This window comes from Staphylococcus nepalensis (assembly GCF_014635045.1).
In the GTDB taxonomy this organism is placed as follows: Bacteria; Bacillota; Bacilli; order Staphylococcales; family Staphylococcaceae; genus Staphylococcus; species Staphylococcus nepalensis.
Map to the genome: position 1 here is coordinate 604,567 of NZ_BMCF01000001.1, position 48,853 is coordinate 653,419.

31 protein-coding genes are annotated in these 48,853 nt (G+C 33.2%); 12 read left to right on the forward strand and 19 right to left on the reverse strand.

Features of this window, described 5'->3' with window-relative positions; all coding sequences use genetic code 11:
* Nucleotides 1-4,882: Ig-like domain-containing protein (locus IEU88_RS02800; RefSeq protein WP_194445641.1), on the reverse strand; the 4,882-nt coding region annotated here is incomplete at its 3' end.
* 501 nt (nt 4,883-5,383) lie between these two features.
* On the opposite strand from IEU88_RS02800, the gene IEU88_RS02805 reads away from it, so the two are divergent.
* Entirely contained in the window at nt 5,384-5,809 is a 426-nt protein-coding gene (locus IEU88_RS02805) for a DUF2871 domain-containing protein (RefSeq protein ID WP_103373736.1), read from the forward strand.
* Between the two features lie 79 nt (nt 5,810-5,888).
* On the opposite strand, the gene IEU88_RS02810 is transcribed toward IEU88_RS02805, so the two are convergent.
* The gene (locus tag IEU88_RS02810) at nt 5,889-6,635 is read right to left on the reverse strand and encodes a sulfite exporter TauE/SafE family protein (protein WP_096808203.1); all 747 of its coding nucleotides are present in this window, start codon (nt 6,633-6,635) and stop codon (nt 5,889-5,891) included.
* 357 nt (nt 6,636-6,992) lie between these two features.
* Between IEU88_RS02810 and IEU88_RS02815 the strand changes: the two genes are divergently transcribed.
* From IEU88_RS02815 to IEU88_RS02835, 5 genes are all read left to right on the forward strand, one after another.
* Entirely contained in the window at nt 6,993-8,042 is a 1,050-nt protein-coding gene (locus IEU88_RS02815; RefSeq protein ID WP_103373726.1) for an ABC transporter permease, read from the forward strand.
* 18 nt (nt 8,043-8,060) lie between these two features.
* Nucleotides 8,061-8,723: an ABC transporter ATP-binding protein gene (locus tag IEU88_RS02820; protein WP_103373727.1), complete on the forward strand. Its 663-nt coding sequence runs from the start codon at nt 8,061-8,063 to the stop codon at nt 8,721-8,723.
* Between the two features lie 274 nt (nt 8,724-8,997).
* Nucleotides 8,998-9,924, forward strand: a complete 927-nt coding sequence (locus IEU88_RS02825; RefSeq protein ID WP_103373244.1) for a VOC family protein — start codon at nt 8,998-9,000, stop codon at nt 9,922-9,924.
* 11 nt (nt 9,925-9,935) lie between these two features.
* Entirely contained in the window at nt 9,936-10,994 is a 1,059-nt protein-coding gene (locus IEU88_RS02830; RefSeq protein ID WP_103373245.1) for an LLM class flavin-dependent oxidoreductase, read from the forward strand.
* Between the two features lie 13 nt (nt 10,995-11,007).
* A complete protein-coding gene (locus IEU88_RS02835) occupies nt 11,008-11,574 on the forward strand; it encodes an NADPH-dependent FMN reductase (protein ID WP_103373246.1) in 567 nt (188 codons plus the stop codon).
* 101 nt (nt 11,575-11,675) lie between these two features.
* Here the strand turns inward: IEU88_RS02835 and IEU88_RS02840 are convergent, their stop codons facing one another.
* From IEU88_RS02840 to IEU88_RS02865, 6 genes are all read right to left on the reverse strand, one after another.
* The gene (locus IEU88_RS02840) at nt 11,676-24,272 is read right to left on the reverse strand and encodes a GA-like domain-containing protein (protein WP_115359554.1); all 12,597 of its coding nucleotides are present in this window, start codon (nt 24,270-24,272) and stop codon (nt 11,676-11,678) included.
* A gap of 295 nt (nt 24,273-24,567) precedes the next feature.
* Nucleotides 24,568-25,551: a choloylglycine hydrolase family protein gene (locus tag IEU88_RS02845; protein ID WP_096808196.1), complete on the reverse strand. Its 984-nt coding sequence runs from the start codon at nt 25,549-25,551 to the stop codon at nt 24,568-24,570.
* Nucleotides 25,552-25,696: 145 nt separating this feature from the next.
* Complete coding sequence (gene nrdG, locus IEU88_RS02850) at nt 25,697-26,227, reverse strand: anaerobic ribonucleoside-triphosphate reductase activating protein (RefSeq protein WP_096808195.1); 531 nt, start codon at nt 26,225-26,227, stop codon at nt 25,697-25,699.
* On the reverse strand, nt 26,224-28,074 hold the full coding sequence (gene nrdD, locus IEU88_RS02855; RefSeq protein ID WP_103373609.1) for an anaerobic ribonucleoside-triphosphate reductase: 1,851 nt from the start codon (nt 28,072-28,074) through the stop codon (nt 26,224-26,226). Before nrdD ends, nrdG begins: the two co-directional genes overlap by 4 nt.
* A gap of 256 nt (nt 28,075-28,330) precedes the next feature.
* Entirely contained in the window at nt 28,331-29,254 is a 924-nt protein-coding gene (locus IEU88_RS02860) for an AEC family transporter (protein ID WP_115359553.1), read from the reverse strand.
* A 288-nt stretch (nt 29,255-29,542) separates the two neighbouring features.
* Nucleotides 29,543-29,710: a hypothetical protein gene (locus tag IEU88_RS02865; RefSeq protein ID WP_157772535.1), complete on the reverse strand. Its 168-nt coding sequence runs from the start codon at nt 29,708-29,710 to the stop codon at nt 29,543-29,545.
* A 731-nt stretch (nt 29,711-30,441) separates the two neighbouring features.
* Between IEU88_RS02865 and IEU88_RS02870 the strand changes: the two genes are divergently transcribed.
* The gene (locus IEU88_RS02870) at nt 30,442-31,263 is read left to right on the forward strand and encodes a helix-turn-helix domain-containing protein (protein ID WP_096808192.1); all 822 of its coding nucleotides are present in this window, start codon (nt 30,442-30,444) and stop codon (nt 31,261-31,263) included.
* A 59-nt stretch (nt 31,264-31,322) separates the two neighbouring features.
* On the opposite strand, the gene IEU88_RS02875 is transcribed toward IEU88_RS02870, so the two are convergent.
* From IEU88_RS02875 to IEU88_RS02885, 3 genes are all read right to left on the reverse strand, one after another.
* Entirely contained in the window at nt 31,323-31,889 is a 567-nt protein-coding gene (locus IEU88_RS02875; RefSeq protein ID WP_174221762.1) for a DUF4064 domain-containing protein, read from the reverse strand.
* 125 nt (nt 31,890-32,014) lie between these two features.
* Nucleotides 32,015-32,467: a MarR family winged helix-turn-helix transcriptional regulator gene (locus IEU88_RS02880; RefSeq protein ID WP_103373075.1), complete on the reverse strand. Its 453-nt coding sequence runs from the start codon at nt 32,465-32,467 to the stop codon at nt 32,015-32,017.
* A 22-nt stretch (nt 32,468-32,489) separates the two neighbouring features.
* Entirely contained in the window at nt 32,490-33,923 is a 1,434-nt protein-coding gene (locus IEU88_RS02885) for a YhgE/Pip domain-containing protein (RefSeq protein WP_103373076.1), read from the reverse strand.
* Between the two features lie 310 nt (nt 33,924-34,233).
* On the opposite strand from IEU88_RS02885, the gene IEU88_RS02890 reads away from it, so the two are divergent.
* Together IEU88_RS02890 and IEU88_RS02895 are read left to right on the forward strand one after the other, a co-directional pair.
* Nucleotides 34,234-35,409 carry a hypothetical protein gene (locus IEU88_RS02890; protein ID WP_096808188.1) on the forward strand — a complete coding sequence of 392 codons (1,176 nt, stop codon included), beginning with the start codon at nt 34,234-34,236 and terminating at the stop codon, nt 35,407-35,409.
* 17 nt (nt 35,410-35,426) lie between these two features.
* Nucleotides 35,427-36,656: a metal-dependent hydrolase family protein gene (locus tag IEU88_RS02895; protein ID WP_096808187.1), complete on the forward strand. Its 1,230-nt coding sequence runs from the start codon at nt 35,427-35,429 to the stop codon at nt 36,654-36,656.
* 132 nt (nt 36,657-36,788) lie between these two features.
* Here the strand turns inward: IEU88_RS02895 and IEU88_RS02900 are convergent, their stop codons facing one another.
* From IEU88_RS02900 to IEU88_RS02925, 6 genes are all read right to left on the reverse strand, one after another.
* A complete protein-coding gene (locus IEU88_RS02900) occupies nt 36,789-38,189 on the reverse strand; it encodes a sugar porter family MFS transporter (protein WP_103373077.1) in 1,401 nt (466 codons plus the stop codon).
* Nucleotides 38,190-38,253: 64 nt separating this feature from the next.
* Nucleotides 38,254-39,675, reverse strand: coding sequence for an L-arabinose isomerase (gene araA / locus IEU88_RS02905; RefSeq protein WP_096808185.1), 1,422 nt, complete (start codon nt 39,673-39,675; stop codon nt 38,254-38,256).
* Nucleotides 39,676-39,687: 12 nt separating this feature from the next.
* Nucleotides 39,688-40,383 (reverse strand): L-ribulose-5-phosphate 4-epimerase, encoded by a 696-nt coding sequence (locus IEU88_RS02910; RefSeq protein ID WP_096808184.1) that lies wholly within the window; start codon nt 40,381-40,383, stop codon nt 39,688-39,690.
* A complete protein-coding gene (locus tag IEU88_RS02915) occupies nt 40,361-41,968 on the reverse strand; it encodes a xylulokinase (RefSeq protein WP_103373079.1) in 1,608 nt (535 codons plus the stop codon). The genes IEU88_RS02910 and IEU88_RS02915 overlap by 23 nt, the downstream gene beginning before the upstream one ends.
* 147 nt (nt 41,969-42,115) lie before the next feature.
* Nucleotides 42,116-43,195, reverse strand: coding sequence for a GntR family transcriptional regulator (locus IEU88_RS02920; RefSeq protein WP_103373078.1), 1,080 nt, complete (start codon nt 43,193-43,195; stop codon nt 42,116-42,118).
* Between the two features lie 250 nt (nt 43,196-43,445).
* Nucleotides 43,446-43,916: a peptide-methionine (S)-S-oxide reductase gene (locus tag IEU88_RS02925; protein WP_096808182.1), complete on the reverse strand. Its 471-nt coding sequence runs from the start codon at nt 43,914-43,916 to the stop codon at nt 43,446-43,448.
* Nucleotides 43,917-44,063: 147 nt separating this feature from the next.
* Between IEU88_RS02925 and IEU88_RS02930 the strand changes: the two genes are divergently transcribed.
* The 3 genes from IEU88_RS02930 (at nt 44,064) to IEU88_RS02940 (ending at nt 46,827) form a co-directional block, all read left to right on the forward strand.
* The gene (locus tag IEU88_RS02930) at nt 44,064-44,282 is read left to right on the forward strand and encodes a hypothetical protein (protein WP_096808181.1); all 219 of its coding nucleotides are present in this window, start codon (nt 44,064-44,066) and stop codon (nt 44,280-44,282) included.
* A gap of 312 nt (nt 44,283-44,594) precedes the next feature.
* Nucleotides 44,595-45,542 (forward strand): oxygen-dependent tRNA uridine(34) hydroxylase TrhO, encoded by a 948-nt coding sequence (trhO, locus tag IEU88_RS02935; protein ID WP_096808180.1) that lies wholly within the window; start codon nt 44,595-44,597, stop codon nt 45,540-45,542.
* Between the two features lie 367 nt (nt 45,543-45,909).
* Nucleotides 45,910-46,827, forward strand: coding sequence for an AEC family transporter (locus IEU88_RS02940; protein WP_115359552.1), 918 nt, complete (start codon nt 45,910-45,912; stop codon nt 46,825-46,827).
* Between the two features lie 216 nt (nt 46,828-47,043).
* On the opposite strand, the gene IEU88_RS02945 is transcribed toward IEU88_RS02940, so the two are convergent.
* Together IEU88_RS02945 and IEU88_RS02950 are read right to left on the reverse strand one after the other, a co-directional pair.
* Entirely contained in the window at nt 47,044-47,883 is an 840-nt protein-coding gene (locus IEU88_RS02945) for a YitT family protein (RefSeq protein ID WP_103373385.1), read from the reverse strand.
* A gap of 639 nt (nt 47,884-48,522) precedes the next feature.
* A partial coding sequence (locus tag IEU88_RS02950) for a transglycosylase family protein (RefSeq protein WP_188350414.1) occupies nt 48,523-48,853 on the reverse strand: 331 nt, incomplete at its 5' end.

Here is a 48,853-nt window from a genome sequence, read left to right on the forward strand (position 1 = left end):
CTTGCTCATTAGCTTTTCCATCTGCAGTCTTACCATCTGGGAAGGTTACAGTTACTGTTGATCCTGCTTCTGCTGTTCCTCTGATAGTTTTGTCTTCACTTGTTACTTCGTCCAACGTTGGTGCCTCTGGTGCTGTCGTATCAGTAACTGTTGTTGTGACAGAATCTGAGATATTTCCATTACTATCCATAGCAGCTACTAATAATTCTTCTCCACCTGTTAATTCCACATTTTCCGGTATAGCAATTGAATACTCACTTTGCGCATTAGCTTTTCCATCTGCAGTCTTACCGTCTGGGAATGTTATAGTTACCGTTGAACCTGGTTCTGCTGTTCCTCTGATTGTCTTGTCTTCACTTGTTACTTCGTTCACCATTGGTGCCTCTGGTGCTGTCGCATCCACAACCGTTGTTGATGCTTGAGTTGATTTATTATCGGATTTATCTTGGGCACTGGCTTGAATTTCTTCTCCACCTGTCAAGTCCATATTTTCTGGTATATCAACTATAAAGTTACCTTGTTCGTCAGTTTCTACATCGACTGTAGCACCTCCAGGGAATGTTACGGTCACTGTTGAATTTGGTTCTGAAGTTCCAGCAATTTGAGTATCTTCACTAGAGGCTTCATTTATCTTTGGCGCATCTGGCGCTGTTGTGTCCTCTACTGTTGTCATTGTCGGTGCTGAAATATTATCGTTTTTATCTGTTGCAACGACTTGTAACGCTTCACCACCATCTAATTTAATATCTGATGGAATTTCAATTGAATAATTACCACCTTGGTCTGCTGTACCTGTCGCAGTGCTATTATCTGGAAATGTTACAGTCACTGTTGATCCTGGTTCCGCCATTCCACTGATTGTCTTGTCTTCACTTGTTACGTTATTTACCTTAGGCGCGTATGGCGCTGTTTTATCTTTAACAATGGTTTTCACTGGATCAGTTTCATTACCAGCGTCATCAGTGGATGTTACTTCTAACTCTTCTCCACCTTTTAAGTCTATTTCATTAGGTATTGTAACAACATATTTCCCATCTGCGTCAGTTTCACCGTTAGATGTTTCACCGCTAGGGAATTTAATTGTCACGGTTGTATTAGGTTCTGCATCACCAGTGATTTGTGTGTCTTCACTTGTTACGCCATTCACTATTGGCGGTGCAGGTGCTGTTTCGTCTGTTACTGTAGTTGAACTTGGTTGTGAAACATTACCTGTTGCGTCTGTTGCTGTAGCACTAATTGTTTCTTTGCCTTGTAGATTTTCGCTTTCTGGGATAACTACTGTGAAGTTACCATCTTCGTCTGCTATTGTTTCAGCAATTGCACCACTTGGGAATGTTATTTTGACCGTTGCATTTGCTTCGGATTTACCTGTTACTTCAGTACTTACACTTGTTACGTGACTTATTTGTGGTGTATCTGGTGCTGTTTTATCTATCACATCCGTACTACCAGATTCTGAAACATTACCTGCCACATCTGTTGCTGTAGCTTCAATCGTTTCTCCACCTTTCAATCCTTCGTTTTCTGGAATAGCTACTGTGTAAAATCCATTTTGATCTGCTGTTGTTTCAACAATTGCGCCACTCGGGAACGTTACTTTAACTGTTGCGTTTGCTTCTGCTTGCCCTGTCACTTGATTACTATTACTTGTTACATTTTCTAATGTAGGTGCATCAGGTGCTGTTTTATCTGCAACTGTTGTTGTTGCTACAATTGATTCATTACCTGCTTCATCTATTGAAACTGCTTTGAACACTTCTCCGCCCTTAAGAATGACACCACTTGGTATATCAGCTGTATAATCACCTTGATTATCAGCTTTCACTGAAATTTTACCCCCACCTGGGAAACCAATTGTCACTGTTGAGTTAGGTTCTGCTGTACCTGTTACTTGCGTATCGTTACTTGCTACTAGATTTATTACTGGTGCATCTGGCGCGGTTTCGTCTGTTACTATAATTTGGCCAGACTTTTCACTTATTTTGTTGTCTTTACTAGCTATTGCTGTTAAAACTGTGCCAGCTGGCAGTGGTTGGTTTAAAGTGATAGTTGCTGATGAACCATCGTCAGGAATTTGAACTGAGCCAATTTCATTATTATTATTGTCTCGAACAGTAACGGTAGCACCTGCTGTCCCGTTGACGTGAATTTCTGTATCATTATCATCAACTGGGTTGATTGACGGTACAGGAACTTTAGAAAGATCTATAATATTGAACGTGTTAACTTCATCGTTTTCATAGTTAGGCGAATCAATGGCAATAGTATAAGTACCTTCTGGTGATTGTGGAATTGATACATTAAACTTACCATCGGCGTTAACCGTAGCACTACCAATTACTTTCCCGTTTTCGTTAATCACTTTAGCTGTTTGTGTTGCAGCGCCTTCTTTTAGTGGAACTGAACCTGTTACGACCGTGTCTTCATTTGTAATATCAGCAGCTTGAGGTTTCCCTACTAATGGAGATGTTTTATAATTAATAACTTCATCACCATCATTTTTACCATCACCGTCTGTGTCTTCGTTTTCAGGGTTTGATAAAGCAACTTGACGTTCATATCTGTCTAACAGACCATCTTTATCATAATCTTGTAATGCTAATGTTGACGTTCCCAATGTATGATTAATAAGTTGTCCATCGCTATCAGTTAAATAACCTGCAAATGTAAAATCATCTTTTTGTTTTGTAGTTTCTCTTATTAAGTTACCTTGATCATCATATTGTGCATCCTTAGTTAATATATTATTTACACTTTGATTTAATTTAATAACAATACGCACACCTACTGTCTCCGGTAATCCATTGTTAAACTCAATTAATTTATTTAAATTATCACTTGTTATCATTCCATTACCGTTACTATCAAGTTGTATATTTGCTACTTTATCTTCTGAATGATAAGACTTATCAAAACCAGATAAACCTTTATAGTCGTAAGTATGCAATTCTGCACTTTCGATGTAAGGTAATAAGTCTTTATCAATCTGATAATTATATGACCATTGCTTACTTTTCGTTTTACCGTACGTAAAGGTACCATTTTTCATAATTTGTTGGTCGATTATAAATCCACCATGTTCTCCAGGTGCGTTATCATATGTTGCTGAACCGCTACTTGCCTTAAAAACATTTTTGTCTTCATCTGAGACATTACTTTCTAATTGAACTAAATCATCATCAGCTGTAGTTAATAAATAACCGCTACTCTCGGAAGTTCTTACAATTTTATTATTGATTGAATCGCGAACAAAAATTTGGTAATTTAGTTTATTATTATCTAAATTTCCGGCTTCATTTAAAATATTTCCAACTGTATCATCTAATTCAATTTTTCCATTTGTAGCAGTATATTGAGATAAAATCTCTGCTCCTCCAAATAAACCACCATTTGCTCTAATAAAATTGACTTCCCAAGTATTAGTTAACTTGCCATTTTCGTCATGTAATCTTATAAACTCAACAGGGTTTTTTCTACCACTTGGATTAGCAGTAATTTTTGTAACATGCTTAGAAATGATTGGATCCAATTTCAAGTCTATTTTATAACGATTGCCAGAATTCGCTCCTGACATATAACTATGAATATCGAACGGGATAACATTGCTATCTAACATATCTTGAGAATCTAAACGCTTTGGATCAAAAATTAATGAGGCAAACGTATAGTTGTCCATATACCCTAAAGATTTTTCAACTTCTTCATTTTGTTCTACTGCAGCGCTTAATGCAGTCGGTGTAGCCATCGAACGTAACATCGTACGTTTTGAGGTAGCTAATGTTTTTACATTGTCTTGCTGATTTGCAAGTTGAATAACAGATGCTTTTAAAATTTCAGTATTGATTTCTTCATCTGTTGCATTTTTATAGTCTATATCTGTATCGTTTAAAATAGCTTGTGTTTCTTCATTAGGCAGTTGACTATTTAAATAATTTTTAATCGTTGCTTCTTTATTATCATTTTTTGATAATTCTTCTGTTAGCTTTGATTGTGCATTATCTTTTTTATCCGTTATTTTCTCTTCGTTTGCTTCTGTGGCATTTGCCTTTTCAATACTTTGCTTTATATTTTCTTGTGAAGCAGTTTGTTTGGAATTATTAGAGGGGTCTTTCGTTTTTTCGGTAGTATGCGCTTTTGAATCTAGTTTGGCTGATGCTTCTTTATCTTCAGATGATGCTGTAGACGATGTCTTGTTTGTAATTTCTTTTTTCGGACTTTCAGATGGTGATTTTTTATTAACGTTATTATTAAATGATGTTTCGCTTTCAGATGTTTCTTTTTGAGATGCGTTGTTATTTATATCATTTTCATTCGTTGTTTCTTGTGTTGTTTCTTTCGATGTCTCATCTATATCTCTTTCTACTTGTGCTGATTGCTTTTCTTCATTATCGATTACTTTTTCTTGATTCGAATTTTTTTCATTTTTGGTTTCAGTAGCATGTGTTGTCTCTTTCGATACCTCATCTATGTCATTTTCTACTTGTGCTGGTTGTTTTTCTTCATTATCAATTACTTCTTGATTCGATTTTTCTTCATTTTTTGTTTCAATAGTTGATATTTCATTGCTAGTTGTATCTTGTTTACGTTCTAACTCTGTATTTTCAAACTTTTCTTCTGTATCTGTAGTTCGGCTTTCAGTACTATTTGTTGCTTCATTGTTATTTTCCACGCCTTTAATATCTTCGACATCCAGCGCTTCCCATTTATCAGAATTATCAGTTTTTTCATCTGTTTTAATCGTAGCTAATTCATCTGCTTGTGCTTCGTTACTAACGCCGAATACCAATGTTGCCCCGATTAATAATGATGCAGTTCCAACTGTAAATTTTCTAATAGCGTACTTATTTAACCTATTAGGTAAAAATCCTTGATCATTTTTCATTTTTTCCCACCTCATATTAAGTTTTCACAACTTTATTGTACTTAACTAATAAATAAATGCAAGTTATTTTTAAATGTTAAGTTAATTTTAATAAAATAACATGCACTTTACAATATTTCGTTGCTTAGTTTCACGACACATTAATTTAAAGATAGTTATCTACAAAACCCATTGTACTGTCACAATACACAAGAATAATAAACATAAATACATGTAATTCACAGTATAAATGAACACTATTAACCTCAAAACAAAAGTGTTGTTTTATACCGAAGATATTATATAAACTACGGTGCACAATGTAAATACAAAAAAATTAAGTTTAAATATTAAAAATTTTAAGAAAATTCACTTCACTTTTTAATACATATCTTTTTTTCTTTTAATATTTTGTTTACTTAGTAAATTTATGATTTTGATAATTAAATTTCATAATTTGTTCACACTCAGTTCATAAATTTTCTTTAAATTATAGTCATTAACAATCTGGAGGTTATAAAAATGAAAAAATTAATGTATAGTTCAATTTTATATACTATATTAGGTATGCTAAGTGGCTTGTTTTATCGAGAAATGTCTAAAGCAGAGAACTTTAGTGGTTATTCACAATTAAATGTAACTCATACACATTTACTAGTATTAGGTACAATCATGTTTTTAATTTTCCTAGTTATTGAAAACCAATTAAAATTAACTAAGCACCATACGCTTTTTAGTTATTTTTTCTATGTGTATCATGTAGGCGTCTTAGTAACAGTTGCTATGCAATTTGTTAATGGTATTGCAGTTATGAAAGGATTCAGTGTTAGCCCTGCTATTGCTGGTATTTCAGGGCTAGGACATATCACAATCTCAATTGCTTTTATTTTATTCTTTGTATTATTAAATAAAAGTATAAATGCTAATGCTCATCAAAATAAATCATAAATAAAAGGTCGGATTCATAGTGATATGACAAAATGATTCCGACCTTTAAAAAATATTATTAAACATTGCACAATAGTAGTTATGAAACGACAAATAACATTAGTATACCAAGTAATACTAAAAATACATAAATCCATTTTTCAAAATTATGCGGCGTTGTAACATAAGATAAATACTTTCCAATCATCACTGAAATAATTAAACAAGGTATTGATAATAAAAATAGTGACAATGTTTGTGATGTCCATATACCGCCTGTGATTTGACCGATGACAACAAAAATTGCTGTTATTAAAAAGTGTGCTTGCACTGTACTTTTAAATGCTTTAATACCCCACCGCGTCATCGTTCCATAAATCACAACTGGTACGCCATGAGAATTATATAAGCTCCCTAACATACCTGAAACTATCCCAGTAATAAATGCCCAAATTTTAGATTTCAATATAATATGAGCATAGTTTTTAAAATAAAGTGTTCGTGCCAATGCATAAATACCATATAAAATTAAAAATATACCAAGCATAAATTGGACGTTACCCGCTTCAAAATGTCTTAAACACCATATGCCTATAGGGATACCAAGTAAACTTCCTATCAACATCTTACATAAAACTTTATATTTTATCGTCTTAAAATCATAAAATATATTTAAACTAGCTACGAATAAACCTGCTAATCCAATGGTTGAAATAGCTGTATGTGTGTCTAAACCTATAATCGCAAGTAATGGCATACTAATCAGTGCTTCACCAAATCCAAAATAACTTCGAACTAAGCCTCCTAAAAATATTGCTATCAAAACGAATACTATAAAAAAATCCATTTATATACTCCTTTACATTGACTTTCAACTATAATGGATATAATCCTAACGATAATTATTCATGTTATGCTTATCATCTAAGAAGTCATCTTTGTTTGCAATATGTAGAACCTATGACTTTCTTATTATATGTGAAGTGACTGTTTCACTACATTAATTGATGTTATTCTCATTGAATTGATTGTTTTTTGAAATAATTTTCTGAGTATCATGAGCGTTTATTTTAAGTAAGATATGAATTAAATATGAAATCGTCTATACAGTTCACATCTGTATTTGTATAGGTATTTGAGTTTTTATGATATTTTAGAATAATGGTTATTTGTGTTTAAAATATTTAATGGAATGAGGTTATTTATGTTTTTAGCTTGGAACGAAATCAAACGAAACAAATTAAAATTCAGTCTAATTATTGGTGTATTAATAATGATTAGTTATTTGCTTTTTTTACTTTCAGGTTTAGCAAGTGGCTTAATGAATATGAATAGAGAGGGTATTGATAAGTGGCAAGCAGATGCAATTGTACTGAACAAAGATGCAAACCAGACCGTTGAACAGTCTCTCTTTAATACAGATGACATAGAAAATACATACAAAAATCAAACAACTCTAAAACAATCTGGTGTCATTGTTTCTAACGGGAACAATGAAGAAAATGCACTATTATTTGGTGTTACAGATCACTCTTTTTTAGTACCGGATATGATTGAAGGGAAAAAATTCAACTCAGATTATGAAGTTATTGCAGATGAAACATTGAAAGATAAAGGGTTTAAAATTGGAGATAAACTATCTCTATCTCAATCAGATGAAAACTTAAAAATAGTAGGCTTTAGTGAAAGTGCAAAATACAATGCTTCTCCAGTATTATTTTCAAATAATAATACAATCCAAAAAATCAATCCTTCCCTGGATAAATCTACGACAAATGCAGTAGTTGTTAAAGATAAAAATTGGAATAATCAATCGTTAAATAACAACTTGGAAGCAATTGGAATTGAAAGCTTTGTAGAAAATTTACCTGGTTATACAGCACAAAACTTAACCTTAAACTTTATGATTTCATTTTTATTTATTATTTCAGCAACCGTTATTGGCATATTTTTATATGTAATTACATTACAAAAAACAAATTTATTTGGTGTATTAAAAGCACAAGGGTTCACAAATGGCTACTTAGCAAAAGTAGTATTATCACAAACATTCATCATTGCTATGATTGGTACGCTTATCGGGCTTATATTAACCTTAATTACAGGCGCCTTCTTACCAAGTGCTGTACCAATTAAATTTAGCGCCGTGACGCTAATAATATATGGCGTTGTACTTATCGTTGTTTCATTAATAGGTAGTCTGTTCTCTATACTAACAATAAGAAAAGTCGATCCACTGAAAGCAATCGGATAAAGTAGGAGTGTATATGAAATGTTAGAATTCAAAAATGTTACAAAGTATTTTCAAGATGGAAATCAAAAAATAGAAGCTGTTAAACCTACAACTTTAAAATTTAACAAAAACGAACTTATTGCTATTATTGGACCTTCTGGCTCTGGAAAAAGCACATTCTTAACAATGGCCGGTGCGCTTCAAACCCCGTCTTCTGGTGACATTATTATTAATAATAGAGAAGTTTCTCAAATGTCTCAAAAAGCGTTAGCAAATACAAGAATGCAAGAAATTGGTTTTATACTTCAAGCAACTAATCTTGTACCATTTCTAACCGTAAAACAACAATTCAAGTTATTAGAGAAACAGAAAAAAGATGTGTTAAGCCAAACTGATTATAATCAACTTATGTCACAATTAAACCTTGAAGCAATTGAAAATAAACTTCCAAGTGAAATCTCAGGGGGGCAAAAACAACGTGTAGCTATTGCCAAAGCCTTGTATACGAAACCCTCTATTATTTTAGCTGATGAACCAACAGCTTCCCTAGATACGGAAAATGCTATGGAAGTCATGAAAATTTTAAAAGAACAAACACTAGATAAAAATAAAACATGCATCGTGGTTACCCATGACGAACGCCTCACAACATATTGCGACAAAGTATATCATATGGAAGATGGTGCATTAAATCTCACTTAATATGAGTGGACTCGAGACATAAATACCTGTTTTCAAAATCAAAACCATCCGTATAACGGGTGGTTTATTTTTAGATATAAACCTTTATTAATGTCCTTTTTAAATTTTTATACTAAATTCATTCATACAAATTTTTTATAAACTATCCGTAAGTATTTTTCATTTCTATATTCTACTCATAATTATTAGTATACTTTTTATACCTTTCAGTTTATTATTTGTTTAAAGGGAAATAAATATTATGATAGGTAATTATAAAAATGGAGGTGCAATTATGCATATCATTGGTCATCATCATATTTCAATGTATACAAAAAATGCAAAGAAAAACAAAGACTTTTATACTCAAGTATTAGGTTTAAGACTAGTTGAAAAGTCAGTTAATCAAGATAATCCTAAAATGTATCACTTATTTTTTGGAGATGAAATTGGCTCTCCTGGTACCTTGCTTAGTTTTTTTGAAATACCACTTTTAGGTAAAAACCGTCCAGGCACGGACTCAATACATCGTTTATCGTTACTTATCCCTGATGAAAATGCTTTAACATTCTTTAAAAAGAGACTCGAGTCTTTTGGTATAACTTGGGAACCGTTGATCTATTTAAATCAATCAGCGATTTCTTTTAAAGATATTGATGGGTTAGAAGTGATTTTATTAGTAAACAATAATTACAAAACGCCAAATGCTTGGAGAAAAAACCCATATACTCAAATTCCAGAACGGTATCAAATTCTCGGTATGGGGCCAGTTGAACTAAGAGTTAAAAACGCTCAAGAAACACTTAATTTTTTAAAAGAAACCCTAGCGTATACGCAAAGACAAGATATGGCCGAAACAGTTATGACTTTAGATGAAAAGGGGTTATACACTGATTTCGTAGTTGTAGAGCAGCAGGGAGAACGCGCACGTCCAGGGCAAGGTTATATACATCATATTGCGGTTAATACACCCAAAAGCAATGATCTAAATGCTGTTTATCAAACAATAAATCAGCAACCTGGAAATAACTCTGGCATTATAGATCGTTACTTTTTCGAATCATTGTATTACAGACAAAACCACATCTTATATGAATTTGCAACAGCAGATCCAGGTTTTACATTGGATACAAGTATTAAAAACTTAGGAAAGCATCTTAATTTACCCGATTTTATGGAAGATAGAAGAACAGAGATTGAAAATAATCTACACGAATTATAAAGGATGATATTATGGCACATTTAAAAATGAATGAAAATACGCCCCTAGAATTTGGTCTTTACTCATTAGGAGACCATTTATTAAATCCGCATAACGGAGAAAAAGTGAGTTATGAACAAAGAATTAATGAACTCATAGAAGCAAGTCGATTAGCTGAGCAAGCTGGTATTGATGTGTTTGGTGTTGGTGAAAGTCACCAAGAACACTTTACGACTCAAGCACATACAGTTGTCTTAGGAGCAATTGCCCAAGCAACGAACAAAATCAAAGTTTCTAGTTCTTCTACCATTATAAGTGCTACTGATCCTGTAAGAGTATTTGAAGACTTTGCTACTTTAGATTTAATTTCTCACGGACGCGCAGAAATCGTAGCAGGTCGCGCATCCCGAACTGGTATTTTTGACTTATTCGGATTAGATCTTAATAACTATGATGAACTTTATGAAGAAAAACTCAATTTACTAATGGAATTAAATAATACAGATAAAATTACTTGGTCAGGAAAATTCAGACCTGATTTGAATAACATGAAAATCTTTCCTCGTCCAATAGATGATACATTACCAATTTGGCGCGCTGTTGGTGGACCGCCGGCAAGTGCTATCAAAGCTGGTAGACAAGGCATACCGATGATGATTACAACTTTAGGAGGCCCATCAATGACCTTTAAAGATTCTATAGAACAATATCGATTGACTGCCAAAGAAAACGGTTTTGATAATTCTTCTGAATCTTTACCAGTCTCTACAGCTAGTCTCTTTTATACTGCAGACACAACGCAAGAAGCTTTGAGAGAATTCTACCCTCATTTAAACGTGGGTATGTCATTTATAAGAGGTACAGGTTACCCAAAACAACAATTTGCTAATGCACCAGATTACAGAGATGCTTTAATGGTTGGTAGCCCTCAACAAATTGTCGAAAAGATTTTATACCAACACGAATTATATAATCATCAACGATTTATGGCACAAATAGATTTTGGCGGCGTGCCTTTTGACAAAATCATGAAAAATATAGAACTCATAGGAAATGAAATCATCCCCGCTGTAAAAAAACATTTAAACTAATAGGAGGTATACTATGAACGTCGTGTTACTATCTGGTTCTACAGTTGGTTCTAAAACAAGTACTGCCATGAAATATCTGGACGAAGCCGTAACAAATCAAGATGATGCACTTAATATCCAATTATTCGATTTGAAAAATTTAGATTTATCTTTTAGCGATGGACGAAATTACTTGGACTATTCTGGAGACACATTAGAATTAACTACCGCTTTAATGCAGGCTGATATTATTTTTATAGGTTTTCCAATCTTCCAAGCATCTATACCAGGAACATTAAAGAACGTATTTGATTTACTTCCAGTCAATGCATTTAAAGATAAAATTGTAGGTATTATAGCTACTGCGGGTTCTCCAAAACATTACTTAATTGCTGAAACACAATTAAAACCAATATTAAGTTATATGAAAGCACACGTTATGCAAACTTATGTATTTATCGAAGAACGTGATTTTTCTAATGGTACTATTGTTAATGACGACATTATATTTAGGATCAATGATTTGGCAACATCAACCTTGCGTGTTTCTAAATTATATAATCAGATTTTAGAAGAAGAAAATGATCAATACGATTTTTAATTCATAATCTACTATTTTATTTACCTATAAATTCAAAGACCCGAGACATACTTTTATGCCTCGGATCTTTTTTGTCCTATATAAATAGTCATTATTAAATTTTAGCTATTTTTTTCTGTACCTTTCTTTTTTGCTTGTCGCTTTCTTAAGATCATCATTGAACCTATAGCGCCTAGTAAAGTTCCAAAAATCCAACTATCTTTATTTTTTCCACCTGTATTAGGTAAATGAGTTAGTGAATTCATACTATGTTCTGAACTTTCATTAGTCTCATTTTTCATTATTTGCAAATGATCTGTGACTATATTTAATTGTTGCAGTCCTGTATGAAGTCTTTCATTTAATAGTGTATTATCTTTATCATTTAAATTTTGTACTTTCACATTTTTATTTATAAGGTTATGTGAGTTTGAATTTTTGATAGTATTGTCCAAATGTTTATTTACTTTAGCATGATTTTGACCCTTTATGTTTGATGATTGTATATCTAATATACCATTGCCATCTTTATCATTTATTGATGATGAAGTCACTAAATTAATTTGATCTAAACGTTTTTGTAAATCACCTTTACCTGCTGTACCATCTGGTACATTATTAAGTTTTTCTGACGCATTTGCCTTAGCTGTTTTCAATGCTTCAATTAGTTGATCTAATTCGGCTTTTTCATCCGGGTTTACTAAACCATCAGCTGTGATTTCCACTAGCTTATTATCTGCTGCTATTTTTGCTTGTTCCACTGCCTCAATTGCTTGTTCTGCCTCAGATAATTGTTCAGTATCTAAGACTCCGTTACCGTCTTGGTCATTTATTTCTGGTGAAGTCACTGTACCAATTTGATCTAGACGTGTTTGTAACCCATCTTTGCCTGTTGTACCAGTTGGTACATTGTTCAATTTTGTCGAAGCTTCTGCTTTCGCTGTTTCTAATGCTTCAATTAGTTGATCTAACTCAGCTTTCTCGCTCGGATTTACTAAGTTATCAGACGTGATTTCCGCTAACTTATTATCTGCTGCTTTTTTAGATTCTTCTACTACCACAATTGCTTGCTCCGCCTCAGATAATTGTTCTGTATCTAGCACTCCATTACTATCTCGGTCATTTATTTCCGGTGCTGCCACTGAATCAATTTGGTTTAAGCGTGTTTGTAGTGCGACTTTACCTGCTGTACCATTTGGTACACTGTTTAATTTCGTTGAAGCTTCTGCCTTCGCTGTTTCTAATGCTTTGATAAGTTTATCTAACTCAGCTTTCTCATTTGGATTTACTAAGCCATCAGCTGTGATTTCCACTAGCTTATTATCGACGACTTTCTTAGCTTCTTCCACTGCTTCAATTGCTTGCTCCGCCTCAGATAATTGTTCTGTATCTAGCACTCCATTACTATCTCTATCATTTACTTCTGGCGCTGTCACTGAGTCAATTTGATCTAAACGTGTTTGTAACTCAGCTTTTCCTGCTGTACCAGTTGGTATGTTGGTTAATTTTGTTGAAGCTTCTGCTTTTGCCGTTTCTAATGCTTCGATAAGTTGATTTAACTCAGCTTTTTCACTTGGGTTAACCAAATTATCGGATGTGACTTCTGCTAACTTATTATCGACAGCTTGTTTAGCTTGTTCCACTCCTACAATTGCTTGTTCCGCCTCTGATAATTGTTCTGTATCTAAAACACCATTACTATCTCGGTCATTGACCTCAGGCGCTGTTACTGAAACAATTTGGTCTAAACGAGTTTGTAATCCATCTTTTCCTGGTGTACCGTTTGGTACATTGTTTAATTTCGCTGAAGCTTCTGCTTTCGCTGTTTCTAACGCTTCGATGAGTTGTTCTAACTCGGCTTTTTCACTTGGATTAACCAAATTATCGGATGTGACTTCTGCTAACTTATTATCGACGGCTTTTTTAGCTTCTTCTAATGCCGTAATTGCTTCTTCTGCCTCTGATAATTGTTCAGTATCTAAAACGCCATTACTGTCTTGATCATTTACTTCTAGGATTGTCACTGTACCAATTTGATCTAAACGTGTTTGTAACTCAGCTTTACCTGTTGTACCGTTTGGTACATTATTTAATTTCGTTAAAGCATCTGCTTTCGCTGTTTCTAATGCTTCAATTAATTTATCTAATCCGACTTTCTCGCTCGGATTAATCAAATTATCGGCTGTGATTTCAGATAACTTATTGTCTGCATCTTGCTTAGCTTGTTCCGCTGCTTCAATTGCTTGTGCTGCCTCTGATAATTGCTCTGTATCTAAAACGCCATTACTATCTCGGTCATTTACTTCTGGTGAAGTCACTGTACCAATTTGATCTAAACGTGTTTGTAATACGTCTTTACCTGTTGTACCGTTTGGTACATTGTTTAATTTCGCTGAAGCTTCTGCTTTCGCTATTTCTAACGTTTCGATGAGTTGATCTAATTCGAATTTCTCTTCTGGATTAATTAATCCGTCCAATGTGATTTCAGACAACTTATTATCGACGGCTTTCTTAGCTTGTTCTACTGCCGCAATTGTTTGTTCCGCCTCAGACAGTTGTTCAGTATCTAGAACGCCATTACTATCTTGATCATTCACTTCTGGTAAACTCACTGAACCAATTTGGTCTAGGCGTGTTTGTAGTGCATCTTTGTCTGTTATACCATCTGGTACATTGTTTAATTTCGTCGAAGCTTCTACTTTAGCTGTTTCTAATGCTTCGATAAGTTGATTTAACTCAGCTTTTTCACTTGGATTTACTAATCCATCAAATGTAACTTCAGATAACTTGTTATTTACGTCTTGTTTAGCTTGTTCTACTGCCGCAATTGCTTGTTCTGCTTCTGATAATTGTTCAGTATCTAAAACGCCATTACTATCTCGGTCATTTACTTCTGGGATTGTCACTGAACCGATTTGGTCTAAACGACTTTGTAATTCATCTTTACCTGTTGTACTATCAGGTACATTATTCAGTTTTTCTGATGCGTTTGTTTTTGCTGTTTCTAACGCTTCAATTAGTTGATCTAACTCAGCTTTTTCACTTGGATTTACTAATCCATCAGATGTAACTTCAGATAACTTATTATCGACGGTTTTCTTAGCTTCTTCCACTGCCGCAATTGCTTCTTCTGCTTTAGACAACTGCTCTGTATCTAAAGCTCCATTGGCGTCTTGATCATTTACTTCTGGTGCAGTCACTGAATCAATTTGAGCTAGACGTGTTTGTAATTCATCTTTTCCTGTCGTACCATCTGGTACATTGTTAAATTTTTCTGATGCATTTGTTTTTGCTGTTTCTAACACTTCAATTAATTTCTCTAACTCAGATTTTTCTTCTGGATTAATTAATCCGTCCGATGTGATTTCAGTTAACTTATTATCGACGACTTTCTTAGCTTCTTCCACTGCTTCAATTGCTTCTTCTGCCTCTGATAATTGTTCAGTGTCCAAGACTCCATTACTATCTTGGTCATTTACTTCCGGTGTTGTCACTGAACCAATTTCACCTAAACGTGTTTGTAATCCGTCTTTACCTGTTGTACCGTTTGGTACATTGTTTAATTTCGTTGAAGCTTCTGCCTTAGCTGTTTCTAATGCTCCGATAAGTTGATCTAACTCGGCTTTCTCACTTGGATTTACTAACCCATCCTCTGTGATTTCAGATAACTTATTATCGACGGCTTTCTTAGCTCGTTCTACTGCCGCAATTGCTTGTTCCGCCTCTGATAATTGTTCTGTATCTAAAACGCCATCACCATCTTGATCATTGACCTCAGGCGCTGTTACTGAACCAATTTGATCTAAACGAGTTTGTAATCCATCTTTTCCTGTTGTACCGTCTGGTACACTGTTCAATTTCGCTGAAGCTTCTGCTTTTGCCGTTTCTAACGTTTCGATGAGTTGATCTAATTCGTCTTTCTCGCTCGGATTAATTAATCCATCCGATGTGATTTCAGATAACTTATTATCTACAGCGTTCTTAGCTTGTTCCATTGCTTCAATTGCTTCTTCTGCCTCTGATAATTGGTCTGTATCTAGTACACCATTACTATCTCGGTCATTGACCTCAGGCGCTGTTACTGAAACAATTTGGTCTAAACGAGTTTGTAACTCACCTTTACCTGTTGTACCGTTTGGTACACTGTTCAATTTCGCTGAAGCTTCTGCTTTCGCTGTTTCTAATGCTTCGATAAGTTGATCTAACTCAGCTTTCTCGCTCGGATTTACTAAGTTATCAGACGTGATTTCCGCTAACTTATTATCGACCGCTTTTTTAGCTTCTTCTACTGCTTCAATTGCTTGTTCCGCTTTAGACAACTGCTCTGTATCTAAGACTCCGTTACTGTCTTGGTCATTTATTTCTGGTGAAGTCACTGTATCGATTTGATCTAAGCGTGTTTGTAATCCGTCTTTACCTGTCGTACCGTCTGGTACATTATTGAGTTTTTCTGACGCATTTGTTTTAGCTATTTCTAATGTTTCAATTAATTTCTCTAATTCAGCTTTTTCACTTGGATTTACTAAGTTATCAGACGTAATCTCAGACAACTTGTTAGCTGCTACTTTTTTAGCTTGTTCTACTGCAGCGATTGCTTCTTCTGCTTTAGACAACTGCTCTGTATCTAAAACTCCATTGGCGTCTTGATCATTCACTTCTGGAGAAATCACTGAATCAATTTGGTCTAAGCGACTTTGTAACTCACCTTTACCTGTTGTACCGTTTGGTACACTGTTCAATTTCGCTGAAGCTTCTGCTTTCGCTGTTTCTAATGCTTCGATAAGTTGATCTAACTCGGCTTTCTCACTTGGATTTACTAAACCATCTGGCGTAATTTCTGTTAACTTATTATCGACGGCTTTTTTAGCTCGTTCTGCTGCCGTAATTACTTCTTCTGCTTTAGACAACTGCTCTGTATCTAAAACTCCATTGGCGTCTTGATCATTTACTTCTGGTAAAGTCACTGAGTCAATTTGATCTAAACGTGTTTGTAATCCGTCTTTACCTGTTGTACCGTCTGGTACATTATTGAGTTTTTCTGACGCATTTATTTTAGCTATTTCTAATGTTTCAATTAATTTCTCTAATTCAGCTTTTTCACTTGGATTTACTAACCCATCCTCTGTGATTTCAGATAACTTATTATCGACGGCTTTCTTAGCTCGTTCTACTGCCGTAATTGCTTCTTCTGCTTTAGACAACTGCTCTGTATCTAGCACTCCATTGCTATCTTGATCATTTACTTCTGGTAAAGTCACTGGACCAATTTGATCTAAACGTGTTTGTAACCCATCTTTTCCTGTTGTACCGTCTGGTACATTATTGAGTTTTTCTGACGCATTTGTTTTAGCTATTTCTAATGTTTCAATTAATTTCTCTAATTCAGCTTTTTCACTTGGATTTACTAAGTTATCAGACGTAATCTCAGACAACTTGTTAGCTGCTACTTTTTTAGCTTGTTCCACTGCCGCAATTGCTTGCTCCGCCTCTGATAATTGTTCTGTATCTAAAACGCCATCACCATCTTGATCATTGACCTCAGGCGCTGTTACTGAACCAATTTGATCTAAACGAGTTTGTAATCCATCTTTTCCTGTTGTACTGTCTGGTACACTGTTCAATTTCGCTGAAGCTTCTGCTTTTGCCGTTTCTAACGTTTCGATGAGTTGATCTAATTCGTCTTTCTCGCTCGGATTAATTAATCCGTCCGATGTGATTTCAGATAACTTATTATCTACAGCGTTCTTAGCTTGTTCTGCTGCTTCAATTGCTTGTTCCGCTTTAGACAACTGCTCGGTATCTAGTACACCATTACCATCTTGATCATTTACTTCTGGTAAAGTCACTGAACCAATTTGATCTAAACGTGGTTGTAACCCATCTTTTCCTGTTGTACCGTCTGGTACACTATTCAATTTCGCTACAGCTTCTGCTTTCGCTGTTTCTAATGCTTCGACAAGTTGATCTAACTCAGCTTTCTCGCTCGGATTTACTAAGTTGTCAGACGTGGTTTCCGCTAACTTATTATCGACGGCTTTTTTAGCTTGTTCTACTGCCGCAATTGCTTGTTCCACCTCAGATAACTGCTCTGTATCTAGCACGCCATTACCGTCTTGATCATTCACTTCTGGGAAATTCACTGAATAAATTTGGTCTAAGCGAGTTTGTAGTGCATCTTTACCTGTTGTACCGTCTGGTACATTATTCAGTTTTTCTAACGCATTTGTTTTTGCCGTTTCTAATGCTTCAATTAAGCCGTCTAATTCGGCTTTTTCATCCGGATTAATTAATCCGTCCGCTGTAATTTCAGTTAACTTGTTATCTGCAGCTTGCCTAGCTTGTTCTGCTGCTTCAATTGCTTGTTCCGCCTCTGATAATTGTTCAGTATCTAAAACGCCATTACTATCTCGGTCATTTATTTCTGGTGAAGTCACTGAACCGATTTGGTCTAGTCGGCTTTGTAACTCATCTTTGCCTGTTGTACCGCCTGGTATATTATTGAGTTTTTCTGACGCATTTACTTTTGCCGTTTCTAATACCTCAATTAATTCCTCTAATTCGGCTTTTTCACTTGGATTTACTAAGTTATCAGACGTAATCTCAGACAACTTGTTAGCTGCTGCTTTTTTAGCTTCTTCTACTGCCGTAATTGCTTGTGATGCCTCTGATAACTGTTCTGTATCTTTAACCCCATTACTATCTCGGTCATTTACTTCCGGTGTTGTCACTGAACCAATTTTACCTAAACGTGTTTGTAATCCGTCTTTACCTGTTGTACCGTTTGGTACATTATTCAGTTTTTCTGACGCATTTACTTTTGCCGTTTCTAATACCTCAATTAATTCCTCTAATTCGGCTTTTTCACTTGGATTTACTAAGTTATCAGACGTGATTTCCGCTAACTTATTATCGACGGCTTTCTTAGCTTCTTCTACTGCCGTAATTGCTTCTTCTGCTTTAGACAACTGCTCTGTATCTAAAACTCCATTGGCGTCTTGATCATTCACTTCTGGAGAAATCACTGAATCAATTTGGTCTAAGCGACTTTGTAACTCACCTTTACCTGTTGTACCGTTTGGTACACTGTTCAATTTCGCTGCAGCTTCTGCTTTCGCTGTTTCTAATGCTTCGACAAGTTGATCTAACTCAGCTTTCTCGCTCGGATTTACTAAGCTATCAGACGTGATTTCCGCTAACTTATTATCGACGGCTTTCTTAGCTTCTTCCACTGCCGCAATTGCTTCTTCTGCCCCTGATAACTGTTCTGTATCTAAAACCCCATTACTATCTCGGTCATTTACTTCCGGTGTTGTCACTGAACCAATTTCACCTAAACGTGTTTGTAATCCGTCTTTACCTGTTGTACCGTTTGGTACATTATTCAGTTTTTCTGACGCATTTACTTTTGCCGTTTCTAATACCTCAATTAATTCCTCTAATTCGGCTTTTTCTTCTGGATTTACTAAGCTATCCGATGTAATTTCAGATAACTTATTATCTACCGCTTGTTTAGATTGTTCCACTCCTACAATTGCTTGTTCCGCCTCTGATAATTGTTTTGTATCTAAAACGCCATTACCGTCTTGATCATTCACTTCTGGAGAAATCACTGAATCAATTTGGTCTAAGCGACTTTGTAACTCACCTTTACCTGTTGTACCGTTTGGTACATTGTTTAATTTCGCTGAAGCTTCTGCTTTCGCTGTTTCTAACGCTTCGATGAGTTGATCTAACTCAGCTTTCTCGCTCGGATTTACTAAGTTATCAGACGTGATTTCCGCTAACTTATTATCGACGGCTTTTTTAGCTTCTTCTACTGCTTCAATTGCTTGCTCCGCCTCAGATAATTGTTTAGTATCTAGAACGCCATTACCATCTTGATCATTGACCTCAGGCGCTGTCACTGAACCAACTTGATTTAAGCGAGTTTGTAACTCTTCTTTGCCTGGTGTACCATTTGGTACATTGTTTAATTTCGTCGAAGCTTCTACTTTAGCTGTTTCTAACGCTTCGATGAGTTGTTCTAACTCGGCTTTTTCTTCTGGATTTACTAAGCTATCCGATGTAATTTCAGATAACTTATTATCTACTGCTTGTTTAGATTGTTCCACTCCTACAATTGCTTGTTCCGCCTCTGATAATTGTTCTGTATCTAAAACGCCATTACCGTCTTGATCATTCACTTCTGGAGGAATCACTGAATCAATTTGGTTTAAGCGAGTTTGTAACTCATCTTTGCCTGTTGTACCGTTTGGTACACTGTTCAATTTCGCTGAAGCTTCTGCCTTAGCTGTTTCTAACGCTCCGATAAGTTGATCTAACTCGGCTTTCTCACTTGGATTTACTAAACCATCTGACGTAATTTCTGTTAACTTATTAGCTACAGCGCTCTTAGTTTGTTCCACTGCTTCAATTGCTTGCTCCGCCTCAGATAATTGTTCTGTATCTAAAACGCCATTACCGTCTTGATCATTCACTTCTGGCGCTGTCACTGAGTCAATTTGATCTAAGCGAGTTTGTAACTCAGCTTTTCCTGTTGTACCAGTTGGTACACTGTTCAATTTCGCTGAAGCTTCTGCTTTTGCCGTTTCTAATGCCTCAATTAATTTATCTAATTCGGCTTTTTCTTCTGGATTTACTAAGCTATCCGATGTGATTTCAGTTAACTTGTTAGCTGCTGCTTTTTTAGCTTCTTCTACTGCTTCAATTGCTTGTTCTGCCTCTGATAACTGTTCTGTATCTAAAACGCCATTACTATCTCGGTCATTTACTTCTGGGATTGTCACGGAACCGATTTGGTCTAAACGACTTTGTAATTCATCTTTACCTGTTGTACTATCAGGTACATTATTCAGTTTTTCTGATGCGTTTGTTTTTGCTGTTTCTAATGCTTCGACAAGTTGATCTAATTCGAATTTCTCACCTGAATTTACTAAGTCATCAGACATGATTTCTGTCAACTTGTTAGCTGCGATTTTCTTAGCTTCTTCCGCAGCTTGAATTGCTTGTTCTGCCTCTGATAACTGTTCTGTATCTAGCACGCCATTACTATCTTGATCATTTACTTCTGGTGCTGTTACTGAACCAACTTGGTTTATGCGTGTTTGTAACTCATCTTTGCCTGTCGTACCGTTTGGTACACTGTTCAATTTCGTCGAAGCATCTACTTTCGCTGTTTCTAATGTTTCGATTAATTTTTCTAACTCAGCTTTTTCATTTGGATTTACTAATCCATCCGATGTGATTTCTGCTAACTTATTATTGACGGCTTTCTTAGCTTCTTCCGCAGCTTGAATTGCTTGTTCTGCCCCTAATAATTGTTCTGTGTCTAACACGCCATTGCTATCTCGATCATTTACTTCTGGCGCTGTCACTGAGTCAATTTGTTTTAAGCGTGTTTGTAACTCATCTTTGCCTGTCGTACCGTTTGGTACACTGTTCAATTTCGCCGAAGCATCTACTTTCGCTGTTTCTAATGTTTCGATTAATTTTTCTAACTCAGCTTTTTCATTTGGATTTACTAATCCATCCGATGTGATTTCTGCTAACTTATTATTGACGGCTTTTTTAGCTTCTTCTACTCTCGCAATTGCTTCTTCTGCCTCAGATAACTGCTCGGTATCTAAGACGCCGTTACTGTCTTGATCATTTACTTTTGGTAATGTCACTGTGTCAATTTGATCTAAACGTGTTTGTAATCCGTCTTTACCTGTTGTACCGTCTGGTACACTATTCAATTTAGCTGCAGCTTCTACTTTAGCTGTTTCTAACGCTTCGATAAGTTGATCTAACTCGACTTTTTCTTCTGGATTAACTAATCCGTCCGATGTGATTTCAGTTAACTTGTTATCTACAGCTCTCTTATCTTGTTCCACTGCCGCAATTGCTTGTTCTGCCTCTGATAATTGTTCTGTATCTTTAACCCCATTACTATCTCGGTCATTTACTTCCGGTGTTGTCACTGAACCAATTTGGTTTAAGCGTGTTTGTAACTCCGCTTTGCCCGGTGTCCCATTAGGCACACTATTTAACTTCTCTAATGCAGTTGATTTAGCTGTTTCTAATACTTGATTTAACCTATCTATTTCTGCCTTTTCACTTGGATTAACTAAGCTGTCATTAGTCACTTCCGCTACCTTTTGAGCCACATTTCGTCTGGCTTGTTCTGCTGCTTGAATGGCCTGTTCCGCTTGTAATAATTGTTCCGTATCCAAGACTCCGTTACTATCTCTATCATTTACTTCTGGTAAAGTTACTGTGTCAATTCGACCTAAGCGTGTTTGTAACTCACCTTTACCTGTCATATTATTTGGTACGTTGTTGATTTTCTCTGCAGCTGTGCTTTTAACTATCTGTAAATCATTATTTAATTTATCTACTAGGGCTTTCTCACTTGGTGTAATTAACCTATCTTTTGTTACTTCTTCCAGTTTTTGATTTACATCACGTTTAGCTTGTTCTGCTGCTTGGACAGCTTGACTGGCTTGTGACAGTTGTTCTGTATCAAGAACTCCATTACTATCTACATCATTTACTTCTGGTAATGTCACTGTGTCAATTTTTTCTAATTTTTTCTGAAGTTTAATTTTATCTTTAATACCCTCTGGTAAGTTATTTACTTTTTCACTAGCTGTAGTCTTAGCCACTTTTAGTGCTTTATTTAAGCGGTCTATTTCGTTCTTCTCGTTTGGATTTATCAAACCATCTCTTGTTACTTCTACCAGCTTTTGGTCTACAGTTTGTTTTGCTTGTTCAGCCTTTTGGACAGCTTGTGCCGCTTCTGATAATTGAATATCATCTGCTACACCATTACTATCTAAATCATTCACTTTAGGTGAATTTACTGTGCCGATTTGGTCTAACCTACCTTGTAACTGATTTTTACCCGCTGTGCCGCTTAACACACCATTTAATTTAGTTATAGCTATTTGTTTTGCTTCTTCTAGGGCGTGGTTTGCTTCATCTACTTTTCGTTTCTCTGCAGGACTTACAGCTCCATCTGCTAATACTTTTGACAATTGTTGCTCAGCATATTGTTTTGCTTGTTCCGCTGTTTGTATTGCTTCTTCAGCCTTTTTTTTCTTAGATTTAGTTAAAGCTTTATTAATCCTTGTAGCTACATCATCGATATCGACAGACTGGTTTGTTATATTCACGCCTCTAAGCACATGAGGATCTATTGTATCACTAAGTATATATCCAAATAGTTTATCTTTCTTAACATCTATATAATGGTTAGCATCAAACGATATATAGAATTTAACTGTACCACCAGACCCGCCACCAGTATTTGGATTACCGTTAGAACCACTATGTGGACGTGTATATGAATAGTAACCTAAATGGTCTTGTTCTAACATCACTCTTTGTCTACCTTCATATTCAGCAAAAACTTTTTTAATTTTTTTATTTAAACTTTCATTTGGCCTTATAGCATAATTTTCAAATCGGTAAGTACCTCGACCTTTTTCTTTAGATAAAACCATAGTCGCAATGAGCACATCACCATCGTCATAAAAAATATCATCTTGAACTATACCAAAATGATTTTTCGTCACGTCAGATTGGTTCGTAAATGTATAAACAGCGCGATAATCGTCATTATTTCTGTTCAAAGTCAAGTCTTTCATTTTATACAATAATTGATTGATATTATTGGCTTGGTATGCGTTAAGCTTTTTATTAGTAGCTATTCCATAATTACCGTTAAAAATAGCATCGTAAGAAAATTTATTGTTTTTAAGTACGGTTTGCCTAATGATATTTCTTAAAAATAACTTTCTTTCTTCTTCAGTTAACTCATTTCTATTTTTTTCAACCTCTCTTATAGCTGTTGTAATAAAATCACCTGCTTGTACAGAGGTGTAATTCAACTTAGGATTGTAGACTATTTTTCGTATATTGTTAAAGTATAATAATCTATCCAAACTTCTAGCAACTCGTGATTTGGGTTTGTTTGGATATTGTTGTTTTATATTTTCTTTATTTGTTTTAATATTTTTATTTATAGTTGTTTCTTCAGCGTTTTTAAAACTCATAACTTTTGCACTTGAATTTGTAAAATTCACATTTTGTTTACTGGTATTTTCCTCTGTATTATTACGATCATTAGTTTCAATGTCGCTTTTTATTGAGACGTTAGGCTTTACGGCTGATGTTTTTTCTATTTCGTTATCGTTTGACAATATATTATTTTCTTTATCATTTAATAATTTGTTTGTTTGTTTAAAATTACTTTCAGATGAACTTTTAATTTGTTTTTCTGTTTGAACATCATCACCTGTTTTATTTTCTTGTGGTTTTATATCATTTTGATGTTGGTTTTGTTCAATTTGAGGCTTATTATGTACAATATTTGGGTCTTCTATATTTACTTTTTGGTCTTCTGCATCTTCTTTGTTAGGAATGTTATGAGGTACATTTTTAGATATATTATTATTCGATTCCTGGCTAATCGATGCGCTCTCACTTTCATTATGTGTTTGACTATTAATAAGAGTGTTGTTCTCCTCATTTTTATCTGGGTTAACTTGTTTATCTATGTTATCTATATCATTTAATGCTGACTTATCTTCACTTTCCAACATGTCTGCTTGTGCTTCTCCACTTTGGCTAAAAATCAATATACTGCCTAAAAGTATTGAAGCAGTTCCAATATTGAATTTCCGTATAGAATATCTGTTGTTTCTTCTTGCAATGTATTCTTTAAATATTCTCATAGGTATTTAATACTCCTTTTAATTAGTAAATTACCATCGCGTTTAATTCAATAGAACGCAATAAAAATTTCTAAAACAATTATAATTTGTTATTTTAATAGCTCATACTACTCGAATTATCTTAGTAAAAAAGTAAAGTATTTTAGTAAAATTTCGCTACTTTAATACGATATAAAATTGGACATAAAAAAGCGCATATAACACCAAATTAAACTTTTGGTTTCATATACGCTCAAATAAATAATTAAATTTTTCATAATGCTATAAGGTAGGTAAAAGTAGATTAACTTATAAGTTAACTTAATTTATTAACTATTAATCCTTTTATTGGTTCAAAAATTGTCATTTCTTTCTTATCCAATAATGCTTCTGTTAACTGTACTTCTGTGATTTGGTTGGTATCATACCATTTAATAAAAAATGTGCGTGTCGTTAAATTGAGTACTGTTTGGTATAAAGTATAATGTAGACCCTCGTCTTCATCTCTGACAGCACCTTTAGGTATACTCATTATCTCTAATAATTTAAACGCATTTAATATATCATTTTCTGAGCTGTTATCTTCTTCTAGGTAGTTTTTTAAATACGCGATACGGACAAAACGTTCAGCTGAAGTATAACCACCTGGTAAACCAAATGTCCCGCCCTCATTTCCTAGCGATTTTAAAGCGATGTTTGCAAATTTTTCTTCTTTAGGTTTTTGAGGTGAAATGTTTATGTAATTCTTCAAATTTTCATAATGCCAATTTAAATCTGGATTATTAGTTAATACAGCTACTGGGTTAGCGTTGATTACTATGCGTCCTTCATTAAAGGTTAGCTCCACTGTTTTGCCAGTATCATCAGAAATATGATAATGAAGTGGAGGAACTTCTGATATGTCATTTAATGTATGTGCTACCACATTAACTGATTTTGCATTTTCTATTAGATCTTCAATATTTTGGTTGTATCCTAAAATCCAATTAATCACTTCATTTTGAGCAATATTCATATAACCTTCTTTAATCTCGCTTGCATAAGAAGCATAACCTCTAAAATATTGAACCGACGCACCGACTCCATGTTCATTAACGCCATCTCCAAATAAAAATCCTTCCATATCACTGCCTGAACCTACGAACCCATATAATGTCTCACCTTTATAATCAACACGTGATTCCCAATAATAATGACGTGGTTGTACTGCTGGGTTACCTTTTAATTGATAAACAAAATCCATGGTGCGAGCTAATATAGCTTGATTATTTTTTGAAAAAAATGAAAAACCTGTACACATCTGTAATTGCTCCTTTATTTAAATATACTTAAATATGATGAAATCATATTTTAACGTTAACTAAGATTTTAATTAAATTTAATTTATATTAATAGCAATTCGCTTACATAATAAAAGAGACAGCTCGCATAGAAATAAACGCTTATCATGTATATTCAACAACTTTATTATTTTCTAATGATTTATGTACATCTATAATACGCTGATTTAAAGAACCTTTGTAAGGTAAGTTAGGCTTATATAAATGATTAATAAAAGGGCCGTCGATAAGCACATCTATATTTTTTAAAAATTCAATTCTTAAAGTTTGATCATTTGCTAAATATTCAAATAAAAATCCAGTCCATACCCATAATGTTTTACTATCACCAAAACGTTTTCGAAATGCTTGCGCACAAGTAAGTGTGACATCTAAATTACAAAATGGCTCGCCACCTAAAATACTCAATCCTTCTATATAATCTGGCTCACAATTTTTCAAAATTTCATTTAAAGTTTCATTGTTAAATCGTTCTCCATATTTAAAGTTTTGCGCTGCTTTATTGTAACAATTTAAACATGCGAATGGACATCCTGAAACATACAAACTACATCTAACGCCTTCGCCGTCTACGAAACTTTGTCTTTCTATTTTTGCTATATAACCTTGGCCTTGTGTAATATTTAAAATCGTCATATCGACCGGTCTTTCATATGTTTGACCCTTGCGCACATTTCTTTATGTCTTCCTTCAATCGTAGGACGTTGCACTGGATTGCCTAAATAACCACATGTTCTTTTTACTACATCTACTGTTTTAGGATCATTATTACCACAATCTGGACATTGATATCCAGTTTTAGTAGTTTTAAAATCACCTTTGAAATCACATAAACGACAATGATCTATAGGAATATTTGTACCTAAATAGCTAATTTTATCGTATGAGTAATCCCATACTGCTTCTAGTGCTTTTATATTGTGTGTTAATTTTGGGTATTCACAATAATGTATATAACCTCCACTAGCATAAAAAGGATAATCTTTTTCAAAATCAATTTTCTCAAAAGGTGTTATATCTTTTCGAACATCATAGTGGAATGAATTTTGATAATATCCTTTACTTGTAATATCTGCTATATTTCCAAATTTTTCCCTATCTAATCTACAAAAACGGTCTGTTAACGATTCACTTGGCGTACTGTATATGCTAAACCAAATATCATATATTTCAGTCCATTTGAGTTGATAGACTTTCATCGCTTTTAATATATCTAATGTAAAAGCTTTTCCTTTAGATGTTTTTTCCCAATTAGCGCCATAAAATACAATAGCGGCTTCATACAAACCAATATAGCCTATTGAAAGCGTTGCGCGTTTACCTTTAAATAAGGACATCACACTATCTTTATCGGTCAAACGATGTTTAAAGGCGCCATTTTTATATAATATGGGTGCATTGTCTGGAGTTGCTTGTTCTAAACGTTCAATCCTATAAACTAGTGCATCGTGCATCACTTGCATGCGTTCATGAAATAATTTCCAAAAAGATTCCATATTACCTTTTGACTCTAAAGCGATTCTAGGTATGTTAAGCGTCACTACCCCCAAATTACATCTACCATTATTCTCTCCTTCACCATCTTCATTTTTCCAAAGTGGTAAAAATGAACGACAGCCCATTGGTGCTTTAAAATCACCTAATATTTCTACCGTTTTATCGTAATTTAATATATCCGGATACATTCTTTTTGTAGAACATTCTAATGCTAATTGTTTAATATCGTAATTCGGATCGTCTTTACTATAATTAATGCCTTTTTTAATAGAAAATACTAACTTAGGAAAAATGGCAGTAATTCGATCTTTACCGAGCCCTTTAATACGTGTTTGTAATATCGCTCGTTGAATCTTTCGACTATATCGATCTGTGCCTAATCCAAAACCGAGCGTGACAAATGGCGTTTGGCCATTTGAAGTGTAAAGTGTATTAATCTCGTACTCCAAACTTTCAATAGCATCATTGATATCTTGTGTAATTTGATAATCAATATACGTTTCTATATGCTCTTTTTCGACAAATTGCGCTGCTAATTTACGATGTTTTATTTCATTATATTTAGCGTAGCAGCTTAATAGTTCATCCACTCTATCAATTGTGCAGCCACCGTATTGGCTACTAGAGACATTCGCAATAATTTGCACCAACTGCGCTGAAGCAGTTTGAATCGATTTTGGTGAGGTCACAGAAGCATTTCCTATTTGAAAACCATTTTTCAACATACTTTCAGCATCAATTAAGCAGCAATTTGTAAGTGGTTGAAATGGATGGTAATCCAAATCATGGAAATGTATATCCCCATTTGTATGTGCTTCTGCTACATGTTTTGGTAATAAATAGTCTAAGGCGTATGACTTCGAAACAACACCTGCTGTTAAATCTCTCATAGTAGAAAATGTAGCACTATCTTTATTTGCATTTTCATTTATCACTGTAGGATCTTTTGTAATAAGATTTGTTAAATCCTGTTCAATTTTATTCATCCTGCCCCTCTTTTCTATATATTGTATTTACTTTATAATCTAAGACACAATATATAGTGTTTCAATTCAAAAGAAGTCAATTAACAAATCCGTCACAACTTTGTTAAGAATTTTCGAACATTAATTTTTATTTAAAAAAATTATACATTGATCATATTAGTTATCTATTATTAATATCATAAAAAACCTGAAACATTAACTTGTCCCAGGTTCTTTGACTAATAACATGAAAATAATAATAAATTCAAATATTAATCTAGAATAATAATTTGGAAGCATAGATGACAACAACTACAGTAATGGAACTTAATAAAGTAGATAAAAAGACAAGTTCTGCTGCTAATTCTGGGTAATTATCATATTCTTGGGCAATAACAGAACTATTTACTGATGTTGGCATTGCAGAAGCAATAAATAGTGTTTGTGCAATAATGCCTTCTATACCCATAATTTTAATAATTATAAATGCTATTATAGGACCAACTACTAATCTCACAAATATAAAAACATAGGTCGATGACCATTTGAGACTGAAATTGATATTAGCGATCTGTGCACCAAGCATAATTAAAGCAATTGCAATCATTGCATCAGCCACGTAATTAGCTGGTGTCCAAATAAATTCCGGTACGGGCACATCAGCATAATTTAAAATAATTGCAAATAGTAAAGCGTAAAGCACTGGCATTTTGAAATAGCCTAACATAGCTTTGAGTTTACCAATTTGGGCAGACTGAATCGCAAATATACCGTAAGAAAAGGTGAAAATATTTTGTAATGACAGTACGATTACTTGTACTGACATTGCCAATGGATCCCCTTTGAACACTAAATCGTTAACTGGCACCCCATAATTGCCAGAGTTAAAAAATAATACACTATTCGTTAGTGTTGTAGCTTCACCTTTATCTCTCTTTTTAAATAAAGTTAAAATTTTACCAACTAAAAAAAGAATAAGTATGTATATAATGAAAAAAGCTACTATATATAATAATAAATGTATTTCAAAATTCGTCTTGTAAAACTTAACAAAAATAAATCCCGGTACAAACACATATATATTCAATTTTGCTAATGTTTTTAAATCTAGAGTGAATTTTTTCTGTAAGACAAATCCCAGTATAATCATTATAAAAATAGGTAGCAACACAGTTTGCAATATGTATAACATTTCACTCATGGTAGAACACTCCCCTTTAAGAAAAATTATACATGAGTCGTATCTATTTTTGTTAAAAATGCATCAAATGTTTTATTTATAAATGGGCGCTGCCATTTAATAGTACTAAGCGTTTATACATTACTATTAAAATTAGGAGCGAAATAGAAATCAGAAAATTAAAATATGACTTCCTACTTTTGCTCCTATAATGATACCTAAATTTTTAAAGTTTCGTGTATAAATTAATTTATACACTTATCATTTAATAACTTCTTATAGTTTACGATTATAACCTTGAAAATTATTTTATTTGCCGTTATTACTATCTTCTTTTTCGTTTTTATTTTCATTACTTATGTTATTTTCACCTTTATTCTCTTGTTCTCTTTTGTTTCTTTTCTTTTCTTCCATAATTGACATAACTATAAACCCAATGACCAATAATGGTGTAAGGATACCAATCATCATCATCATTTAACTCACCCCATTTTATTAATTTCACTTTTAATTTTTATACTAATACTTTATTACCAATTTACACGTTTTTAGAAACTTCCTCAATAGAACAATCAACCTATTTTTTATCTATGAAAAATAGCACTTCAAAGTTTTACTTTTAATAGCTACTTTAGATGAAGCATATCAAACACTGTCCTACCTCTTAAAAATTTAATTATTTACGCTTAAATGCACTATCTATTTTCTTTTCTAAAAAATAGTTGCTTTTCATGCTGTCTCTTCTCCTCCTATTGTTTTTAAACTTTTATTTATATATTATAAAAGTAAAGTAGCATAAAAGAATTTTTATAAATGATTATAACAACATAAAGCAAAACGAGATAATTCAGAGCAAAATAGATATTTGGAAAACCTTATGCATTAGTAAAAATATATTGTTCACTAATTTTTCGATATTTTCATTACTATTATGAGTTAAAATCCAATATATTATAAATAAATATATATAATATCCATTTTTTTACTTTAGTATTATAATTTTTCATAGTTTTGCGATATTAATTGACTATTCTACTAATGAAGCAGTAATATTTTAATAATAAAATTCTATTCAAGACTATTCACAAAAATGTCTCTTAGCATGATAGGTAATAAGTGCAACACTATAAATGCAAAGGGTCATCTTTGTTTAATGTAAATTAAACCTAATTAAATTTTGCGTTTATCAACCTTTGGGAGTGGAACAAATGAATTACAATCAAATCATCTACGCTGAATATGACAAATTAGACCATTTAAATACGCCTAATTTTTCAAATTTATATTTAGTTATTTCAGGTGTTTTACATTTCCAAAAGTTAGATTCAGATTATGTATTTCAACGTGGTAATGTTTTTGTTGTTTATGATTTTGAGGAAAACTTAATCATTCACAGAACAGGAATTCTTGCTTGTATTTCAATAAATAATTTAAGTTATAATCGTTTTTCATTAGTAAATAGAGAAGACCTAATAAATAAATCTCAGAGATCTAAACTTATAACTGAAACTTATATAGAGACTTTGAAAGCCATTCTTAAAAATGATTCATTTAACAGTGACATTGGCGTTATTAAATTAATTAATTATTTTAGCCCTACAAAAACACGTTTACATACCAACTTATCCTACTCAAATAAATTAATTAAAAATGTTGTTGAATATATTAATCAAAATTACAAACAGCCCTTAACACTTGATATATTAGCTAAAAAATTTTTTGTGAATAACAGTTATCTATCTAGGGAATTTTCAAAAAAGATGAATATTTCTTTAATAAAATATATTAAAAAGGTAAAAATTTATAGTCTTTCTAGAGAATTACTAGATAATGGAAACGGAGAATCAACATGGCGTAATTATGGCTTTCGTTCATATAATACATATTTAAGAGACTTTAAAAAGGTGATGAAAATGACACCAAAAGATTTCATCAAACAACACACTTATAAAAATGAAAATACTAGTATTGAACATCATCATTTATATAATCAACTACAGCTTCTTTTAGATGATATTAAACCTACATAATATGCCATTTAAATAACAAAACCAAGCTTTCCTTTAAAAGGATCACTTGGTTTTGTTGGTTAATATTTATATTTATTATCGTCATCTGAATCTGTATATTTATCTTTAATTTCTTGTTGTTCGTTCTCTTTTTGATCTTCAGACAACACATATGAATTATTATGCTCATTTACTTGCGAGCCATCTTTAATATAAGGGTTAGCATCATCTTCTGCATTTCTCGTATAGATAGGATCTCTCGGTTTTCTCACGAGCAACATAATACCTGAAACTAGCCATAATATGGCATTAATCCAATTACCAGCAAATGAAATAACGCCTACAATGATTAGTAAGATACCTGCCGCCTTTGCTTTTTTGCCAATTAACACCGCACCAATGATCGCGATAATTAATAAAATAATTGATAACACAAGTCCTGCTGTTACCAGTCCACTAAGCATATTGATAACCGCTTCTCCATTTTCGTATGTGATGGTACTGTCGCTTTCCATCATCGACTGTATCATGGCATCTTTCATTGACCCGTTTCCGAATAATGGTAGGAAAATCGCAAGCACAATCACGCCAAGTAATTGGAGCCCGATACCAATCCAAGCAAGCACGCGTTCAACAGTTCTTTTCATCATGTTACACTCCTTGTCATCAGTTTATGATTTTTTCCAATTAGTACACTTTTCAAATTATATAATTCAGTATACTAATCATTAATATACAAGTCCATGTATAACACAAACAATTTCCCAGGTAATTATTTACTTTTTCTAAAAGCATCATCAATACGTTCTAACTGATTTACAAAATGTTCTATTTCCTCAAGTGTAAATCGGTTACCTAAACGTTTTTTCACTTCCTCTGTCATTGTTTCAGTAGCTCGTTTCAAAAACATTTCACCTTCAATACTTAACTGTACTAATTTAATTCTTTTATTATTCGAATGTGCTCTTTGCACATAACCCATTTCTTCAAGTTTACCAATACGTTTTGAAGCAGCTGTTTTAAATATATTTTGTAAAGATGCTAGCTCATTTATCGTAACTTGTCCTTCTGTTTGGATAATTCTCATCGCTTCTATTTGTTCTCTTGAAAGTAAGTTAGTCAAGCTAGAGTCGTTTACCATTTCAACAATTTCTTTATTTAAATACAACATGACGGTTTGAAATTTACGAATTGCATGCTCAATCGATTGATCTACGTTATCCATAACATTACACCTCTATATCATATTATTTGAATTTAATAGAAAATGGTAATTTATCTCGTCTATTAAACCATATTAAAACTAAATATTGTAATAACATCATTACGATAATAAGGGTAATGAGCAATGCTACGACAAATCCAAAGTCAAAGTGACCAGCGTTTGTAAATATAGCTTCCCTATAACCTTGAATAGCGTAAGACATTGGTGAGAATGGGTGAATCCATCTGTAGAATGTACTTGAAAGTTCAATTGGGAACATACCTTCACTTGCACTTAACTGTAAGATTAAAAGAATCATGGATATAAATAATCCTATTCTATCTAAGAACAACATCAATAATGAAGTTATAGTGATTGCGGCAACCCCCCATAACAACCCAACTAATATAAACTTCCATACATTACCAACTGTCATATTAAAGACAAATAGTACCCAACTACTCATAAATAATGCAGCTAGTGCACCTTGAACAATATATAAGACAAATTTACCTAAAACTTGTCTTGTTGCGGATGTATCTTTACTAATTGTTTTACGTAATGGATAAATCGCACTAAATGATAATGCAACAACAAATAAACTTACACTCGCCATATAAGGAACAATCGTTGCCCCATATTGATCGGCGTTAGTGGGATTATTTTCTTTTACTTTAGTAACATCGTTAAGTGCTTTTTCATTTTCTGATTCAAATGATACGTTATTTTGCTGACTAACAGCATCATCAATTTGCGCTTTCAATTGATTATTATTTTCTTGAAGTTGTTGTAAGCCATCCGTTACTTGTTGATTACCTGTCAATAATTCTTGAGCTGGTTGTCCAATCATTGGCAACAATTGTTGAATGCCATCGGTCACCTGTTGGTTACCATCAATTAATTGGTTTTCCGCATCTGACATTTGTCCTAAAGCATCTGATGTATCTTGGTAACCTGATTGTGAATCCTTAGCAGTAGCAAATAATTCATTCAAATAATTTGACCTAATATTATCTTTGATTGTTGTAGTGACAGTATTGATCGCTGAGTTTGCAACTTGGCTACCTGTATAACTAGAACCTGGATTTACTTTAGTTTCTAGGTTAATTTTTTTTGGATTTTCATCTAATATTGTCGTTGCATTAGCTGAAGCATTTTTTGGCACAATAATTGTGCCGACGCTTTCGCCACGATTCAACTGTTTATCCGCTTCTTTTTCAGAAACAACTTGGAATTTAAAATTGTTATTATCCTTAAGTTTATCTACTAAATCATCACCAATAGTAATATCTTTGTTATTGAGTGTAGCTTTTTCATCGTGGTTTACTACAGAAATTTTAAGGTTTTCTGTCTTGTCATATGGGTCCCACATTGATCCTACAAACAAAGCCACATAAAGTAATGAAATCAGCGATATTGCAATTAAAGAAATTAGCAACATTTTGTTTCTAAATATAAATCTAAATTCATTTAACATCTTTTTCAACTACCTTTCTATTTATATCCCCCACACGCCATTGCTAGTTTTAATTATTTTACTGAAACATCGATCCAAACGTATTTTAATGCATAGTATGCTATCGTTCATAACTAGCAAACACTTTCAAAATCAATTAGTACACCCCTTGTACATTTTTGTATCATACGCTTATTCAAAAAAATTGTCAAACAAATTTTTGGTTATATTAAACAAAAATAATTTCAGAAAATTCAGTTATTGTGGTTAATTTTATATTTTTTTAATGCTATGATACTTATTATCACTTTATTTAGGGAGGGAAAGGACAATGTGGAGTGAACCTATTATTTCAGCAACTGCATTATTTGCTCTGATTGCATTTGGGGAAATTATTTCAACATTGACAAAAGCTAGAGTCCCAATGCTTTTAACATCTATGGTCAGTTTTTTATTATTAAAATGGGCAGGTATATTCCCTGAAAATATTCTTGATTCGGCTATTTTACCTTCATTAGGTGCATTAGCCATAGCGCCTGCCATTATGCATATGGGTACCATGATGCCTTTATCAACTTTAAAGACACAGTGGAAGGCTGTTATTATTTCACTATTTGGCATTGTGGGTTCAACAGCTATGATTTTGATCATCGTTACCTTAGTTTATGATTTTCGCATTGCTGCTTCAGGTGTAGGCCCTATTTCGGGCGGTATTGTTGCACTACTAATAACAATAGATAAATTAAATGAACTAAATTTGAGTTATCTTATTGTTTTACCTGCACTTGTCCAAGGGCTACAAGGTGTCATTGGCTTACCTTTAAGTTCTATTATTATGAAACGATATGGCGCACATTTCTTAGAAAAAAATGCTAAACATTTGCAACCAAGTTCACAAGAAGAGGTTGAGATCCAAACATCAACCGTACATACTTTACATGATAAATATCCTATTTTACGAAATAATACGCTGAGATTATTTATTATGTTTGTGCTTGCTAGTTTAGCTTTTATCATCGGAGAATTTACACCAATTCATTTTACGCTTATCAGCTTATTTTTTGGTATTATTGGCTTAAAATTAGGGTTATTTGAACAAGCAGAATTAGAAAAAAATAAATCATTCACTTTAATCCTTGTAATTATTATGTTAATTGTCATAGGTTCGATGGGAGATATAACACCTCAAGACTTGTGGCATCATCTGCCAGCTATTTTACTCATTTTACTGATAGGTACATTTGGCATTTTAATCGGTGGCGCAGTTGCTGCTAAATTAATCGGTTGGCGCTATACAAAAGCTCTGCCGGTAGCTTTAACGGCATTATATGGCTTCCCCGGAGATTACATGCTATGTGAAGAAGTCAGTCGAAGTTTAACAAAGAATCAAAAGGAACACGACGCACTTTTCAAAGAATTACTAAGTCCTATGTTAATAGGTGGATTTACATCAGTAACAGTAGCGTCAGTTGTTTTAACAGGTATATTAATGAATTTTATTAAATGATAAGGGAGGCATTTTAAATGCTTATAAAAAATATCAATCTTATAGATGGAACTGGTAACGAATTACAAAAGGAAGTGGATGTGCTTATTGAAGACAATCAATTTAAGACTATTGGTAAAAATTTAGAAAACTCAAACCATGAAATTATAGATGGTCGTAACAAATATTTATTACCAGGAATGATAGATAGTCATGTCCATATTATGGAAGAAATGAGGCCATTAGATGAAAAATTAACTACTCCTTTTTCATATACATTTTATAGAGCAATAGATCACCTTAGACGTACAGTAAATTGTGGTATCACTACAGTCCGTGATGCCTTAGGAGCTGATCAAGGTATTAAAGAAGCAGTACAAGATGGTTTAATATTAGGACCTCGCATGCAAATTAGCATTAATGCACTAACAATTACTGGCGGCCATGGAGACAAATTAACGAAGTCTGGTATTACTATGCCTAGCTTTATTGAAGATTACCCTGGTTTACCTACTGGCATATGTGATGGAGTGGAAGAAGTACGTAAAAAAGTAAGAGAAATGCTACGCGCTGGTGCAGATGTAATCAAAGTACATGCAACAGGTGGTGTAACAAGCCCTACAGATCATCCAGACTTCACTCAATTTTCAATTGAAGAGCTTAAAGTAATGGTTGAAGAAGCCCAATTCAGAGGTAACCGTAAAGTAATGGCACACGCACAAGGCTTACAAGGTGTGAAAAACTGTATTGCCGCAGGGATTCATTCCATAGAACATGGCATTTATCTTGATGATGAAGCAATTGAAAGTATGAAAAATCAAGGTATATTCCTTGTACCAACTTTGCTAGCGCCAGTTTCTGTAATTGAATTTGCAGATGAACTGGGCATGTCTGAGGCCTCTATTCAAAAATCAAAAGAAGTCCTAGATGCACATACTTCTAGTTTTACTAAAGCTGTTAATGCAGGTGTAAAAATTGCAATGGGTACGGACGCTGGTGTATTTAAGCACGGAACGAATTTACGTGAACTAGCATTAATGGTTGAACACGGTATGACACCGATGCAAGCTATTGTAGCTTCAACTAAAGTTTCAGCAGAATGCCTTGGTTATGATGATGAAATAGGAACAGTAGAAGCAGGGAAAAAAGCAGATTTTATTATAGTAGATGATAACCCATTAAATAATATTGGATTACTTAAAAATCCAAATAACATAAAAATCGTAAGTATTGATGGCAAGATTGTTAAAAACTACGACGAAAATTAATCTTTTATATTCGGTTTTAAAGATAAATATCGTAAAAATAGAAAATTAAGTAATAAAATTAAAAATCAATACCCCGGCGTGCATCATAAAAATGGATACTCGGCGGGGTATTTAAATTAATAATTTTTAAAATTACCCTTTGACTTGTGCAGTTGTTTGATTTGAGTGATGTGATTCTCCAATTTTTTCAATTTCTTCAAGTGTGCGTCCCTTTGATTCCGGTACAAATTTTTTCACAAACAATACACCAAGAATACAGATAACGCCAAATATTGCGAAGACTAACTGTTGTGAGAAATATGCTGTCATAATTGGGAAAAGTAATCCAACTAAAAATGACCCAACCCAGTTTAATGACGAAGCTGTACCTGAAGCAAAACCTCTAATTGCTAATGGGAATATCTCTCCTACAATGACCCATGTTAATGGCGCCCAAGTAAATGAATAGAACGCTACGTAAATACTTAAAAATACTACAATCAATAACGGGTTGGCATTAGGTAAAACCATATGGATGATTGCCGGTAAAATAAATGACAATCCCATTACAGTGCCACCTAACATTAATAATGTTCTTCTATTAAATTTATCTGCTATCCAAATGAATAATAATGATCCAAGCACAAGAATGATACCTTGAATAATAGGCCACATAAGTGCTGAACTTGCTGATCCTCCAGTTGCTTCTTCTACAATTAATGGAATGTAATAAAATATTGCATTTGCACCTTGAAATTGTTGAAAGGCTGCAACGCCAAGCCCTGCAATCACAAGATATTTATACTTTCCATTAAATAAAGTGGCAAGTGAATGCTTAACTTCGTTGTTTCGTTCTTTTTGAATAATATTTTCAATTTCTTTTAGTTCGTTTTCAATATTATTATTATTTCTCAAATTACTTAATACTAATTTTGCTTCTTTAAATTTATTATTTTTTATTAAAAACCTTGGAGATTCCGGTAATTTCAATACACCTAAAAATAAAATTAATGCAGGTATTGCGGCAGCACTAAGCATCAATCTCCATCCAATCTCGACTGGTAAATCTCTTAAAAAGTAATCAACAATATAAGATAATAACATACCTGAAACTATCATCGTTTGATTCATACCAGATAGTTGACCGCGATATTTTGCTGGTGCCATTTCAGACATATAAGCTGGTACTAATGCTGAAGCTGCACCCACAGCTAAACCAAGTATTACTCTTGATATAATTAAAAAATAATTACCTTCATGAGGCGCAATACCCGATAATATGGAGCCTACGGTGAATATCATAGCTGAAATTAAAATCATCTTTCTTCGCCCTAGTTTATCTGATAATCTCCCTGCTAAAATGCCACCAAATATAGCACCTAACATAACTGATGATGTAATTAATCCAATAATAAAACCACTATTGATACCCCAATCTTCTCTTAAAAATGGTAAAGCTCCTGTCATAACACCAATATCATATCCAAATAAAATACCCCCAAATGCACCAAAGAAATAGATAAAACGATTTGAAACTTTACTGTTTACTTTCATCCCATTCACCCTCTTTTTTGTTCGAACACCAATTTTAACTTTGTGATGCGTTGCAATAGATAATTTAATTAATCAATACATATTCTGTATCAAACATATTTAATAGCATTTCAATTTGTTCTGTATTTAATTTCAATGATAATACGGTATGATGGCCGCCGCCTTCTTTTATCCACTGTTTCACACCTTGTTTCAACGATGGTTTCACTTCCCATAAAACTCTAGCGACTGGTAAATAAGGCGCGGGTTCTTTTAATGATTTTGCCTCTATTTCATTTATAATAAATTTGAAAGACGTTCCTAAATCTAGCATTGTGACAACTACACCTTGGCCTTGTTTACCATCAAACACTAATCTTGCTGGGTCATGCTTATCCCCAATTCCTAAAGGATTCACGATAATTTTAGGTTTATTTTCAGAAAGTGTAGGGTCTACCTCTAACATATGTGATCCAAGAATATGAGATTGATTACTTCTCAAATCATAAATATAATCTTCCATAAATCCTGTTGCTTCGTTTTGTGCAACTATTTTTAATAATCTATCGAGTGCAGCCGTTTTCCAATCTCCTTCACCAGCAAAACCATAACCTTGTTCATTTAATCTTTGTACAGCTAGACCAGGTAATTGTTTCATCCCATGTAAATCTTCAAAATTAGTAGTAAATGCAGTGTAATCACCATCATCTAAGAATCTTTTTATCGCAACCTCGTATTTAATTTGCTCTATAACAGAATCATTAAATGCTTCTTCGCTATAATCCCTATAATCAAATTCGTACAAATCTTGATAAACCTTAAACAATTGATTAACTTCTGAATCTGTAACGCTACGGATATATTCAACTAGATCTCCAATACCATAATAGTCAACTGTCCAGCCATATTGAATTTGCGCTTCGATTTTATCTCCTTCAGTAACAGCAACATTTCGCATATTGTCACCAAATCTCGCTACTTTTAAATTAAAGCTTTCATTATAAGCATTAGCAACAAACATCCAATCCTTTAATTGTTGTTGAACTTCTGAATCTCTCCAATGACCAAAAATAATTTCATTGTTTTTATTTAATCGACGATTGATATACCCATATTCCCTGTCTCCATGTGCAGATTGATGTAAATTCATGTAATCCATATCTATTTTTTCCCAGGAAATATTTTCATTATATTGCGTTGCGAGATGTAACAACGGCTTTTGTAATAGTTTTGTACCCCTTATCCACATTTTTGCTGGAGAGAATGTATGCATCCATGTAATAACACCTAAAACGTCATCTCTATAATTTGCTTCTTTCATAATTTCAGTAATCACATCAGATGAAATAGCTAATTTAGTTTGTAATTCGATTTCAAATGGTAAATCTCCTTCTGAATTCAATCCATCTGTTATATTCTGCGCATTTTCTTGGACTTGGGATAATGCTTCATCACCATATAGTTCTTGAGAACCAACCACGAACCAGAATTTTTTTGAATTATTCATTATATTTCCTCCTTATTTTTGACCATAATATGCATTCGCACCATGTTTTCTTTCAAAATGCTTATCAAGTATTTCTTGCGGTAATGTTTGGGCAAAAGGGTTTAATTGTCGTGTAAATATATTCATTTTGCATATTTCTTCTAATACTACTGCATTCATGACTGCAGATTGACAATCGTCTCCCCAAACAAACGGCGCATGACCACGTAATAATACTGCAGGTACTTCATGTGGATTGATATGCTTTTCTTTAAATGTTTCAATGATCACGTTTCCAGTTTCATATTCATAATTTTTATTTATTTCTTCAGGTGTTAAAAATCTTGCGCATGGTATTGCGCCATAAAATGTATCAGCATGTGTCGTCCCCATTGCGGGTACTTCTAATCCAGATTGTGACCAAGTTGTTGCCCAAGGAGAATGTGTATGAACCACACTCCCAATATCATCAAATTTTTTATAAATTACTGCATGTGTTGGCATATCAGATGAGGGTTTCAGTTTTCCTTCCACCACCTCACAATTCAAATTACAAACAACCATATCTTCAGGTTCCATCTCATCATAATTAACACCACTTGGTTTAATTACAAATAATTGTGACGCTTTATCAAAAGCACTAACATTTCCCCATGTATATTTGATTAGCCCTCTTTGAGGCAATTCGAGATTAGCTTTATAAACTTCAGATTTTAATGTTTCTAGCATATGCTTTACCTCCTAAATGTTTAGAGAACAAACGCTCTATTGGTAATCCAAGTTTCATTTTCTCTACATAGTTATTAAAGTGATCTACTTCTTGTTTAACTGGCGATAACGTTTCTTCTTCAATATTTACAAAAACTACTTCATTTAAAAATTGTTCTAATGTTTGCATTGTTTCAAGCGATGTAAAATAAGAAAGTATAGCTATTCCCCAAGCTCCTCCTTCACTAGCTGTATTCATAACTGTGATATCGTTATCCAGTGCTGAAGATAATACCTGTTGCGCAACGCCTTTCGTTTTAAAAATGCCCCCGTGAGCGATTAACTTTTCTAACTCTATTGATTCATTTTTTTTCAACATATCCATGCCAATTTTCAAAGTACTGAAAGCACTGTATAAATGCATTTTCATGAAATTAGCTAAATTGAAATTGTAATTTGGTTCCCTTACAAAAAGTGGATATCCTTGTTCGACATTTGTAATATTTTCTCCTGAAACATAGTTATAAGATAATAATCCACCAATATTATCATCGCTATTTAGAGAACTTCGGAATATTTGTCCGTACAACTCATCAGATGAAAAATCTACTCCCATTACTTTTAAAACTTCGCTAAACAGATTCATCCAATCGTTAATATCAGAAGTGCAATTATTTGTATGAATCATTGCCACTTCATTACCATTAGGTGTCGTCACTATATCAATTTCAGGATATTTATCTTTCAATTCTTGTGATAAAACCACCATTGAGAATGCGCTTGTGCCAGCAGACACATTACCTGTATTTGTAGCAACTGTATTTGTAGCTACCATACCTGTGCCTGCATCACCTTCAGGCGGACACATGATACATCCAGATTCAAGCTTATTAGAAGCATCTAAAAGTTTAGCGCCTTCTTTGGTCAAACATCCACCACTTTCTCCGGACACGCTTACTTTTGGTAATATTTTTTCAATCGGTTTATTAAAACCATGTTCTTGAAATAATTGATTGGTTACATTGATCAAATCAGGTCTATAATTTTTCTGATTAATGTCGATAGGAAACATCCCTGAAGCATCTCCAATGCCAAGTACTTTTTCCCCTGTTAAATACCAATGTACATATCCAGCTAATGTAGTAATATATTCCACTTGGCGCACGTGTCTTTCATTATCTAAAACACCTTGAAAAATATGTGCAATGCTCCATCTTTCTGGAATATTAAATTGAAATTTTTCGCTCAATATAGCAGCTGCTTCACTTGTGTTTCCATTTCTCCAAGTTCTGAAAGGCACCAGCAGATCTTCATTTTTGTCAAAAGCTAAATACCCATGCATCATACCACTAATACCTATGGCATTTACTTTAGTTAGCGTAAGATTATATTGCTGTTTTAAATTTTGTGTCATATCTTCGTAACTTTTCTGCAAGCCTATCCAAATATCATTAATTGAATACGTCCAATAACCGTTTATAAACTCATTTTCCCATTCAAAACTTCCTGTCGCTACTGTGTTTAAATTTTTGTCTATAGCAATGGTTTTTATTCTAGTAGATCCCAACTCTATGCCAATGGAAATATCTTCACTTGATAAATTCATATTCAAATTATTCAATTTCTCACACCCCTTTGCAACCGTTTTCAAATATATCCTATAATATTTGTCCGTACATGTCAATATATTTTAAATTGTGTACGGACAATGACAATTAAAAAACTCAAATCAATATATGATTGATTTGAGTTTCTAAATTTTTTTAACTGAATTCCGTTCGATAATATATGTGTCGAGGAGTATGGAGTCTGATTTTTCATTATTTTCTATAGCGTTTATTATCCACTTTGCCGCTTTCACACCTAATAATTCTTGCGGATGCGACGTACTCGTTAAATTCATCTCACTCAACCTACTAAGGACTGAATCATCTTCTCCGACTACAGATATATCTCTTGGAACACGTATATTTTTTCCTTTTAATCGCTGGATGATATCGTAAGCAATTTCGTCATTATAGCAAACTAAAGCGGATATATTAATTTTCCGTTCAAAAATGTGCTGAACAATCTGTTCAATAACTTGTATTTTATTTTCTGTATCAAATGTATAAATATGTTCACCTTTAAAAAGTATCGTATTGGCTTCAAATGCATCAAAGTAACCTTTCATTCTCAATTTCCCTTGATTATCATCAATTTTCGTAATCAATGCAATATTTTCATGTCCATGATCAATTAAATATTGTGTTGCTAAATAACCTGATTTAATATCATCAATCGCAATAAAAGGTAAATTTAATTCGTCATATTTGGCATTTATCATTAAAATAGGAATATCTCTTTGTTTAAATAATGAATAGTAAGACAAATTGGGATTATAAACGTTACTCTTAGTCGGTTCTATAATAAGTCCGGAAACACCTTGGTTTAACATCATATCCAAGCATTTCTTCTCTTCGTCATGATTATTATTAGTACTCGCTAATATTAATGAGTAACCTTGTTTCTTCAATTCATTTTCTAAACCCCTAATTATACTAGGGAATATATAATCTGAAACATATGTCACGATTACGCCTATTTTTTTGGAAGCTTTACTTTGGTTGGAATTCAAAAAATTATAACTGACATATGAACCTGAACCTTTTTTCTTTTTTATAAAACCATCTTGAACAAGCATATTCATTGCTTGTCTTACAGTATACCTACTTACATTAAACTTACTTTGGAACTGTTTTTCAGTAGGTAAAAGCATACCTGCATGGTAACTTTTATTAATTATTTTTTCTTTTATTTCATCCGCTACAATTTGATATTTTGGCTTATTCATAGTTAAAAATCTCCTAATATTACCATATTGTTATAACAATGCATATTATAGCATACGCCATATTTTCTTACTGAACACAGCTTTGAATTGATAATTATGTATATTGAGGTGCTATTATTTTAATCAAATTATTGTATGATCAATTTCACGCTGTAAGTATCAATTATTCACCAATATTCAAAAAGATAAAAAGGAGGTGTAACATGCACACCTCCCTAACGTATTTAAGATTCATTTAAATCGTTTGTTACTATTTGTATTTATTAACAAGTTCTTTTGGTAAATGACAATAATCGTTTGGGAATCTTGATAATCTATCTTGGTTTTCTTCTGCACTTCTCACGTAATTTGTTAGTGGTAATACCTCTGTTGCAATAAGGTGATGGTCTTCAATCGTGTCTATATAAGCTTGCGCTTCCTTTAAATGTTTAGCATCTTCACTGTATAATCCAGTTCTATATTTTAAACCAATATCTTGACCTTGTTGATTGACACTGTATGGATCAATAATTTCAAAAAGATATCCCATTAAATCTGAAACAGATACCTTTTCAGGATCGAAACCAGTTTTAATTACTTCTACATAGCCATCATATTCACCATCGAGTGTGTCTGTAATACCATTTGCTCTACCCCCTTCTGTTTGAACCACGCCCGGTAGCGTCTTAACAAATGCTTGCACACCCCATAAACATCCACCTGCTAAATATACTGTTTCCATACTCATCTCTCCTGTTTAATTCTATTTTTTTCTGTCTGTTATTGAAAGTATAGTAACCATAGTTACACAATGCAACGTTTCATATTTTTTAGATGATTGATTTTAACTTAAAAAGGGAACATTAAATAGATGATAAGGAGGTATTATATGCCTAAGGTTAAAGAAAGATTATTAGAAGATATCGAGGAAAAACCTTCGCGAACTGATAGTGACTTTAATTCTGAGGAAGAACTGCAAGAAAATGCTTTTGAAAGATTAGGTAAAGATGTTGTTATTATAGAGATATTAGCAATTATGAATATCGTTTTTGCAGTCAGTACAATTAGTTTGATTGTGGCACTCATCTTTACTAATAAAAATAAATAACTTATGTTTATGCTCTTTTCAGCTATCATCTTTTGAAGATGCTATGCTTGGAAAGAGCATTTTTTTATATTGATTATATGAGCGCACCTTTAAAGCATTTATATAAATATTTGATTTCGCAAAATTTTTAAATTGAATATTGTCCTTTTTTTGTTACAATATAGTGAGGATAATTTCGTCATTTTATAAAAATAATCAATCAATGTTAATTTAATCATATTTATTATGAACTACTGTCGCACGAATACCGTCAAACTAATAATTTTATATAAAAACTATAATAGAAAGATATAGATTAGAGGAGATCGAATTATGGATTATAGAGTATTATTGTATTATAAATATACAACAATTGAAGACCCTGAAACTTTCGCTACAGAACATTTAGATTTCTGTAAAGACTTAGAGCTTAAAGGACGTATCTTAGTATCGACTGAAGGTATTAATGGTACTGTTTCTGGAACAATTGAAGCAACAGATAAATATATGGATGCATTAAAATCAGATCCAAGATTTGAAGGCATTACTTTCAAAATCGATGAAGCTGATGGCCACGCATTTAAAAAAATGCATGTTCGTCCTAGAAAAGAAATCGTTGCGTTAGATTTAAATGAAGATATCAACCCTAAAGAACTTACAGGTAATTACTTATCACCTGAAGAATTCAGAGAAGCATTGTTTGATGATGAAACAGTGGTTATCGATGCGCGTAATGATTATGAATATGATTTAGGTCATTTCCGTGGCGCTATTCGCCCTAATATAACACGTTTTAGAGACTTACCAGACTGGATTAAAGAGAATAAAGATCAATTTATGGATAAAAAAATTGTTACCTATTGTACAGGCGGTATTCGTTGTGAAAAATTCTCTGGTTACTTACTAAGAGAAGGTTTTGAAAATGTAAGCCAACTTGAAGGTGGTATTGCTACTTACGGTAAGGACCCAGAAACAAAAGGCGAATATTGGGATGGCAAAATGTACGTATTTGATGAACGTATTAGTGTAGACGTCAACCAAGTTGAAAAAACAGTTGTAGGTAAAGAATGGTTTGACGGCACGCCTTGCGAACGCTATATCAATTGTTCAAACCCTGAATGTAACCGCCAAATCCTGGTGTCCGAAGAAAATGAAGCACGTTATTTAGGCGCTTGTTGTCATGAATGCGCTGAGCATGAAAGTAATCGTTATGTTAAAAAACATAATATCAGCGATGAAGAAAAAGCAAAACGTTTAGAAAACTTTAAACAACTTGTATAGTTTCTTATTACTTAAGTATAAAATAGAAAATTAATTTTTATAGTAGATTATGATTACACCTTAACGAAGATAAACAAACTTGGAAGCCAAAGCCCATTTTCAAACTAATGGTTTGTTACTAAAGTAACTTTTAAAAATCATGTTTTCTAAAAGGCTTCGTTCCAAATATCTACTAGTGATATTATAGTAACGGCCAAGACATAATTTTTGTCTTGGCCTTATTTCATTTCTATATATTTATAAGTTATGCTTATCAATTCTAATCACAAACCTATATTTTACTTATAATAAATATATGCTAACTTAATAGTAAATCAACAATTAATGATTATTAATATGTATATTACTTAGAGATAGAAGGTTGCTTATGTTTATTTTTATACTTTTAGAAGTTATATTACCTATTTTACTTCTAATATTATTAGGTTTTTTGCTTCAAATGAAATTTTCATTTGAACTCAAACATTTTTCCGCTTTAATAACATACTGTTTAATGCCTGCATCAGTATTTGTGAATATTTATCAAATTCAAATTGATATTGCTCTATTATTAAATATCCTATACTATATTATTATTTTCAGTGTTGTCTTAATTTTAATTGGAAATGTATTGTCTAAGATTTTGCGTTTAAATAAAGGGGAAAGTGCAGCGTTAAAAAACAGCATTTCTTTAATGAATTCTGGGAATTATGGTCTACCAGTCAGTCAACTTATATTTAGTCAAAATCCAATCGGTGTTTCTGTACAAATTTTCACTTTAGTATTCCAAAATTTATTAACTTATTCATACGGCATGTACAATTTGCTATCAGCAAGCAAATCAATGGCTGACATCACTCGTGGATTTTTGCGTCTTCCTGTGTTTCATGCACTTTTATTAGGCGTAATTTGCCAGGTTTTCACCATTGACCTACCGCATACGCTTTTAATACCACTTAATCAACTTTCGGATGGATTTGTAGCTATTGCGCTTATTTTATTAGGCGCACAACTTGCTAGAATTAAAATTAACTTTTTCCATCGTGTTATCACGTGGTCACTGATTGGTCGTTTATTGTTGAGTCCATTAGTTTCTTTAGCGGTTATTTACTTATTAGGGTTAGATGGTGTGGTAGCCCAATCACTCTTTATAGCTAGTTCTTTCCCTACTTCAAGAAATACTTCTACAATCGCCATGGAATACCAAATAGAGCCTGAATTACATGCACAAATTGTATTATTTTCGACATTATTTAGTGTTTTCACAGTGACCATTGTCATCTTTTTATCACGTATCTTATTTTAAAAAGTAGACGCGGAACGAGACAAACCTTATCTTCTTTACTTTCAACTATTTTCAATACGATATTAAAAGCCGAGACGTTATAATAAGTCTCGGCTACTATTTATATATTAATATCCAATTTTAAAAATATGTTTGTTTTCCATAGAACTTTTAAAGTTTAATAAAATGATTTTATTGACATGTGCATATTTTATACGATACCTACGTAATCTTTTACTATTGTAATTTCATGAAGCCATTACCTAATACATCTCTCACATCATGAATGACTAAGAAAGCATGCTCATCATGACTATTTACAATTTTTTTAATTCTGGCTAACTGGTTTTGAGATACTACAACATAAAGCACGTTAGTTTCTCTTTGTTCATAGCCACCTACCCCATTCAATAATGTGGAGCCACGTCCAGTTTCCGCATTAATTTGTTTACTAATATCCGCGTTAAAATCCGAGATAACAGTAATTGCTTTTTTCGGATTAAATCCTTCTATGACAAAGGACATACTTTTTTCAACAATAAATAACATCACAATTGTATACAGTACATTTTGAATTGGTAATACAAATAAAAATGATAATACAATTAATGAATCAAGAATAAATAAAGCTTGTGATGTCTTTATTTCACTATACTTATTAATGATTTTTGCAATAACTGATGTGCCCCCTAGCGTACTACGTGCAGATATAACAAAGCCTGTACCTATACCAATCAACACTCCTGAAAAAATAGTATTAATAAAATCAGATTCCAAATTTAATTTTAAAGGTTCTGTAATTCCTAAAAATAGTGAACTCGCCACTACTGTAACTAGGGTATAAACTGCGGTTGTCTTACTTAAATATTTCCAACCGACAATGATTAGTATCATGTTAATAATAAGTGTTGTTAAAGCTGGTGATAAGCCTAAAGTATATTTTAAATTAAGTGAGATACCTACTGTGCCGCCCTCGCCTAAATTTGAAGCTAAAACAAATGTATTTACACCTATCGCAATAATAAATGTGCCCAGTAGACAGAAGCAAATATTTTTTAAATGGATTTTATATAACATTGCGCCAACACCTCTTTCTATAAACTTAATTAATGTTTAAAACTGTCTTTTTTTAAATATAAGTGTGCTATAACCGACAACACAAAAAGAGAGCGGAACAGAAATCACATTTTCTAAAAAGATTTCGTTGCCCCGCCCCAACAAAGGTGACTAAAATAAAGTACCAAATCTTTTCTTATGGAATAGCAATCTTCATAAACGAATGACTTGTACCAAGAACCAAGCATAGTATTACAGTAAAATAAGAAATACAAATACTTTAGAAAGCCTATTTTTAAAGCTACATACTAAATGTATTTTTATTTCAATGATCTATTGCCAATATCATAAATCACCTTAGGATCGTTATTTATATCCCAATTTCGATTGTTTCTGTTAAATTTTACAACACAAGCATATATAATAATAAAAATGTGTATTTCTTTCAATACATTCGGGTTGATTTTTTATATTTATGAAGTAATTGTACTTTGTTTAATACAATCAGTTGATCATTGATATAAATATCCCCTTTCCTTTCTGGTACATCATATGGTTTTAAATAAAATTTTTCACACAAAAAACCCCTAGATTCTAATATTAAGAACCTAGGGGTTTTGCTTTACCTTAAAATCAAATACTTTTGATTACTGACTTATATTAAGCAGTTACCCATTGTGAAGCACCTTCAGATTCATAAAGGTCCATTGCTGCTTGGTCTTGTACTGATTCTGGAGCTTCTGTTGGTGATTGACCTTGATATTCAGCTGGCGCTACTGAATCCCATGTGCTTTGTAGGAATTGGTATTTACCTGCCGCACCTGAAGATGGGTTTACAGCTTTAAGATCGCCACCTGATTCACGCTCTGCAATTTGTTTCAAGTGATCATTTACATCTACTGATGAACCACTTGATGCTTCACTTGAGCTATCTGATGATTGTGTTGAAGCTGCTTCTTGTTGTGGTTGTTGTGTTGATTCAGTTTGTGGT

Coding starts and splice junctions, on each gene's coding strand:
- IEU88_RS02805 (WP_103373736.1), top strand. CDS start 5,384: ATGAAAAAATTAATGTATAGTTCAATTTTATATACTATATTAGGTATG.
- IEU88_RS02810 (WP_096808203.1), bottom strand. CDS start 6,635: ATGGATTTTTTTATAGTATTCGTTTTGATAGCAATATTTTTAGGAGGC.
- IEU88_RS02815 (WP_103373726.1), top strand. CDS start 6,993: ATGTTTTTAGCTTGGAACGAAATCAAACGAAACAAATTAAAATTCAGT.
- IEU88_RS02820 (WP_103373727.1), top strand. CDS start 8,061: ATGTTAGAATTCAAAAATGTTACAAAGTATTTTCAAGATGGAAATCAA.
- IEU88_RS02825 (WP_103373244.1), top strand. CDS start 8,998: ATGCATATCATTGGTCATCATCATATTTCAATGTATACAAAAAATGCA.
- IEU88_RS02830 (WP_103373245.1), top strand. CDS start 9,936: ATGGCACATTTAAAAATGAATGAAAATACGCCCCTAGAATTTGGTCTT.
- IEU88_RS02835 (WP_103373246.1), top strand. CDS start 11,008: ATGAACGTCGTGTTACTATCTGGTTCTACAGTTGGTTCTAAAACAAGT.
- IEU88_RS02840 (WP_115359554.1), bottom strand. CDS start 24,272: ATGAGAATATTTAAAGAATACATTGCAAGAAGAAACAACAGATATTCT.
- IEU88_RS02845 (WP_096808196.1), bottom strand. CDS start 25,551: ATGTGTACAGGTTTTTCATTTTTTTCAAAAAATAATCAAGCTATATTA.
- nrdG (WP_096808195.1), bottom strand. CDS start 26,227: ATGACGATTTTAAATATTACACAAGGCCAAGGTTATATAGCAAAAATA.
- nrdD (WP_103373609.1), bottom strand. CDS start 28,074: ATGAATAAAATTGAACAGGATTTAACAAATCTTATTACAAAAGATCCT.
- IEU88_RS02860 (WP_115359553.1), bottom strand. CDS start 29,254: ATGAGTGAAATGTTATACATATTGCAAACTGTGTTGCTACCTATTTTT.
- IEU88_RS02865 (WP_157772535.1), bottom strand. CDS start 29,710: ATGATGATGATGATTGGTATCCTTACACCATTATTGGTCATTGGGTTT.
- IEU88_RS02870 (WP_096808192.1), top strand. CDS start 30,442: ATGAATTACAATCAAATCATCTACGCTGAATATGACAAATTAGACCAT.
- IEU88_RS02875 (WP_174221762.1), bottom strand. CDS start 31,889: ATGAAAAGAACTGTTGAACGCGTGCTTGCTTGGATTGGTATCGGGCTC.
- IEU88_RS02880 (WP_103373075.1), bottom strand. CDS start 32,467: ATGGATAACGTAGATCAATCGATTGAGCATGCAATTCGTAAATTTCAA.
- IEU88_RS02885 (WP_103373076.1), bottom strand. CDS start 33,923: ATGTTAAATGAATTTAGATTTATATTTAGAAACAAAATGTTGCTAATT.
- IEU88_RS02890 (WP_096808188.1), top strand. CDS start 34,234: ATGTGGAGTGAACCTATTATTTCAGCAACTGCATTATTTGCTCTGATT.
- IEU88_RS02895 (WP_096808187.1), top strand. CDS start 35,427: ATGCTTATAAAAAATATCAATCTTATAGATGGAACTGGTAACGAATTA.
- IEU88_RS02900 (WP_103373077.1), bottom strand. CDS start 38,189: ATGAAAGTAAACAGTAAAGTTTCAAATCGTTTTATCTATTTCTTTGGT.
- araA (WP_096808185.1), bottom strand. CDS start 39,675: ATGAATAATTCAAAAAAATTCTGGTTCGTGGTTGGTTCTCAAGAACTA.
- IEU88_RS02910 (WP_096808184.1), bottom strand. CDS start 40,383: ATGCTAGAAACATTAAAATCTGAAGTTTATAAAGCTAATCTCGAATTG.
- IEU88_RS02915 (WP_103373079.1), bottom strand. CDS start 41,968: ATGAATTTATCAAGTGAAGATATTTCCATTGGCATAGAGTTGGGATCT.
- IEU88_RS02920 (WP_103373078.1), bottom strand. CDS start 43,195: ATGAATAAGCCAAAATATCAAATTGTAGCGGATGAAATAAAAGAAAAA.
- IEU88_RS02925 (WP_096808182.1), bottom strand. CDS start 43,916: ATGGAAACAGTATATTTAGCAGGTGGATGTTTATGGGGTGTGCAAGCA.
- IEU88_RS02930 (WP_096808181.1), top strand. CDS start 44,064: ATGCCTAAGGTTAAAGAAAGATTATTAGAAGATATCGAGGAAAAACCT.
- trhO (WP_096808180.1), top strand. CDS start 44,595: ATGGATTATAGAGTATTATTGTATTATAAATATACAACAATTGAAGAC.
- IEU88_RS02940 (WP_115359552.1), top strand. CDS start 45,910: ATGTTTATTTTTATACTTTTAGAAGTTATATTACCTATTTTACTTCTA.
- IEU88_RS02945 (WP_103373385.1), bottom strand. CDS start 47,883: ATGTTATATAAAATCCATTTAAAAAATATTTGCTTCTGTCTACTGGGC.